A 48,456-nucleotide genomic window follows, 5' to 3' on the forward strand; every position below is an offset into this window, starting at 1 on the left:
TCTTGATAGCTGCGATGAACCAGAAATCCTCCGTTACGAAAACCTCAAATCTGTCCCATAGGCGCTGACGTCAGACACGGAAAACCGGACGCGTGCATGCTTATCGGCCATACACCAGCACCTACGCCGGTTTCTTGCCACTCTTTGTGCGTTCTGACATCGATGATCCGCGCCGTATCCGATAGAAGCGCGTCAAAGGCATTCTCTGCCGACCAGACAGATCGGCTCTGCGCCAACAGCGGTGACGCCGCGACGGTCAGCACCGTCATATGAGCACCCAGAACGAAACGGCGCCGGTTCAAATCAAGAGCCATATTCGAAAACCTCATCCTTTGATCGGTTGCGATCCCAAAGGTCACATAACATACGCGCGACGCTACCCGGGAGCACGACACGGTGCAGGCACAGATTTGTATCCATCTGTAGCAAGGGACTGACCTGATACAAACGGCTACAATTCTGCCCATGAAACAGAATGCAACGATGATCTAGGAAGGACGCCATGGGACCGCCACCTCATATCCTTATCGTGGACGACCACGCTCAGATACGCGAAAGCGTCGCGCGCTTCCTGGAGAAGAACGGAATGCGCACGACCGTCGCCAGGGATGCCGTGGAGATGGATGCCAAGCTGGCCACTGGTCACTTCGACCTCCTCGTGCTCGATGTCATGATGCCGGGCGAGGACGGTTTGTCGGTTTGCCGCAGACTTGCGCCAGAGGGTGATCTTCCGATCATCATGCTGACGGCGCTTGGTGAGGAAACGGATCGGATCGTGGGTCTGGAAATCGGTGCGGACGATTATCTCGCCAAGCCGTTCAATCCACGAGAACTGCTCGCCCGCATCAAGTCGGTTCTTCGGAGAAGCAACCGCGACGAACCTGTGGCCGGAAGCCTCGCTGGGAGGAAAGTCTCTTTTGCGCACTGGATACTGGATACCGACCGGCAGGTGCTGATTGACGAGTCCACCACCGAGACCCCATTGACGACCTCCGAGTTCAAATTGCTGACGGTCCTGCTGGAACGCGCGAGGATGGTGCTCAGCCGTGACCAGTTGCTTGACCTGACCGCTGGTCGGACGGCAGGCCCGATGGATCGCACCATCGACAATCAGATCAGCCGTCTCCGCCGCAAAATCGAGCCGGATGTACTTAGGCCCAGTGTCATCAAAACGGTGCGGAACGGCGGATACTGTCTGGCTGCCGATGTCGAGGATGCGCCGTGATGCGCCGTGCGATGAGATCTCTGAGCGGCCAATTGATCCTGCTTGTGGTCGCGGCACTTGTCGTGGCCCAGGTGATCAGCCTGTTCCTGTTCGCCGACGAGCGCAGCCTTGCGATTCGTGCAGCTTTAGGATTCGAGGCCGCGGGTCGCGCAGCGAATGTCGCGCGGTTGATCGAAGAGGCCCCGCTGGATCTGCAGGACTCGATCCTTCGCGCGGCAAATTCGCCTCTGATCCGGTTCGATCTGTCGGACGCTCCGATCGTGGATCACACCGGTCATTCGGACGGCGGCATCGTGGAAGCGCGCATACGCGCCCTGATGGATGACAGCTACAGCCGGGATATTCGCGTTGAATTGCACGAGGTCGAGGGCGAGTTGCGGCCTCTTCCCAATCTCTCGGACGAGATGACAGAAATGCATCTCGCGATGATGCGCGGAGAGTTGACAGCGGTTGAAATGAACCTGTCCATCGCCATCAAGGGAGCGCGTTGGCTGAATGTCGGAACGCGGTTCGAGCGACCGCCGATCCAATGGCCTTTCTATTCGATGCTGACCTTCGGGATTTCCGCCGGACTGCTTCTGGTGGCGATCTTCTGGTTTGTAATGACGCGCCTGACGCGTCCTTTGCGGCACCTGTCGAAGGCCGCGGACCATCTTGGCCGGGGCGAAGATGTGGGCGAATTGGCGGTCACAGGGCCGACCGAGGTCAGAGATCTGACCGTCGCATTCAACCGCATGCAACGACGGCTGACCCGGTTTGTCAGTGATCGTACACGTATGCTCGCAGCCCTTGGCCACGATTTACGCTCGCCGTTGACTGCCATGCGTGTCCGCGCGGAGCTGGTTGACGAAGAAGAGACGCGGGACAGCCTCATCGCATCGGTCGAAGAGATGCAGAGTATGGTCGAAGCGACGCTCACCTTTGCACGCGGCCTTACCGGATCCGAAGGTGCCGAAGTGGTCGATCTGCGCAATTTTCTGGACAGCTTGTGCAGCGATATGGCGGCACACTGCACCTTTGCCCCGAGTGATGATGTTGCCGTGCGGCTTCGACCCAACGCGTTCCGAAGGGCACTGAGGAACTTGCTTGAGAACGCCGTTCGCTACGGTGGTGCCGCAAAAGTCAGCTGGGCGACCCACGGTTCGAACCTCGTACTCAACATCGATGACAATGGGCCCGGCATTCCCGTCGACCAGTTGGAAAAGGTCTTCGATCCGTTCTATCGCCTCGAGCAATCGAGGTCTCTGGAAACGGGCGGTTATGGGCTTGGGCTCTCAATCGCGAGGACAATCGTCCAATCCCATGGCGGCGATATCCAGCTGGTCAATCAGAACAGCGCGGGTTTGCGCGCTGTTGTCACCATCCCGTTGGATGAAACCGAACTGATCGAAGGAGAAACAGATGAAACTGAACGCGTTGATCCTGCCGTTGCTGGCCAGCTTGCCCGCCAGCATGGCGCAGGCTGATGGACCAGGCTCCTGGACGGGGCACATGTGGGGCAGTGGCTATGGCTTTATGGGCGGCTTCATGATGCTCGCCTTCTGGGGTGCGCTGATCGCATTGGTGGTGTTTCTGGTGTTCAGGCTGCGGGACAATGGCACCCGTCCCCCGGACTCGGACGCGCAGGAAGCGCTCAGGCGCCGCTTTGCAAATGGGGAAATCGACGAAGAAGAGTTCCGTCGCCGCAAAGCAACGCTCGACGAATAGACCCCGCCGCGGACGCCAAAGCCGTCCGACGCGACGCCCACCGACGCTGAATAGGAAAGAACGCCATGGTCCCGGAAATTGGTCACTTCGCACTGGCCCTCGCACTGGCGCTTGCGCTTGTTCAGAGTGTTCTACCGATTGCAGGTGCGTCGCGTAGAAATGCCGTCTGGATGAAATCCGCCCAGGCGACGGCAATAGGACAAGTGCTGTTTGTGGCCATCGCCTTCGCAGCGCTGATGCAGGCTTTCATCGTCAGCGATTTTACCGTCAGGAACGTCGTCGAGAACTCCCATTCGCTCAAGCCAATGCTCTACAAGGTGGCCGGGACCTGGGGCAGCCATGAGGGTTCGCTGCTGCTCTGGATCCTGATACTCGCGGTGTTCGGCGCGGGCGTCGCCTGGTTCGGATCGAACATCCCCGCCGAGACCAAGGCGCGCACCTTGTCGGTGCAGGCGTGGATCAGCGTCGGCTTCCTGTCCTTCCTGCTGCTGACGTCGAACCCCTTCGAGCGGGTGTTTCCGCCGCCGCTCGACGGCAATGACCTCAACCCGTTGCTTCAGGACATGGGTCTCGCCATGCACCCGCCGCTCTTGTATTTCGGGTATGTCGGCTTCTCCATCGTGTTTTCCTTTGCCGTTGCGGCTCTTCTGGAAGGGCGCGTCGATCCGGCCTGGGCCAGATGGGTCCGCCCGTGGACATTGGCCGCGTGGGTCAGCCTTACGGCAGGTATCGCTCTTGGATCGTGGTGGGCCTATTATGAACTGGGCTGGGGCGGCTGGTGGTTCTGGGACCCGGTCGAGAACGTGAGCTTCATGCCCTGGCTTCTGGGCACGGCGCTGCTGCATTCCGCCATCGTCACCGAAAAGCGCGACGCGTTCAAAAGCTGGACCATCCTACTTGCCATCCTGACTTTCTCGCTTTCGCTGCTCGGGACGTTCATCGTCCGGTCAGGCCTGCTTACATCCGTGCATGCCTTCGCCGTCGATCCAGAGCGCGGGCTTTACATTCTGGGTCTGCTGGCCGTGTCCATCGGTGGGTCGCTGGCGCTCTACGCCTGGCGGGCGCCCGAAATGGAGCCGGGTGGTCTGTTTCGCCCGATCAGCCGCGAAGCCGGGCTGCTCGTGAACAACCTCATTCTGGCCGCCGCTACGGGAACCGTTCTGTTCGGGACGCTTTATCCGCTGATCCTCGAGGCTATCACGGGGGACAAGATCTCGGTGGGTCCACCTTTCTTCAATGCGGCTTTCATTCCGATGATGCTGGCGCTGGTCGTGTTCATGGGTCTTGGTCCATTCCTGTCGTGGAAGCGGGCTGATATCGCCGGGTTGCTCGATCGCATTCGGTTCGTGGTCGTTCTGGCGTTCATCGCAGCTTTGGCCGCATGGTATCTTCTGAACGGTGGGCCGATCATGGCCTATCTTGCCATCCTTGGCGCAGCGTGGCTGCTTTTTGCAACCCTACGGGAATGGGCGCTACGCATCCGCCTGTTCGAGGTTCCCCTTGCAGAGAGCGCGAGACGCGCGCGCAACCTGCCACGCGCCTCTCACGGTATGACACTCGCCCATGCCGGCGTCGCTGTGTTGATGATGGGGATGATCGGCTCGACCGGATGGAAGAGTGAGGAGATCGTCTTTGCCGCCCCCGGGACCGAAGTCACGATCGCGGGGTTCGACATCACCTTCGAAGGGGCCACACAGGTTCAAGGGCCGAACTACATCGCGGATCGCGGCACCCTTGTGGTCCGTCGGGATGGCGAGCTGGTCACGACGCTTTTCCCAGAACGCCGGTATTACCCGGTCGCGGAAAGCCAGACGACGGAGTCGGCCATCCGCTCTACATTGGCGGGTGATCTCTATACGTCGATTGCAACGCCAGCCTCCGATCAAGTGAACAACGCCGGAGCATGGACCCTTCGGATCCTCTATGAACCGCTCGTCAACCTGATCTGGATCGGCTCGATCCTGCTGGTGATCGGTGGCTGTTTGTCCTTGTCGGATCGCCGTTTGAGGGTCGGGGCGCCGCGCCGCGCCAAACAGCCAGCCAGCGATGCTGTTCCTGCCGAGTAGGAGAGAAGATGAAACGTCTCATTGCCGGGCTGCCGTTTATTGCGGCGGTCATATTCGGGGGTTTTTTTCTCTGGGGGCTCAATCCCGACCGGGATCCCAACGAGATCCCTTCCGTCCTGATCTCGCAACCGGCCCCGGCGTTCGACCTCGATCCCGTGCCGGGGTTGGAGACACCCGGCCTGGCCCGAAGCGATCTTGTAGGCAACGAACGACCGGTCGTGGTCAATGTCTTTGCGTCCTGGTGCGTGCCCTGCCGCGCGGAACATGCCGTGTTGACACGCTTTGTCGAACGCGAGGGCATGCGGTTGTTCGGCATCAACTACAAAGACAAACCAGAAGATGCCGTGAAGTGGCTCAATGACCTCGGCAATCCCTACGAACGGATCGGGTCCGACCTTTCAGGCCGGACAGGGATCGAATGGGGCCTTTCAGGCGTGCCGGAAACCTTCATCGTCGATGGCGATGGTACTGTTCTGTTTCGCTATGTCGGGCCGGTCGTGGGTCCGGACGCCGTCGAACGGTTCACGCAAGCCCTGAAGCAGGCAGGCGCACTGCCAAAGGGAGCAGCATCATGAGACAGTTGATTTTCGCGTTTTGCATCGGGCTCTTTCCCTTTGCCGCCAATGCGGTCGAACCAGACGAAATGCTGGCCGACCCGGTATTGGAACAGCGTGCGCGGGAGATTTCCAAGGATCTGCGATGCGTCGTCTGTCAAAACCAGGACATCGACAGTTCGAACGCGGGTGTGGCGCGGGACTTGCGTCTGCTCGTACGCGAGCGACTGGTCACCGGAGACAGCGACGCGGAGGTGATCGAATACATTCGGGCGCGGTACGGGGATTACGTGCTGCTCAAACCGCCTCTGGAGCCTGCGACCTACGCGCTTTGGTTTGCGCCGATCGCTTTCGTTCTGATCGGGGTTTTCGTTGGTGGCGGGGTACTGATGAGTCGGCGAAAGCAAGAGGCTTTTGAAGATTTGGGCGCGGAGGATGAGAACACCGTGTCCGAGATTCTCAGACAAAACGAAGCGGGGGATGCGTCATGATCTGGGGTATTTTCGGTCTTCTGACGCTGGTCGCGATCGGAATAGTCCTCTACCCGCTGCTGCTGTCCAAATCGAACACTCTCACCAGAGGAGATGCGGTACCGGCCATCCTCGCCGATCAGATGCAGGAAATCGAACGAGACATGGACCGCGGTTTGATTTCTGAACAAGAAGCTCAAGCAGCCAGACTCGAGATCAAGAAACGGATCCTCGCGACGACCCGCAATTTGGAAGCAAAAGCCGGATCGTCCCGTAGTGGTGGCAGAGGCACTCTTGTTGTCGCGGCGGTCCTCGCGCCGGTTATTGCCGCGGGCTACTACCTGACAATGGGATCGCCGGAGGTGCCTTCAATGGCCTTCGCTGCCCGTGCAGAGGAGCGCGCACAGACTGATGAAGTGACGGCGCTGGCAATACAACTTCGCGAAAGGCTTATATCCGATCCGACCGGCGGCCCCAGCGAAGGGTGGATGCTGTTGGGCCAGACCTATCAGCGCATGGGCAGAACAGTTGATGCTGTCGAAGCATTCGAAGTTGTCGCCAAACGGGAGGATGCCACCTCCGCGACATTCTCCATGCTGGCGGAGGCTGTCGCGGTTGCCAATGATGGCGTTGTTATTCCACGGGCGAAATTGGCCATTGATCGCGCTTTGGAACTTGACCCATCCAATCCTGCGGCAACCTATTTCGAGTCTCTCTACCATCTTCAAAAAGAAGAGACGCGTAAGGCCTACGATCTGCTCGTTTCCCGGCTGAACCAGGAAAAGACGTTCGTGCCCTGGATGGAAACATACGTTTTGCAGATCAACCGGATTGCAGCGGCAGCTGACCTCCCGGTCGTCAATCTACCCAGCGGGCCGACATCCCCACCCGGCCCGAGTGCGGCAGATGTCGCGGCGGCGTCGGAGATGAATGACGCGGACCGCGCGGAGTTCATCCGATCGATGGTCTCGCGGCTGGCCGAGCGTCTTGAGGATGAACCGGACGATCTGGATGGTTGGATGCGGCTGGCAAACGCCTATACGGTCCTTGAGGAGCCCGATCGCGCCGTTGAGGCCTACCGCAAGGCTGAAGCGCTGTTGGAGCAGCAGCCCGCCAGTGATCCTCGGCGTGCGGCGGTCCGTGCCGCGCTTGAGCGGCTCGGCGGCTGACTGCTGGTCGGTGTCCCGCCCGGGCAGGTCACTCCTGTCCGGCAACCTTTGCGGAAACATCCCGACCGCTGGCTTGCGCCAAGGCGTCCATCACGGCTTCGGTTGTTAGCAATTCGGACAGCACAATGCCGTTCGGTGCCGATGGTCCGTAGACGGCATTGAAGGGGATGCCGTATCTGCCGAAACTCTCAAGGTAGCGGGAAATGCGCGTGTCCGGGCGTGTCCAATCTGCCTGCATCGCCGTGACTCCAGGCGCTTCAAGCGCGCTCCGGACTGGCTCCCGGTCGATGACAAGTGTCTTGTTCGCTTTGCAAGTCAGGCACCAGTCAGCGGTCACATCGACAAAAACGACCTCTCCTGCGGACACGCGTTTCGCTATGTCCGAACGATCAAATGCGATCCAAGCCATTGCCAACTGCGGCGTCGAACGCGCAGGTGCTGATTGCTGCAAGAGAGGACCTGCGGCAATGGCCAGGACAAGGCTGGCTATGGCAATAGACCACCTGAACTGGGACTGCACATTCGGGAGAGATAGTATCAGAACGGCGAGACCGGACAACGCCGCGACCGCGATGACAGACACAAACCCGGCGACACCGTCGAGCACCCAGAACAGCCACACGGCGGTTGCAAGCAACAAGACCCCCATGACGCTTTTGATGACCAGCATCCATCGACCAGGCTTAGGCATGAATGCGACCAGACGCGGGAACGCGGCGATGACGAGATAGGGCAGGGCGAGGCCGAACCCGAGGCTCGAAAAGACTATGAGGATGTCCAAGCCACGCCCGGCCAAAGCAAAGGCCACAGCGGTGCCGAGGAACGGTGCCGAACAAGGCGTCGCCATGACGGCACCGAACATGCCAGTGAAAAAGTCGGCGGAATACCCGTTGCGTCCACCGGCCCCTGCAAGCCGCGTTTGAATGCCGTGTGGAAGGGCGAACTCGAACGCTCCGAACAGATTTGCCGAAAAGACGAGCAGAACAGCGATCATCACCGCAAGAAACAGCGGGCTTTGAAACTGCAGACCCCACCCGACGCTGAGGCCTGCCGTCTGGAGCGCCCAGAGGACGAGCGCCAGACCCCACATGAACGTCATGATGCCGGCGCTGGCAGCGACGAAACCGAACCGGACACGGGTTGTGTCGTGATCGGTGTGTTTGAGCACAGACGACACCTTGATGGACAGCACCGGCAGCACGCAGGGCATCACATTCAGGATCAATCCGCCCAGCAGCGCGATCGCGGCAATCCAGATCAGTTCCATCATGTCCGGTGTCGTGGCGGCCAGCTCAAAGGGTGGTGCTATTCCTTGCGCCACGCGATCCGCGATGATCGTGAAGGCCCGGTTCTCGCCGTCGGTGACGGTAATCGACGGAGCCACTGTCACATCCGTATTCGACGAGAGGATCGGCAAGCGCGCCCAAAGCAAACGATCCTCTTCTCCCAAACGGATATCGGGTTTGCCAAGCGCAACACCCATACCCAGTTCGGGAAACACATCCGGCGACTGGAGTGGTTCATCGACGCGAAGGCTGACGATCAACTCCGTGAGGTCTTCGTCGATGAAGGCATTTGCCTCGCTGACGCCGCTCGTCTTGGCCCCTTCGGGGACGCGCTCGGAAAACGTACCGATCAGCCCAGCCGAAGTGCTGTCGATGACGTTGCCCCGTCCGAGGCGAAGTGACAGGTCAAACTCTTCCGGGACACAGACATTGGAGCACACCAGCAGTTTGACCTGCGCGGAAAGAGTCACAGGTGCGCCGGGATCTTCGAGCGTTATGCGCAGCGGAAAGACGACTTCACCCGCATAACCAAAATTTTCGATGCCGAAGGCGGTGAAGCGCGTCGGGGCGGGCCACATGAATTCGACATCTGCGACGTTTTCGGAACCGCTCCATTCGACCGAAGGCGGTATTCCCACCTCGCCCGCCGACCGCCAATAGGTCTTCCAGTTTTCGTTCAGTTGAAGGTGAAGCCCGGCTGACAGAGTCTGTGTGTTCTCGGGAACGCCGTCCTGTACACTAATGAGATGCGCGGTGAGTGGCGCGCTCTGGTATTCAGCAGAGGTTGCTGCCGCGACACTTCCAGAGACAACGGCCAGGAGCACGAAGGGAATAAGCAAAACCCGTCGCAGGATCAAAAGGCAATCGATCAAGATACCTACTTCCTTCCCATATTTTCCGCAGATTTCGCCAGGACGGCGGAAATTGCGTCAAAGTCCACCTGTGGCAAAACCCTGACGACCGTCCGCACAGACAATTCGCGCAACGCCAGTCGCAGAAGATGAAAGGGTTCGACACCCATCCGGCAGAAGGTCTGACGCTTGCTTCGTGGACACGATAGCGCCGCGATCCGAGCAGTCTTCAAGACTTCCTGCACATCCCCCAAGCATGAAACCCGACAACAGCAACGCGCCTACGCGTACCTTCCCGCGCACATCACGGCCTGTCGCGGACCACGACTGGAATCGCGGAGGTTATGGGCTCGGTCGTTTCCTCGATAGTATCCTTTGCCTTGTCGGAATGGCACGATTTTCCCATGAACTTGTGCATCACGAGATGCGCCCCAACGCACAGCAGGAGCGGGGCGAAAGCCGCTGCATTGCCCCACATGCCCGCCAATGTGCCGCCGGCAAGAAAAAACCCCGCAACGGGCAGCAGCATGACGACGCAACACGCCATCATACCATAATGCATGAGCCTGTCCGTGATCGGCTTTTTTCTGTGGCTGTGGTGGTCCATGACACCCTCTTTGTCTCGTTCCCGGCGTCATTTGCGACCCTCCAGCAGGGTAAGGTCAAGGATACAAATGGATACACTTCTCGCGGCCTTGTCAGGTTGCCTGATGCCGGGTCTCCCGTAAAAGACATGTACAAACCGTAGGCTAGGAGTGTGTCATGACGACATCGCGAAACAACAAGATCAATCGACGAAGCCTGTTGGGGTATGCGGCTGTCGCTTTGGTTGCACCAAGCGTGGTTCGAGCCGAAACCATTCGCCGCAACATTTCTTCTTTCCGAGTTCATGACTGGCAAGATCACTTCGACGCACTCGGAAAGGGGATCATCATCTCCGATACCGTGACGAAGGCGCTCCAGCATTGGACATCAGATGGCGAAATGCGGATCTACCCAACGTCCGTTCCGCTGACCGACGAACTCACCAAACGCGGTTACACCGAAGTGGTGGAAAAACGCAAAAACCCCAGCTGGGCGCCAACGCCCTCCATGCGGGAACGCAATCCGGAATGGCCGGCTCGTGTCGAGGGGGGTGATCCGGACAACCCATTGGGTACTCGTGCACTGTACCTGTCGTGGCAGTACTACCGTATTCACGGGACACAGGATACGCGCAAGATCGGCCGCCGGTCGTCAAACGGCTGCATCGGCCTGTTCAACGCACAGATCGAGGAAGTCTACGAGCGGGCACCTGTCGGCACTCAAGTCAAACTCATCTGACCGAACGGGCAAGGCGGAAGATACAGGCATGGACAAATTGACTGCGCTGATTGGTGCCGTTTTTGTTATCGGCGGGGGTTTTGCCGTTTGGCAGTTCGTTGGAGCGGAAGATACAGCGGTTGGCCACTCCATGACGCCACCCGACACAAGTGAGATCGCTGAAGGCGGCCCGATCGTTCAGGTCCAGCTGCCTTCCCAACTCTCGCAACAGGCGGCGCTTGGAAAGAGCATATTCGAGGCAAAGTGTTCCGAGTGTCACGGCGAAAATGCCGCCGGTCGCAACGGTGTTGCGCCGCCTCTCGTGCACAAGATCTACGAACCGAGCCACCATTCGGACATGGCTTTTGTTCTGGCAGCTCAAAACGGCGTCCGTGCACATCACTGGAATTTCGGTAATATGCCTAAGATCGAGGGATTGACCCAAGGAGACGTCAAGATGGTGGCCGCCTATGTCCGCGAATTGCAGCGGGCCAACGGGATCAACTGATGCGTTGGTCGAAGACGAACCGATGGATTCTGTCGGCCGTTTTCGGCCTTTTCCTTGTAGTTCTCGGGGTGCCAGAGGCGCCGGTATATCATGGTGAAACGTCGTTGGGGCAGGAATACCATGGTCACGAAGACGCAGGGCCATGGACCGAGGCCTCTGGCCACTGCCATCCAGGCCTCGATTGTTCTGTCCCGGCAGCGTTATTGCTTCAGCCGAACATGGCGTACGAGCCTTCTTTTCTGAAAGCCGTCATGCAAGACGGCGCGACCCAACGAACCGAGTTGCGCCCCACCAGCGATCCTCCACCGCCGCGACGGTGGGTCTGATTTCACATCGCTCGAAAAGCAGACCCAAAGAAGGATCGAAGACATGAAAAAGACGACTATCGTAGCGGCAGTGTTGATTGCAGGTACTGCGGTCACGGCATTCGCGCATAGCGGTGCCACCGGCATCGTGAAAGAGCGCATGGATGCCATGCTTGCAATGGGGAAGGCGGTCAAGACCGTGGCCCCGATGATGCGGGGCGAAACGGCCTATGACGCAGAAACAGTGCGCGATGCCGCGCGCCTGTTCCAGCAGCACGCCGGTGAGAGCATGACAAAGCTGTTCCCAGAGGGCACAGGGGGCATGCCCTCGGAAGCCAAGGACGAGGTGTGGACCGACTGGGAGCGCTTCGCGGCATTGGCAAGTCAGCTGGAAGAATACTCTGAGGGCCTGGAACGCGCAGCCGACAATGGATTGGGCGGCATGAGCGGCAATACCTCCATGGATGGCGCCTCGATGATGGGCGGCGGGTCAATGATGGGAGGCGATACAACCATGATGGGCGGGAGCACGATGATGGGCCGAGGCGACATGATGGATGCGGCCGCCATTGCCGAAATGCCCGCCGACGCAGCATTCGCGATGACGACCCAGGTCTGTTCCGCATGCCATGAACGCTTCCGGGCGGAAGAAGACTGACCATGCGCCGGTTCTTGACACTCGTCAGCGGGGCCGCCGTGCTGGGCGCGGCCAGCCTCGGCGTCGTGATTGCATGGCCTGTCGGCAGTGCAGTGACTCCGATTGCAATAGAGGGCAATGTCGACCGGGGCGCATATCTGGCGCGCGCCAGTGGGTGCATTGCCTGTCATACCAATTTTGAAGCGGGCGGCGCACCACTTGCCGGAGGGGCGCCGCTCGAAACCCCGTTCGGAACGTTCTACCCGCCCAACCTGACGACAGACCCGGAACATGGCATGGGCGAATGGACGGCAGAACAGTTCGCAAAAGCCGTGCGGCAAGGCATCGGCCCCGATGGAACGCCGTACTATCCGTCTTTCCCGTACACCTTCTATGCGGATTTTTCTGATCAGGATATCGCTGACCTCTGGGCGGCGTTTCAAACCGTGCCGCCCGTGGACGAGCCTGCACCAGAAAATGATGTCAGCTTCCCATTCGACCAACGATGGGGGCTGAAGCTCTGGCGAGCGGCGTTCTTCTACGATCCGGATACCGAACCGATTGAAGGGCGAAGCGACGCATGGAATCGAGGACGGGAATTGGTGCGCGGTGCGGCACATTGCGGAGCCTGCCATACGCCGCGCAATCTTGCGGGAGGCCGCGATATCGGTGCTTCCTTTGCAGGCAACGCCCAGCTTCCCGGTGGCAGCAAGGCCCCCGCGATACGGCCAAAAGACCTGGTCAAAAATGACTGGACGGTTTCAAACCTCGCTTATGCGCTCCAGACCGGCATCACCCCTTCGGGCGATGCTTTCGGCGGCAGCATGGCGGAAGTGGTTCGCGAGGGAACTCGGTTTCTGACACCTGCCGATCGCGAAGCGATGGCGCTTTTCCTGCTGAACAAGGACACGGTCGAGGCGGAGAACCCCGCGTCGAACTAACACCACGCGGGGGCAACACGCCCCCGCTTTCTCGAGGATCGAAATGAGACAAACACGTCGGGATTTCTTGCGCCATGCAACACTGGCGGCCTGCGCGGCGGCCATCCCGCAGTCGGCTTTTGCCGCGACCCCGTTCGAGGACCTGATTGCCAAGGTTGCACGTCGACAGCTTCTTCCGGACACCTACCCGGAAACAGAGATCTGGGGCTATGACGGCCTCGTTCCGGCCCCGGAAATCAGGGTCACACAAGGCGATCGGGTGCGTCGCAGGTTTCGCAACGAGGTACCCGATCCCAGTTCGGTTCACTGGCACGGAATCCGGATCGACAACGCGATGGATGGCGTTTCAGGGCTGACCCAAGAGGCCGTAGCGCCGGGTGGAACCTTTGACTACGACTTCGTCGTACCGGACGCGGGCACCTATTGGTATCACGCGCATAATCGTTCATACGAGCAAGTCGCGCGTGGTCTGCGCGGTGCCTTGATCGTCGAAGAGGTCGATGGACCGGACATCGACCGCGAGGAAGTCATCGTTCTGGAGGACTGGTTGCTCGACCCTGAGAGCGGGCAGCTGTTCGACAATTTCGAACAGCCCATGATGATGAGCCACGGTGGACGTACCGGCAACTTTATCACGACCAACGGGCGCTATGACCTGACCTTGCCCGCGCAGCGCAACGAGCGCATTCGCTTGCGGATCATCAACGCAGCAAGCGCTCGAATTTTCCCGCTGAGGCTCTCTGGATTCAGTGGCTGGACGGTGGCCGTGGATGGAATGCCAACCGGCCAACCCCAGTCGGTTGACGGCGAGTTGATCCTCGGCCCGGCACAGCGCGTCGACTTAATTGTGGATGTGACCGAAGACGAAGGCGGCACCGCCCAATTGCTTCGCATCGGCGATGATGATCAACTGACCCCGTTGGTGAGTTTTCTGGTCAACGGCACAGCCAGTTCAGTACCAAGAGGCAAGCCACTGCCGTTGCCGCCGAACCCCGCGGCACACGCCCCGGACCTTGCCGATGCGCGTGATTTGCGACTGGTCATGTCCGGCGGGGCAATGGGGCGAATGCAGTCCGCATTGCTTGGCGGGGAACGTCTTGGATTCCGTCAGCTTGCCCAAGCGGGCAAATTCTGGGCCCTGAATGATGTCGCCGAAATGACCTACACGCCACTGGCCGATCTATCCCTGAACGAGCCGGTGCGCCTGAAGATCGAGAACCAGACCGTTTTCCCACATGCGATGCACCTGCACGGGATGCATTTCCGCGAGCTGCGCCCCGACGGCGCGTTCGGGCCGATGCGGGACACGATCCTGTTGGCCGGCAACGAGTCCCGGGAGATCGCCTTTACGGCAGACAATCCCGGCAAGTGGCTGTTCCATTGCCACATGCTCAGCCACGCCGCATCTGGCATGACAACCTGGATACGGGTCACATGAGATATCTCGTTTGGTCCCTTCCGATCACTGTCGCAGCAGCCGCCTTCACGTATTGGCTCTCGACCAGTGCATCCTCGGATGTCGGCAGCGCGTCCAGGGCGGAGAGCTACGACATCGAAGAAGGCGCGTTGCTCTACGCAGAAAACTGTACGTCTTGTCATGGCGCGGGTCTGGAAGGCCAGCCGGAATGGCGAACGCCCGGCGCGGATGGGCGCCTGCCAGCACCACCACATGATGAGACGGGTCACACCTGGCATCATCCTGACAGCCTGCTCTTCGATTACACAAAACTGGGGGGTGCGGCGCTTCTGGCGCGTCAGGGCGTCGAATTCGACAGTGGCATGCCCGGTTTCGCAGACGTGCTGACCGACCAGCAAATTCACAACATCCTGGCCTTCATCCGGTCCACCTGGCCAGACCGCATCCGCGAAGTCCAGGCCGCGCGGACAGAAGCCGACGAACAACGGGGAGAGAACTAAAATGCGTTTCAGACAAGCCTTCACGACGGTCGCGATAGCTGCCTTGCTTCCGATACCGGCACTCGCGGACGAACTGTCAGAGTCCCGGGTCAAGGAACTTGTGCTCGAGGCAATCCGCGAGAACCCGGAGATTGTCATGGAGGCCGTGGCGATCCTCGAACAAAGGCAGGCGCAAGCGCAGGAGCTCAGTCAGGCCCAAGTTCTGAATGACCAGCGCGATCTGATCGAGAACGATCCGAATGCGCCGGTTCTCGGCAACCTGGAAGGGGACGTCACTGTTGTGGAATTTTTCGACTACAACTGTCCCTATTGTCGGCGGGTCAAACCCGAGGTGCGGGCTTTGATCGAAGACGATCCCAACATTCGCCTCGTCTATCGTGAATGGCCCATTCTCGGAGACGGATCGGTGTTTGCCGCGAAAGCGGCCTTGGCAGCGCGCAAGCAGGACAAATACGAAGAGTTTCACTGGGCAATGATGGGGCTGGAAGGCCGCGCGGAAGAGGCCTCCGTGCTGCGCGTGGCCGAGGAGATCGGCCTGGATATCGCGCAGTTGCGCAAGGACATGGAGGCCCCCGAGGTCGAAGAGCACATTGCGACCTCCATGCAACTGACCCAAGCTCTGGGCTTTAACGGCACGCCGTCTTTCGTGATCGGGGATGCGCTGGTCCCGGGCTTCGTCGAAAAGGCGCAGCTTGCCGACTTGGTCGAGGAAGCCCGCAAAGTCGAAGACTGAAATTCTGTGCCCGGACCACCCTTGGGTGGTCCAGGCACTGCATCAAGCGGCCGCAGGTTCCACGTTGTAGCCCGCATCCCGAATGATCGCTTGGACCTGATCGGCTGGTAACACGCTGTCGACATGCACCTGTCGGGCAGAAAGGTCACATTCTACGCCTGCATTCGGATCTGCGCTCTTCACCGCGCTTTCGATTGCTGCGGTGCAATGCCCACAGCTCATGTCCGGAACGCTGAACTTCATCGGAACCACTCCTTGATCTGATTTCTATCGGTGACATGGGGCTTCCCCCCGCTGGAAGGTCAAGTGAAGAAATTTATTTGGCGCCCTCCCATTGACCCTCCAGTAACTGGAAGCCTCATATTCCACTTCGAATGGAAAAACAGGTGACACATATGCCCGAACCCAAACAGATCAGCCTGCCGATCGAAGGCATGTCATGCGCGTCCTGCGTTGGCAGGGTCGATCGCGCATTGAATGCAATCGACGGCGTAGAGGATGTGTCGGTGAACCTTGCCTCGGAAACTGCTCGCATGAGCGTGGACGCGCTCAAGCGCATTCCCGACATCATCGAATCCCTTCGCGAGCTGGGCTACCCCGCGCGGAAGGCCAGGGCCGAACTCACGATTGCAGCGATGTCCTGTGCCTCTTGCGTCGGGCGGGTCGATAAGGCGCTTGCCGCGGTGCCCGGGGTGGTCGAGGTGAACGTCAACCTCGCCTCAGAGACGGCGACGGTCGTTTACGTCGAAGGTCTTGTCACGACATCCGATCTGATCGAATCAAGCGGCGCGGCAGGGTATCCAGCAACCGTGGCAACGGCCCAGGCCGGTGACGACAGAGTTGCGCGCAAGGAGGAAGAGGCTCAGGCGCTTGCCAAACGGGTCACCTTTGCGGCCATCCTCGCCTTGCCGGTCTTCCTGATCGAAATGGGTGGCCACGTCATTCCGGCCGTTCATATGCTGATCGAGACCACGATTGGCCAGCAGACGAGTTGGCTTCTTCAGTTCGTGCTGACGACAATCGTTCTCTTCGGCCCGGGCCGGACGTTTTACACCAAGGGTTTCCCGGCCTTGTTCCGGGGTGCCCCCGACATGAACAGCCTCGTCGCGGTCGGCACCGGGGCGGCTTACCTTTATTCCGTGGTTGCGACATTCGTACCGTCGGTCCTGCCTGACACGCTGCGCACCGTCTATTTCGAGGCGGCAGCGGTCATCGTCGTTCTGATCCTTCTGGGGCGGTTTCTTGAAGCGCGCGCCAAGGGGAGAACGGGCGCGGCCATCCAGAAGCTATTAGGGCTTCAGGCGCGGACTGCACGCGTGATGCGGGACGGAGAAAGCGTCGAGATCGAGATCGATGCGCTGGTTCAGGGTGACATCGTCATCGTGCGCCCTGGTGAACGCATCGCGGTCGATGGCGAGGTCATCGAGGGGACCAGCCGCGTCGACGAAAGCATGCTGACAGGCGAGCCGATCCCCGCTGAAAAAGGTGCCGGAGATACGGTGACCGGCGGGACGGTCAACGGCGCCGGAAGCCTGCAGTTCCTCGCCACGCGGGTCGGCGCCGACACGACCCTGGCGCAGATTATTCGCATGGTCGAAGAGGCCCAGGGCGCCAAACTGCCGATCCAGGGATTGGTCGACCGGATCACCTTGTGGTTCGTGCCTGCCGTGATGGCGATCGCGGCGGCGACCGTGCTGGTCTGGCTGTTTTTCGGGCCTGATCCGGCCCTGACGATGGCGCTGGTCGCCGGTGTGTCGGTGCTCATCATCGCGTGCCCCTGCGCGATGGGGCTTGCGACGCCGACCTCGATCATGGTCGGGACGGGACGTGCTGCGGAAATGGGTGTCCTGTTCCGTAAAGGTGACGCCTTGCAGCAACTTGATTCCGTTGATGTGGTCGCCCTCGACAAAACAGGCACGGTGACCGAGGGGCGACCCGCACTGACTGACCTTGTGCTGGCGGAAGGGTTCGATCGCCCAACAACGCTCTCGAAGATCGCTGCCGTGGAGTCGCTCTCCGAGCATCCTGTCGCGGACGCCATCGTGCGGGCCGCGCGGGCCGAGGGCGCACCTCTTGTGGCGGCCGAAGGCTTTCAATCGGTCACAGGTTACGGCGTGCGCGCCGTGGTCGAAGACGTGGAGGTGTTGGTTGGGGCCGACCGCTACATGGCACGCGAAGGCATTGACGTCTCGGCATTGGCTCCAGAGGAAACGAAGATCGCAAGCAAGGGTCGCACGGCGCTTTACGCTGCCATAGATGGGCGTGTCGCCGCCGTGATCGGCGTGGCCGATCCGGTCAAACCGGCAAGCCGCGCAGCCATCGCAGCGCTGCACGAAAAGGGTCTTGCGGTTGCGATGATCACCGGCGACAAACGCGAAACCGCCGAAGCCATCGCCCGCGAAACCGGTATCGACCACGTCATCGCCGGCGTCCTGCCGGACGGCAAGGTTGCGGCGCTCGACAGTTTGCGCCAAGGGAACAAGCGCATCGCCTTTGTCGGCGACGGGATCAACGACGCCCCGGCGCTGGCGCATGCCGATGTGGGCATCGCCATTGGAACCGGCACCGATGTGGCCATCGAATCTGCGGATGTCGTCCTGATGTCGGGCGATTTGCGCGGCGTGGTGAACGCCTTCGAAGTATCGCGGCGGACCATGCGCAACATCCGGCAGAACCTGTTCTGGGCCTTTGCCTACAACGTGGCACTTATTCCGGTCGCTGCCGGGGTGCTTTATCCCGCCTTTGGGTTGCTCCTGTCACCAATCCTTGCGGCGGGTGCGATGGCGTTGTCCTCGGTGTTTGTCCTGACCAATGCCCTGCGGCTGCGGCGCATCGCGCCTGCGATGGACGAGCAGCGCGCAATCCCGGCAGAGCTGGCAGCCGCCACTCCTGCTCCAGCAGAATAACGGAGGTTCGACATGAACATCGGAGACGTTGCCCGACAATCGGGTGTGCCCCCAAAAACAATCCGCTACTACGAGGACATCGGGCTGATCCGCCCGAACCGTAGCGAGAACGGCTACCGCGCGTTCACCGAGAGCCACGTTCACAAGCTGGCGTTTCTGGGTCGCGCACGGGCCTTGGGGTTCACCATCGAAGATTGCAGGACGCTCCTGTCGCTCTACGAGGATGAAAACCGCGAAAGCATGCAAGTGAAGGCGGTTGCGGAAGACCATCTGCGCCAGATCGAGGAAAAGATCGCGAAACTGCAATCCATGCGCGCGACGCTCGCCGAACTGGTGGAAAAATGTGCCGGGGATCACCGGCCCGACTGCCCCATCATCGAGGATCTGTCGCCGGAGCGGTTGGCCAAGTGACAGGCAAGAAGGGGCGGTACCTCAGAACCAGATCGCGCGGACCGGCATCCAGATACCCATGAAGATCATCATCAGGTTTTCCGTCAGCGAAATGAACCCCAGCGGGACGGAACTGTCACCGCCGACGCAGGCGCATTTCAGCTCTCTCTTGTCGATATAAACAGCCTTGAACACGCTGACAGCGCCGACCGTGCCGATAAACAGGGCGACAGGCGCCGAGAGCCACAGCAGCGCGCCGGCAGTCATCAGGACACCTGCCAACGCTTCGCCGAACGGGTAGACCTTGCCGTATCGCACCCATTTGCGCGCCAGCAGATCGTAGTTGAGGAACATCGTCGAAAACCCTTCGACATCCTGCAATTTCTGGATCGCGAGAATGGTCATGGACAGCGAAATGAACCATTCGAACCCCCGCAAGGTAAGGACCGACCCGTACTGGTGCCAAGACAGGCCCAATGCCAACAGCGCGGCAACGGAAAAGATCGCGATGACCGGCTGGTAGGTCGTGTCGCTTTGCTCTTCCTCGGGTGGGTCAATGTCGAAAAACACCCTGAGATCATCGTAACCGCCGATCCGTTCGTCCCCGATGAAAGTCTGCGGCGTCGTCTCGACCCCGTGCTTCTCCATGAAAGCATCGGTGTCTTCACGGGTGTCAAGCGGATGGTCTTCCACCTCGAAGCCTTGCCGCTCCAGCAGGTCTTTCGATTTCAGACCGTAGGGGCAGACATGGCCCGGCATGACCATGCGATAAAGCTGCGCGGATTTACTGTCTGTGTCGCGGGGCATGTCCTTTCCTCCTTATCCGCTGCACGTAAGTTGACCACGGAACCCGGCTTCGTAGTCGGTTCCCGCGCTGACGATCAGATCGGTCAGGTCACCGTTCGTCTCTGCGATCTCGGCCGACAGCGGGCCTTCAGAAAATGCATTTTCGCCCTGCGCATTCAGGCGCACCAGATCACCGCTGATCTTCATTGCGGCGGCAGACCCTTCGCCGGTTTCACCAGTCACCAGTACAGCCGGACTGTCCGAGGTGTAAGCAAAGCGGCAATTTCCGCCATTCGGGAACACCGCAGCGATTTCGTCTTCCGTCAGAAACTCAGGATCGACCTTCGACACGACCTCCGTTTGAAGCGCCTGTTGCGCATCCACAACCTGCGCCGGCGTTTCGCTTCGCGTGGCCGATGCTTCGCCGTTTGCTCCAATGTCAGCAATAAGGTAGCGCATTTCGGCGATTTCCTTGTCCTGCGCATAGATAATGTCGTCTGCGAGCCCCCGGACGCGCGGGTCGGTGATCTCGGCACGAGTCGACGTCATGATGGCGATCGAGTGGTGCGGGATCATGGCGCGCATGTAGGACCTGTCCTGCACCGTGAATTGCCCGCGAACCAGCCAGAGGCTCGCCGCGAAAAGGACTATTGCGCCAACGAAAATCGCGATGTTGGCTTTGGTGTTCTGATACATGGACAACATGTACGCCAACATGATCACGGCCATGGTCGCCCCCATCAGGATGGCCATGTAAAGGCGTGTCTCCGAAAAGAAGATATGGCCCCAAAGATAGGTGTTCAGGTACATCAGAACGAACATGACCACGGTCGATGTTCCGATCATCATAAAGAATCGTGAGTAGTGCATTTCCAGTCACCTCCTTGCAGTTCTCTGTAAAACAACAACATTCCAGCGCTGGAGAGTTCCAAAAGCACGAATTTTCGTAGTTTCAAGGCAACAAAGGCGCGTCGTTTGCCCCGGTTCACGGCTTCTTTTCTTTGCCCCTGACGCGCACTGAATTTTCATGGGTCCGAGGAGATCGCGCCATGCAGAATTTCCCGAGACGAGAATTGATTTGTGCCGGAGCGATGGGTTGCTTTCTGCCCACAACTGCCTGGGCCCACAAAGTCAAATTGCCCGAACGGTTCGAACCACAATTGGTAAACACCCGTCGTGGTGACTGGGTTAAAGGCGATGTCCACGTCGTTCCCGACGATTTTTTCCTTTATTTCATGCTCGAGGACGGGATGGCGATCCGCTACGGGGTCGGGGTAGGGCGCAAAGGTTTGTACGAACCCGGAGAGTTCACGGTAGCGCGCAAGGCCAAATGGCCATGGTGGCGGCCAACGAACGCCATGATCCGGCGCGAGCCACGCAAATACGCAAAGTACAAGGATGGACTGAAAGGCGGGCCAAACAACCCGCTCGGGGCCCGCGCGCTCTATCTCTACGATGCCGAGGGACGCGATACCTATCTTCGCATTCATGGAACGAACGCCCCGGAGACAATTGGGTCTGCCGTGTCGAATGGATGCGCGCGGTTGACGAATGAACATGTGAAGGATCTGTACGAACGCGTTGAAATCGGCGCCCGCGTCTTCCTGTATCCCAAAGTGACAACGGCGTGAGGAGTGTTCTGTCGCCTTGAAGTTCCTCTTCCGGAAATGGCACAAGTGCGGCAGTTGGCGAAAGCCAGTCTATCATTCATGAGGTGACGGAATTGTCTTTGAGCCGGAGGTCTTTCCTTGGCGGGATGACCGTTGCGCTGGCTGGTACCCGCTTGCCAGCAGCGACACACGAGTTGATCCTCGCGCCCCAATCGATCAAGGCGCACCTTGCTGGGTACGACGTGTCGATGTTGGGCTTCAACGGTGGTCTGCCGGGCCCAGAAGTCAGAATGCGACAAGGACAAACCGCCCGCATTACCCTCGATAACCGATTGGAGGAGGGCGCTCTCGTTCACTGGCATGGGTTGCGGGTTCCAAATCGGATGGATGGTGTCAACGTCCTCACTCAGGATGTGGTCATTCCGGGCGACTCGTATCGTTATCAATTCGGCGTCCCGGATGCCGGCACGTATTGGTATCACTCGCATTACCTGTCTTACGATCAGGTCAGCCGCGGTCTTTTCGGCGCCTTCATCGTCGAGGAGCAAAATGCGCCGGCTGTCGACCATGACATCGTTGTTCAGTTCTTCGATGTCTTGCTGGATCAGTCCGGGCAGTACGACGAAGCGTTCAACCCGGCCCACTTCGCAACCGAGGGCCGTATCGGCAATACGGTCACGGCACTTGTTTTCGATGGAACCGGCAAGACTGTGAAACGAGGCGACCGTCTGCGACTGCGTCTCATAAATCCCTCTATCGACAGGGTGTACCGTGTCGGCCTGGATGGTTTGATAGGCAAGATCGTTGCACTGGATGGCATGCCTCTGGCGCATCCTCGGACGCTCGAACCGATCCTTCTCGCTCCGGGGCAAAGATGCGATGTGATTGGTGATGCGACCGGGCCTATTAGATTCGACGACAGCTTTGGAGAACAGACGTTGAGCCTTGGCGAAATCGCTGTTTCCGGTTCCCGTGAGCCCGCGAAAGCGCCCATCACCGCATTGCCCGCCAACCGAATGCCCGCCCCGAAAGACCCCGGCCAAACCGCGGAGCTGGTGCTCCAGGGAGGTGCGGGAAGCGCGTCCCACAACGGCACAGGGACATGGGCGCTCAATGACGTATCCGGCCTGCCTCGAAGGCCTTTCCTATCCGCCGCGCAGGGGACGACCGCGCGCATTTCGATCCGCAACGAAACCGGGTTCCCACACGTCATGCATCTGCATGGCCACCATTTCTGGGAACTCGATGCGGCGGGTGAAGCCGGTCCATACCGGGACTCGACCTATCTGGATACCGGCGAGACGCGGGATATTCTCGTCGTCCTGGACAATCCGGGATCGTGGATGCTGCATTGCCACATGTTGAGCCACCAAGCCGACGGTATGGCAACGTGGATCAGAGTCGGCTGAGGGTCGAGACGGATACATACCGTTACAAATCTCTGAATGATAACAGGCCTTTCGCCGTCTACGTAACCTGACAAGCGAGAAACAGGTCCATCGACTGCCAATGGGAGCGTTCATTGACCCTGACACCAAAATCTCTCGGCATGACTGCGGCGGCAGGATCAGCCGCCTTGCTGTTGGGGGCCTTCGTTTTCCAGGCTCTTGGGTACGCGCCGTGCGCAATGTGCATCTGGCAACGCTACCCACACGCAATCGCCATTGGAATGGGCGCTCTGTTGCTCTTTGCTCTGCCGATTTTGCCAATCCTGATAATCGGTGCCCTGTCGGTACTCAGCACATCCGCGTTGGGAGTGTTTCATACCGGTGTCGAGCGCGGCTGGTGGGAGGGACCGACTTCTTGCACGGGATCCGGCCTCGATGTTTCCCAAATGTCGGTATCGGAATTGCTGCCCTCTGCCAGTTCAAATACGTCCAATCTTGTTCTGTGCAGTGAGGTTGTCTGGGAATTTCTGACGTTGTCCATGGCCAGTTGGAACGCGATCCTAAGCGGTGTCCTTGCTTGCCTCTGGTTGGTCGCGATCGCAAGACATCAAAAGGTTCGGTGGCATGGGGTCGCGGACGTTTCTTGAATCGTCCCGCATTCATCGAAAACAAACAAAGGGCTTCGCTTCATGGTTACAAGACGACACTTCCTTGCACTTTCCGGCTCGCTGTTTTCAGCGTCTCTGAGTTCGCCAGCATTCGCTAAGACCTGGCCGTCAACAGCCGAAAAAGCAGCTTGGGATGCGCAGATCACGCCCGCCAACTATGACCCGGCAACAACCAACCCATGGGGGCTGCATCCCAGGCTGCTGCCGCAACGCGTTTTGGCGAATGACGGTTTGCGCCCGGGTGACATTCACGTCGATGCGATCGCGCGCTATCTGTACCATATCGAGGAAGGTGGCACCGCGATGCGATACGGGGTGGCGATTGCCAAGGGCGATCTCTATGAACCCGGCACCTATACGATCCGCCGAAAGGTCGAATGGCCGCACTGGACGCCAACGCAGTCAATGATCGAACGCGATCCGGAGGCTTACGAGCGGTTTGCCGACGGTATGGAGCCCGGCCCCAACAATGCCTTGGGCAGCAGGGCTTTGTATCTATTCGTCGGAGATCGGGATACGTACCTTCGAATTCACGGAACGCCGAGCCCTCGCAGCATTGGCGGCCGGGCCAGTTCGGGATGCGTGCGCATGGTGATGGCCCACATCAATGATCTCTATCCGAATGTCGCTGTCGGATCGACGGCGTTCCTTTACTCGGCCGAAGACAGCGTTACCGCTCGAAGCTAACCTATTGCATCTTTGGCTCACACGCCGAGGACTGCGTCGTGCAGGGACATCTTCCAATGAATTGTTGGACGAACACTCACGGCTGTGTCGCAAGTGAACTTTCGAACTGTGCGATCGCTACGGATTTGTCGTCCTCATCGTTCTCGAACAGCTTTGTGGTTCGCACGCCCGGCAACTTGCCAAAATCCGCCATCAGGCGCTTTGGAAAAAATGTGCGTCCGATGGATTCAAATCCTGGTAATTGTCTGAGTACCGCGGAGGTACTGGCACTACAAAAACCGGAAGCGGCTGGGCCGCTGGCAATTGCAAGGCGCAAAGCCTGCTCCGCGACTTCGGGAGACACATCGATCTCTTGTATGACGACATGGTAGGTCTCGCGAGCATGAGCCCGCGCATAAAAATCGGCCACTTGTGGAGTAATGCCATAAAGCACATCTCCCCGTTCCGGTACAGCGCTCAGCCGGACCGTTCCTGCCGGATCGAAGATAACACGCTGCGACCCATTAATCATGACGCTGCTATGCGCACCCGCCCCGGACCTGTTGTTGATCATGGTGTACAACGTCAGCGCGGCCGGTCCATCGTGACGGTAGGATGCGCTACTGATGACTTCGGCTGAAGCATCCGGGCGCATGTCGTTTCCTGCACCGCACCCCGCCAAAATTACCAAGGTTAGAACTGAGAAAATGCGGTTCAAAAAGAGCACCCTGCAGCCTCCTGCCATGGGTTGAATGATTGAATTTTCGGGATATTCAGGGCCTCTAGCAATCTCGACATCAACTCTTCCGGATTTCACCTCTACCGAAACATGGGTTCGGTTTCGGTTGGTATACGGATCCTCGACACCTTTTTTTCTGGATATCGCATGTTTCAGATGAAGAGGAGCGTTCGCCCCGAATTGATTTGTCGCAATTTGTAACAGACCCCGCCTTTGTGACCTCGCGATACAAAACACCGGCTCGCGTGGCATTCCGCATCTGCAGGTGCCCCCCATATGCTGGGTATCGCAACACTGACACGAGGTGATCGAAATGAAACGCAACACTTTACTCGCTGCAATGACCCTGGCTGCAACCGCCCTTGGCGGTGCCGCATTCGCGGACGCCAACCACGGGCGTGGGGGACAATTTGGCGCCCAGAGCGGACCAGGCATGATGCAGAACGGTGGTCCCGGTATGATGGGGAACATGGGCGGAATGATGGACATGATGAAGCGCATGCACGGAAACATGATGGGCGCAGGCATGATGGGCGCAGGCATGGGCAGTGGTATGATGAGCCCAGGCATGGCTGGCGGCATGATGCAAATGTTCGACACTGATGGAGACGGCACAACGACGCCGGAAGAAATGCGCACGCAGCTGCAGGCCAAGCTTTCCGAGTTTGACAGCGACGGGGATGGAAGCCTCTCGATTACCGAGTTTGAAGCTCTCCACAGCGCGATGATCCGCGAAATGATGGTGGATCGCTTCCAACACCTCGATGCCGATGGCGACGGCGCGGTGACGCCGGAAGAGATGGCCGCTCCTGCCGATAGGATGGAGCGGATGCAGATGATGCGGTCGAATATGGCAGATGCGCCTGCGCGGCCTGGCAACGGTCAGGGCATGGGCAACGGCTCCATGATGCAGGACAACTGAGCCAATGGGTGCCGGTTTTTTTCCGGCACCCGTCCTCACAACCCCAAAACCATTCGCGGTCGGGACATTGAACCGAACCGCGACCTGAACCGTTTAGCCTCGGTATGCCAACAAATAGAGACACGGAAAGGAAAATTCCCATGGCCTATACCTATGATCGCGTCCTGAAAGACACCAAAATCGATGACGCAGAGATGCGTGTTCGGGATGCTTTGGCAGACAAGGGCTTCGGCGTTCTGACTGAGATTGACGTCAAAGCGACGATGAAAAAGAAACTTGATGCGGACATGCCGCCTTACCGCATCTTGGGGGCCTGTAATCCGGGCATGGCGCACAAAGCCATCGAGATCGAGCCTCGCATCGGTGCGATGCTTCCCTGCAATGTTATCCTGCGGCAACTGGACGGCGACACCGAGGTCAGCGCGGTCGATCCTGTCGCTTCGATGCAGGCGGTGCAGAACCAAGACCTGGACGCGGTCGCCGGCGAAGTCCGCGATCTCCTTCGGGACGCCCTCGACACCGCGTGATGGCGGGATGGGCGTTGGATGCCCTGTCGCAGATCGAGCGCCTTTAGCGGTGCTCGATCAATGCCATCTAATCCCCACGTAAATTCCTGATGAGGAACTCACCCAGTGCTGCCAGCGGGATTGCCATTTCCGGATATTGGAACCGACCTCTTCTCCTTCGACATCGGGGGGGTCACATTCGCACTCCGCTGGTACGCGCTAGCCTATATCTTCGGTATCCTGATTGGCTGGCGCATTTGTTCGAGTGCCATAAGCCGTCCCGCGCTCTGGACGTCAGCTGGACCGCCGCTTGACCGAACGCAGATCGAAGATCTTCTGACGTGGATCATCATCGGCGTGATTGCTAGTGGTCGCCTGGGCTTTGTACTGTTCTACCAGCCCGCATATTATCTCGCCAATCCCTTGGAAATTCTGATGGTCTGGCAAGGCGGCATGTCTTTCCACGGGGGGTTCGCGGGAGTTGTCATCGCGGCCTTGCTGTTCTGCCTTAGACAGAACGCGTCATTGCTCAGCACTGGCGACTTGCTGGCTTTGGCAACACCACCAGGCTTGTTTCTTGGAAGGCTGGCGAACTTCACCAACAATGAGTTGTGGGGGCGTCCAACGGACGTTCCCTGGGCGGTGATCTTTCCCGGCGAAGTCGCGCAGGCCTGCCCAGGGGTTAGCGGCCTCTGCGCCCGACACCCGTCCCAGCTGTACGAGGCGGTATTGGAGGGGCTCATTCTTGGAATACTGCTCATTTATCTCGCTTGGGGCCGGGGCTGGCTGAAAATGCCCGGTGCCTTGGCTGGCGTGTTTCTGACCGGCTATGGTCTTGCCCGAAGTTTCGTCGAGATGTTCCGGCAACCGGACCAACAATTTGTGACGGCGGACAACCCGATCGGCCATGCGCTTCATTTTGGTGAGTGGGGTTTGACCATGGGCCAGTTGCTCTCCATGCCAATGGCGCTGGTCGGGCTGGCGTTGATCGTGTTCGCCCGGCGGGAACGGGGCCGGACAGCGCCACCCCGCAGAGCCGCAATGTAATCGCCGTACTGATCTCTCTTGACCCTCCCGCGGATGGAAGCCCTAGGCAAGAGAAGCATTCTCGGAAAGGACCGCAAAATGAGCACTCCCGACAGTTCTGAAACCACAGCAGCTTCTTCGGTATTCGTTTGCCCCATGCACCCTGAGGTGCGGCAGGACGAGCCCGGCAATTGTCCGAAATGCGGGATGCACCTCGTGCCGGAATCGGAGCTCGAGGTCCATTCAGCACATGATCATCACGAACACCACGCGGGTGCCACGCCGGCCGATGGCCGATATGATCTGGTTCCTACAGGACATGATGGTCCCATTTTCACCTGCCCGATGCACCCTCAGGTGCGGCAGCCTGATCCGGGCGCGTGTCCGATCTGTGGTATGGGATTGGAACTGGAATCCGGTGTGCCGGGCGATGAAGGTCCAAATCCCGAACTGGTGGATTTCACACGGCGGTTCTGGGTCGGCACAGTCCTGACGATCCCGCTCCTTGTCCTCACGATGGGGCCATTCGTCGGTTTCCCCGCAGTCCGGACTTTTTTTGGCGAAAGCACCACACAATGGATCGAATTGATCCTGGCAACGCCAGTGGTCTTGTGGTGCGGCTGGCCGTTTCTGGAACGCGGATGGATTTCGTTCCGCACATTGAACCTCAACATGTTCTCCCTGATCGGCATGGGCGTTCTTGCCGCCTGGCTCTTCAGCGTCGTTGCCGTTCTCGCACCGGACATATTCCCTGATGGGTTCCGAGACTCCGAAGGCCATGTCGGCGTCTATTTCGAGGCGGCGGCGGTGATCGTGACGCTGGTGCTGCTCGGCCAGGTGATGGAACTACGCGCCCGCGAGGGGACCGGCAAGGCGATCCGCGCGCTTCTCGACATGGCGGCAAAGACCGCGCGGGTCATCCGGGACGACGGATCCGAGAAGGAAATCCCGCTGGAGGACGTGCAAGTCGGGGACCGGCTGCGCGTGCGGCCCGGTGACAAGGTGCCGGTCGATGGCGTGGTTCTGGACGGCCGGTCCTCGGTCGACGAAAGCATGATCTCCGGTGAACCCGTGCCGGTCGAGAAGACCGAGGGCGACCCGCTGACCGGCGCGACGATCAATGGCACCGGCAGTCTGGTGATGGAGGCGACGCGTGTCGGGTCCGACACGATGCTGGCTCAAATTGTCGAGATGGTGTCGAACGCGCAGCGCTCGCGCGCCCCGATCCAGAAATACGCCGACAAGGTGGCGGGATATTTCGTTCCGGCCGTCATCGGTATCGCGGTCCTGTCCTTCATCGCCTGGGCGATCTGGGGGCCCGCGCCTGCGCTTTCCTACGCATTGATTTCGGCGGTGGCGGTTCTGATCATCGCCTGTCCTTGTGCGCTTGGCCTGGCGACACCGATGTCGATCATGACAGCGACAGGACGGGGCGCTCAGGCAGGGGTGCTGATCAAGAACGCCGAGGCGCTGGAGCGGTTCGAGAAAGTCGATACCCTGATCGTCGACAAGACCGGCACGTTGACCGAAGGCAAGCCGCGGCTTGTCGACGTACTCCCGCAACCCGGCCACGACGAAGCCGAGGTCTTGCGTCTCGCCGCATCGCTTGAGCGCGGATCGGAGCACCCCTTGGCCGAAGCGATCGTCAGGGGTGCGGAGGAGCGAGATGTCAAAATGGACGAGGCACGGGACTTCGAGGCGGTCACTGGCAAGGGCGTCAAGGGGGTCGTTGACGGCAAAGCGGTCGCGCTCGGCAATTTGGCGATGATCCGCGAATTGGGGCTCGAGGCGGGCGCGTTGACCGCCAAGGCCAATGCCCGCCGCGACGAAGGCGAGACGGTCATGTTCGTTGTGCTGGATGGCGAGATCGCCGGTCTAGTTGCTGTCGCCGACCCAGTGAAGGAGACCACGCCAGAAGCCATCGAGGATCTGCATGAACTGGGGTTCCGCGTCATCATGGCGACCGGCGACAACGAACGCACGGCCAAGGCCATCGGCACGCGGCTCGGAATCGATGAGATCCGGGCCGACGTGCTGCCGGAGGACAAGGCGCGGATCATCCTTGAGTTGCAAGAGGCGGGCCACAAGGTCGCCATGGCCGGGGATGGCGTCAACGACGCCCCCGCGCTCGCGCAGGCCGATGTCGGCATCGCCATGGGCACCGGCGCCGATGTGGCCATCGAAAGCGCGGGCGTCACGCTGGTCAAGGGCAACCTTGATGGTATCGTGCGTGCGCGGCGGCTCGCCCGGGCCACGATGCGCAACATCCGCCAGAACCTGTTCTTCGCGCTGATCTACAACGCCTCCGGCGTGCCGGTCGCGGCGGGAGTTCTGTTTCCCTTCTTTGGCATCCTCATCAGTCCGATGTTTGCTGCCTTCGCCATGAGCGCGTCGTCAATCTCGGTGGTGCTCAATTCGCTGCGCCTTCGCGGCGTTCGTATCTAGAAGCGCGCAACAGCGTTCGGATGAACCAAAATTAAAAGGGGGCCATTTATGCAGAGCGAAAAAGAAACGTACCGCGAAAATTCCATCAGTCTGGGCGGAGCCGTTGCGATGGGGACAGGCGTGATGATCGGCGCTGGAATCTTTGCGTTGACGGGGCAAATCGCGCAGCTCGCCGGCCCGCTTTTCCCGCTTGCATTCATCGCCGGCGCGGTCGTCACAAGCTTCAGCGCCTACAGCTACATCAGGATGTCGAACAAATGGCCGTCCTCGGGTGGCATCGCCATGATCCTGCAGAAATGCTATGGCCCCGGAGCCATCGCGGGCGGGGCCGCACTGCTGATGGCGCTCAGCATGGTGATCGCGGAAAGCCTCGTCGCGCGAACCTTCGCCACCTATGTCCTGCGCCCTTTCGATATCGAAGGTGGCCCATTGGTCCCCGCTCTGGCTGTGGCCGTGATCGTTTTCGCCTTTTTGGTGAACATGGCCGGAAACCGCTCGGTCGGGCTGTTCTCGTTGATCATGGCCGCGATCAAGATCGGAGGCATAGCTCTGTTTGGCATCGCGGCCCTGTGGTCCAGTGGTTTTGCGTTCGCCGCGGCGTCCGAGACCTCACAATCCTACGGGCTCACGGGGTTCATCGCCTCTACGGCGCTGGCCATCCTTGCGTTCAAGGGATTCACCACGATCACCAACAGCGGAGCCGAGATCACTGAACCAAATCGCAATGTTGGCCGAGCGATCATGTTCTCTATCGGAATCTGCGTCGTCGTCTACCTGTTGGTCGCCTACGGGGTCGGTTCGAGTCTCACGATCGAGGAGATCATCTCAGCGCGTGACTATTCGCTGGCACAAGCGGCGCAGCCCGCCCTTGGACAAACCGGCTTCATACTCACGGTGATCCTGGCCGCTGTCGCAACGGCGTCCGGCGTTCTGGCCAGCGTCTTCGCGGTGTCGCGTATGCTGGCGATGCTGACCGACATGGAAATGATCCCGCACAGCCACTTCGGTATGCCAGGTCCCATCCAACGCCACACCCTGGTCTATACTGTCGTCATCGCCGCGACGTTGGCCGTGCTCTTTGATTTAGGCCGGATCGCATCCCTCGGTGCTTTCTTTTACCTCGTCATGGACATGATCATACATTGGGGCGTGTTCCGCTATCGTCGAGCAGACGTCGGCGCCTTCGGTATCGTGCTTTTGACTGCCCTGGCGCTCGATGCGATAGTACTGGCAGCTTTCACCGTGATGAAGCTTCAAAGCGACCCGATGATCGTTCTCTACGCCGCTGTCGGGATGATCGCTGTGTTCGCCTTCGAGCGCGTTTACTTGTCGCAATGGGTGGCACCGCAAGTCGCCCCCGCCCACGCCCACGGTGATTAGCCTGCCATCACCTGGCCTGAAGAGATGCGATGCCTTGTGCGCCGATCGTGATCAGCCCGACCGACAAGGCAAACGCAGCCAGGGCAAGCAGCATCACGCCCGTGTTCATGGGCAAGCGACGTACAACCGGTCCAAGAAATTCCGACCGCCCGAAAGCCGAGACGTAGAGCGGCAACGCGCTTATCATAGTCGCATAGAGGTAAACGCCGGAGATGTTCTCGAAAAACGCCGAACGCGCAAGAGTCGGGGATACAACCGCCAAAGCGGTTGAACGATTGCCGCCGAATGACCCGAACCAGTCGGCAGATAGAACGTATATCAGCACGTGGAGACCTGGAAAGAGAAGGGCTCTGAGCAAGACATCGACCAGCACGAAAAACGCCGTGTCTCTTGAGCCCGCCTTTGGTTGCTTTGTCATAGCGAAAAGGAAAAAACTGACATAGTTGACGGCAAAAACCACGGGCAAACCGTTGGTCGCAACCTGCCTTAGTAAGCGCATGAGTGCCGGTCCGCCGGCAGCAAGAGCCGGAGCAAAGCCCGGAGCCAGTAAGACGTAGAACAACAGGACCGGCAGTAATGCAGCGAAGCTGAACAGCAGGACATTTCTAACAAACTGAGCCGCGGGCATACTGATAGAGAAAAATCTATCCATTGAAATAGCCTGCCATGTGGGCACCACTAGGTCGATGATACGGGGCGTTGTTGCACAAGTCTGACGCCTCAGGATTCCCTTCGCGAACCCATGCTGTTAGCCGCATTCCATGAGCAACCCATCTCCCGCCCGCTATCGTACGACCAACTGGTCCAGCTACAACGCATCGCTGCGCAAGCGGGGGTCCCTGCTGATCTGGGTCGACGAAGACATCACTTGGCGCGCGCCCTCACCGCCGCCCTCCTAGCCGGCACGATATCATTTCTGTCCCCCTGCGTGCTACCTCTTGTGCCAGGTTATGTCTCCTACGTAACCGGGCGCACAGCCGCTGAGGGCGGGGTGGTCGGCGCTTCGCCGTCGCGCGCGGTCTGGCTGAGCCTGTGTTTTGTCCTCGGCTTCTCCACCATCTTCATGGGACTTGGCGCATCCGCGACTGCAATGGGTCAGGCCCTGCTTCGGTGGCGGTATGAACTCAACCTCGTTGGGGGCGGCATCATCATTTTCTTCGGGCTCTTCATGATAGGAGCCGCGCGTGTTTCGGTCATGGAACGCGACTTCCGATTCAATCTCAACATCCCCGGGGGCCAACCCGCTGCGTCCTATGTCCTCGGTCTTGCCTTCGGTTTCGGCTGGACTCCGTGCATCGGCCCGATCCTCGGCGCGATCCTGACAGCCAGTGCGGCGAGTGCCACGATGGGCGAAGGTATCATGCTGCTTGCCGTCTATTCCGCCGGCCTTGGAATACCGTTTCTGATCGTGGCCGGATTCACCGACCAGATCGCGGGACGGTTGCGGGCCATCGGCCGGGTTGGCCGCCGCCTCCACCAGCTTGCGGGCATAGTGATGATCTTGATGGGGCTGGCGATGATGACAGGGCAGTTGAGCGCGCTGTCATACTGGATGCTCGACGTATTTCCGGTTCTGGGACGGATCGGATAGCTCCATTAGTAGCAGCGTCTATTGATAACAGAAAATTTTCTTGAACCTCTAGTAGCTTTAGGAGTTAAGCCACCGACAAAGAACGGCACCATGGAGCAAGTTGCCAATAACGCCTCACTCCTTCCCGGGCGAACAACACTGCGTTCGGGGTAAGGTTCGGTTTGCCGTCCAATGCGTGAACGGAGCAATCTATATGCTGACAAGACGACATTTCATCCAGACGACCACCGCGCTGTTTTCGGCATCGATATCCAGCCCGCTCCTTGCAGACACGTGGCCTACCGATGCGCAGAAGGCAGCTTGGGACGCACAGGTTACACCTCCCGGCTACGACCCGGCCACGTCCAACCCTTGGGGCCTTCACCCTCGCTTCCTGCCACAGCGGGTCCTCGCGAAGGACGGACTTGTACCCGGTGATATCCATGTCGATGCTGTTGCGCGCTATCTCTACCACATCGAAGAAGGCGGCACGGCGATGCGCTATGGCGTGGCGATCGCGCGCGGTAAACTTTACGAACCGGGCACCTATACGATCAAGCGCAAGGTCAGGTGGCCGCATTGGCAGCCGACACAAAACATGATCGACCGCGACCCAGAGCTCTACGCCGATATCGCTGACGGTATGGAACCCGGACCTGAAAACGCGCTCGGATCGCGAGCCCTCTATCTCTTCGTCGGCGACCGAGACACCTATCTAAGGATTCACGGGACACCGTATCCAAGAAGCATTGGCGGCCGTGCGAGTTCCGGCTGCGTCCGAATGGTCATGGCACACATCAATGATCTCTATCCCAACGTCGAGATTGGCTCGACGGCATTCCTGTACTCGGCGGAAGACAGCGTCACCCCGAGAAGTTGACTGGCGCATCATGTGTTACGCGTGGGCTTGACGCATCTATGGGCTGATCAGGACTGGCGCGAAGTGCAGATGGGGTTGCCACCTGCCGAGCGTAGCGGAACCAAGGTGTTTTCCACCGGACCGCTGTGTTCATACCAATAACAGCCATCCTCGGGACGAAGCCGCGCCGTGGTGAGATCCTGACCAGGCGCAGCAAGGGCAATGACGGCCTCGGGAACACTTCCCACTTCGTTGCGAGCGCCGCCGTCGTCCAGCGTTGGCACCGCGCAGCCAGCAAGCACCAATGTCGCTGCGATAATCGGCGCGTTTCGTTTCTGCATGTCTACCTCACTCATTCTGATCGCTTCGTACCGGCAAGCGTTGCTCCAACCGCGTCGTTTCAAGGGGGCGGCTAGCTTCAAGCCTCCGCAGGGCGCCTTTCTTGCTGGACGAATATCCACTTGTTGCCCTTGAAGCTCTAGTTACTGTAGGGGCTATGTCAATGTGGAATCAATGAATCCTGAGGTCAATCCATGTCTTCCGACGGCAACCGCAACGATCACGGCCATCCGGGTGATCAAGAGCATTCTGACCCAAGAGGCAACTCCTGTTGCGACGCCAGCAAGGACGTCGCGTCCACGGCGCCAGCGCCGTCTGGCGGAAGGAGCTTTCAGGTCTCCGGGCTCGATTGCGCCGAAGAGGTGGCGATCCTGAACCGGGTTGTCGGGCCGAAAGTGGGCGGAACCGAACACCTGGCATTCGACGTGATCAACGGGCGAATGACCATCCTCGATAGCGCCGAGAGGATACCAGACGACGAAGTCACGCAGTTGGTCGCAACGACCGGCATGAGCGCCAAGCCATGGGATGCCGACAACGCAGCAGAGGACCAGGCGGCGCATCTGGCACGTCAGAAGCGCTTTACCTCGTTGAGCGGCGGCTTCTGGGCGGCGGGATTCCTTTTTCACATTGTCGAGACCGGCATGGGCGGCGCGCTCGGGCTCTTTGCGGGCCATGGCGAGGTGCCTATGCCTATGGTGGAAGCAGGGATCTTCGCCGTCGCGATTCTTTTTGGCGTCTGGCTTGTCGCGCCCAAGGCCTGGTCTTCGGCGCGGAGGCTTAGCCCCGACATGAACCTGCTCATGGTGGTGGCCGTCGCGGGCGCCATCGGCCTCGGCGAGTTTTTTGAGGCCGCGACGGTCGCCTTCTTCTTCTCGCTTTCGCTTTATCTTGAGAGCTGGAGCGTGGGGCGGGCGCGTAATGCGGTTTCCGCGCTCCTCGATCTGGCGCCGCCAACGGCGCGGGTTCTTTACGACGACGGATCTGAATCCGACGTTCCGGCCGCGGCCGTGGCAGTCAATGCAAGGTTTATCGTGCGCGGCGGCGACCGGATCCCCCTCGACGGTGAGGTCGTGGACGGGGCAGGGGCCGTCGATCAGGCCCCAATTACTGGGGAAAGCGCGCTAGTGCCCAAGGAACCAGGCGACGAGGTCTATGCCGGCACGATCAACGGCGAGGGCACACTGACGGTGCGGGCGACGAAGGCCGCCTCGGACACGGTGCTCGCGAAAATCATTCGCATGGTGGGCGATGCCCATGCCCGCCGCGCGCCGGTCGAACAGTGGGTGGCCAAGTTCGCGCGCATCTACACACCCATCGTGATGGCTTTGGCGATCGCCATCGCGCTGGTGCCGCCACTGCTGCTCGGCGGCGCCTGGGACTACTGGTTCTACAATGCTCTGGTCCTTCTGGTCATCGCATGTCCTTGCGCGCTGGTCATTTCTACGCCGGTCTCCATCGTGGCAGCGCTGACCGCGTCGGCACGGGCGGGGGTGCTCATCAAGGGCGGCGCCTATGTCGAGGCGCCGGGGCGGACCACGGCACTGGCGATGGACAAGACCGGGACGATCACCATGGGCGAGCCTGAGGTGGCGGCGGTTCACCCACTGGTCGGCGTTTCCGCACGCGATCTCATGGCGCTGGCAGCAAGCCTGGAGGCGCGGTCTTCACACCCGCTGGCACGCGCCATCCTCTCGCGCGCCGAAGCCGATGGTGTTTCCGTGTCTGCCGCAGAGGACACCCGTACCGTGCCCGGGCGCGGTCTGGAAGGACGCGCCGACGGGCGCGCTATCTGGCTCGGCTCGGATCGCTTCGCCGAAGAGAAGGGGTTCGGCAATGCCATTCCGGCGGATCTGCGGGATCGGATCGAAGGGGCAGGGAGCACCCTCGTTGCCGTGGGTGACGAGACCGGCGTGACCGGCGTACTGGAGCTTCGCGACCGCATCCGCCCAGATGCAAAGGGGATCGTTGCGCGTCTGCATGCGCAGGGTGTGAAGACCATCGTGATGTTGACGGGCGACAACGAACGCACCGCGCGCGCGGTGGCAGCCGAAGTCGGCATCGACGAGGTGCGCGCCGAACTTTTGCCAGAAGACAAGGTGACGGCCATTGAGGAACTCGTCGAAAGCCACGACATGGTGGCGATGATCGGCGACGGTGTGAATGACGCACCGGCCATGGCGCGGGCGCATTATGCCATCGCCATGGGCGCTGTCGGATCGGATGCCGCGATCGAGACGGCCGACATCGCGCTGATGACCGACGACATCGGCAAGGTACCCTGGCTTATCGGCCATTCGCGCCGTGCCATGACGATCATCCACCAGAATATCGGCATATCGCTGGCGACCAAGGCGCTGTTCGTCGGGCTGACCGCGTTCGGTATGGCCTCAATGTGGGGCGCCATTGCTGCGGATGTAGGCGTGTCTCTGCTGGTGGTCGCCAACGCACTTCGGCTCCTGAACGGCCATCAGGTTGAGGCCGGGCCTTCAGGCGGAGAACCGGTGGGCGAGCAGATGGCGAAAGGAGCACTGGCGCACGGTCATTGATCCGGCGGTTTCGGTAGCTCGATATCGCTTTTGCGGTCCAGCCACGCCAGCGCCCCGACAGAGAATTCCGAACCCCGGTAGGGTTCCGTCCAGGCGGTCTCGATGTCGTCCCAGGGCAGCGGCTCGAGATTTCCAAGAAAGAGCGTCAGACGGTAGGCCGCTGCCTCGGGAAGCCAAGGCGCCTCCTTGGCCGGCGTCGCGGCGACAGGTCCGGACAGGAGGAGCGCACTTGCGAGTGTGGCGAGCAGCACTCTCATAATATTTCGCATCACCACGGCCTCCAAAGTAAAAAGTTAGACATGGCTAACTTATCTACCCGAAGCAAACAAGTTGTCAATCCCGCTGTTTCGCTGCAAAGTCCCGAGTATGACAAAGCTACAATCACAAGGGCGTGAGCCATTCGAAGCGGTCGACCGGGCTCCCGAGGCGCAGGCCGATGGCTTTGCGACCGTGCGTCAGGCACATGAAAGCGAGATGGCGGAGGATTACGTCGAACTGATCGCGGAACTGATCGAGACGCGCGGGGAGGCCAGACCGGTCGAGATCGCCGAGCGGCTTGGCGTGAAGCCGCCGACCGTGACCAAGAACATCTCGCGGCTCAAGGCTGCTGGTCTGGTCCGGCGGGAGCCATACCGCGCGATATTCCTCACCGATGCCGGGCAGGACCTCGCGGAGATCTGTCGACGCCGCCACAGGGTCGTCGTCGCCTTTCTTCTGAGCCTGGGAATCGACGAAGAGACCGCGGAACGCGATGCGGAAGGGATCGAGCATCACGTCAGCGGGACGACATTGGAGGCGTTCGAGCGACGGCTCAATCAGAAATGAGCTCGCCTAGATGCACATTCGCGCGATTCTCTATCGGGACCTCGAGCTATCAGGTCTTCAAGCCGCTGACACGTTTGCGCAATTTCGAAGCTCGCTAGCCGAGAACCCGCGACAGCACGATGGTTGCAAACAGGGCGACAAGTCCGAAGGCGATCGCAGACGCTACCGCATATTGGAGGATATCCAGGTGATTCCCCCTCCTCCGTCGTGCCAGATAGCCACCCCAGATCGCGCCTCCGATAGCGCTCACGATCACAAGCATCAGGATACCTCCGTTCCAAAATGCCGCGCATCGGGATCTCGTCCGAGCAAACTGGCCAGCCAGCCGAAGACCCAGCACCCAAAAACAAGAACCAACAAGGTCCAGTCGCCGAACCGCGCATAGGGCGTTGGAGTACGCGCGCCCGGCAGGCCGGCATCAATGGTGCCTGTTTCCCCGGTATCAAGACGCGCGACGACATTTCCATTGGCGTCGATGATCGCGGATATTCCAGTGTTGGCCGCCCGGACCACGGGAAGTCCCTCCTCGACCGCGCGCATCCGCGCGGAGGCGAGGTGCTGCTCGGGTCCGATGCTGGTTCCGAACCAGGCATCATTTGTGGCGTTGAATATCCAGTCGGGGCGGAAAAGGTCATCGACCACGTGGCCCGGAAAGATGATCTCGTAACAGATCGCCACCGCGACCAGAGGCGCGCCAGGGATCGCCAGCGTGCGCGGCCCTGGTCCCGGCGTGAAATCGCCCAACCCTTCGGTCAGCCGCTCGATGGGCAGCCAGCCTTTCAGGGGCACATATTCCCCGAACGGAACAAGATGATGTTTTGCATACCCCGTCAGAACCTCGCCGCTGCCGTCATAGGCCTGAACCGTGTTGAAATATCTGGTTCCCCCATCGCCCTCCACTCGGTCAGGCGCACCTGTCAGTAGGATCCTGCCGTCTGGCAAAGCTGCAGATATCCGCGCGCGTGCCGCAGCATCTTCGTCCAGAAAGCCGGGGAAGGCCGTTTCCGGCCAAAGCAGCAAATCGAAACGTCCGGGTTGCGCGGACAAGCCCAGGTATTTTTCCAAGGTTCGCTGGCGGCTGCCCGGTACCCACTTCTCGACTTGTGGCACATTGCCTTGGACGATGCGCAAAGCAACGTCTGTCGGCGGCACGTCCTGCCCTGACCGAAGCGCACCGCCAACCCAGAAACCCGCCACAGCAACGGCGAAGAGCACGAGAACAGGCGCGCGTCTCTTTGGCGCCGCCACAGTCAACACACCTGGCAATATGCCGATGAAGACCGTGAGAAAGCCCAAACCGTAGCTTCCGACCCAGGCGGCGGGTTGGCGCAGGGCGGCATAGTCGACAAGGGCATAAGCGGCAAGGTTCCAGGGAAACCCTGTCAGGACATGACCCCGCAGCCATTCCGTGGCCACCCAGCAGGTTGCAAACAGCAGGCCCGCCGCAATGCCGCCGACAGCTCGGCGCTGCATGATGGCGGCAAAAAGCATCGCCGCCATGCCCGGGAAGATGGCAAGTCCGGCGGACAGACCCGCGACCGCCGGAATCGCCAGTGCGCCGAAACGTTCGGCATCGACGTAAAAGCTCTCGGCGATCCAGGAAATTCCAATCCCGAATTGGCCCAGTGCGAAAGCCCAACCGACAAGGAAAGCGCGCGAGGTTGAGATGTTCCGGAGAACGATAAAGAGCACGGAGAAGGCGACAGGGACCGCGATGAGCCAAGAAAACGGCGGAAGAGTCAAAACCGTCAATCCGCCGGCAGCAAGGGCAAGACCCATGCGCTGGAACAGGTTCAGGTCCTCACTAACGAACTGCGGCAATCCCGGCTTCATGAATCGGTCTGAAGTCGAGCGCCAACCCACGGCGCAATGAGCAGCAGCATCACGCCGCCAACCACAAAAACATCGGCCATGTTGAAGGCAGGCCAGTGCGCCGTCCCGATGTAGAAATCGAGGAAATCCGTCACCGCACGATAGCGCAGGCGGTCCAGAATATTGCCGAGTGCACCGCCGATGATCGCACCATAGGCAATGGCCTCGACCCGGCTGCTGGTACGGACCAGCATGAACGCCAGCCAGACGCAGATGCCAAGCGCCAGTAAGACAAGGCTCCACCACGGCGCGCCGCCGAGAAGCCCGAAGGTCACTCCGTCATTGCGCAGGTAGATGAGATTGAAGCCGGGAAAGACCGATACGCCGGAACTAAGAACAGTCGCATTGGACACAACGATTGCCTTCGTTGCCTGATCGACAAGAAAGGCGATCAGCGCAGCAAGCAGACCGACGAAGAGGCAAGTTCTCATCAGCTTATCCCAGCCAGACGTCGAGGAACAACATGATCACAAGACCAACGGCGAGGCCGAGCGTCGCCCTGTTCTGATGGCCGGATCGGTGGGTTTCCGGAATGATCTCGTGGCTGATGACGTAGAGCATCGCACCTGCTGCGAAGGCGAGACCCCAGGGCAGCAGCGGTTGCGAAAGACTGATAATCCCTGCGCCGAGAAGTCCACCGACGGGCTCGACGAGACCGGTCAGAGCGGCGATGCCCCAGGCGCGAAGCCTGGAATAGCCCTCGCCGAGCAACGAAACCGCCACCGCCAGACCTTCGGGGGCATTCTGTAATCCAATACCGATCGCAAGTGGCAACCCGCCCGACAAACCGTCAGCCCCGAACCCGACGCCGACGGCAAGCCCTTCGGGAAAATTGTGGATAGTGATCGCGATGATGAAAAGCCAGACGCGCCGCAGCGATGCGGCGTCGGGACCTTCCCGCCCCGTCTTGAAATGTTCATGCGGTAGCCGTTCGTTCATCAGAGCGATCGCGCCCATGCCAAGCAGGATCGCAACACATACGATGGCCGCCGGGAGAGCACCGTTGTCGAACTGTCCTTCAGCTGCGTCGAGAGCCGGGATGATCAGCGAGAAGAACGAAGCCGCGAGCATGACACCCGCCGCGAAGCCAAGCAGCAGATCGCGCGTGGCCCGGGACGGGATGCGCCCAAAAAGAACGGGGACCGCCCCGACCGCGGTCAGCGATCCGGCGGCCAGGCTTCCAAGAAAGCCAAGCGCTATGGGGGAGAGGGGTTCCAATTGTTAAGGTTCTGCCGCGAGTTCAGTCAGGAGCCGAGTAGCTGGTGTAGACCTCGGTCGATCCGTCTTCGTGGATCAGGAAGACATCGTAAGCCTCCCGGTCGTCCTCCGGTCCCATGCCGGGCGACCCGTAGGGCATTCCCGGCACCGCCAGGCCTACCGCGTCTGGCCGGTCCTCCAGCAGGCGTTGGATGTCAGCCGCCGGCACGTGGCCCTCGATCACATAGCCGTCGACCAAAGCCGTATGGCAGGAGACCATGCGCTGCGGCACGCCATTGTCGAGTTTGAAGCGCACAAGAGATCCTCCGAACATGTCCTCGCCCATCGGCGCGAAGCCATTCTCCTCGAGGTGCTTCATCCAGGACAGGCAACAGCCGCAGCCGTTTGTCTTCCGGACGTCGATCTGAATCGCCTCTGCGACGGCCTGCGCCGCAGGAAGCAAGGCAAATGCGATGGCAAGGGCGGGAGTAAATCGTTTCATGGATCAAAGCCTTTCGGTTGTCGTCTGTGCAAATTCGCTGGCGAGCCTCTCAGCAAGAAGTGAACGCGCCTCACGCAGTCGCTCAAGCGCGGCCGTGTCGTCCGCTTCACGCTCGGCCGCCTCTGCCAATCGGTCGTCAGAGAGAGGGTCGGTTGGGCGACCGTCCACCAGCACTTCGTAATGTAGGTTGGGGCCTGTCGCGGTACCCGTCGCACCGACCCGCCCGATCATATCTCCGGCCATCACGCGTTGCCCTTGTGTGAGCCCGTCCGGTACGGCGCTCAGATGCGCATAGCGCGTCAGGGTGTCGGAGCCATGAGCGATCTCGACGACCCGGCCATACCCACCGCGTCGGCCGATGAAGCTAACGCGGCCCGGCGCCGTCGCCTGTACCGGCGTGCCGCGCGCCGCCGCGAAGTCGACTCCTGTGTGCATCCGTACATTGCCGTAGACCGGATGGGTGCGGCGCCCGAACACAGAACTCAGCCGTGCACCTTCGACCGGTTGCGCAAACACGCGCAGGACTTCTCCGTCGACATAGATCGTCGCTTGGCCGCTGCCGTCGTTCGGCCAGACGATTTCATAGACCGAGCCATCGATATCCAGTGCGGCAAAGGCAAGCTCGGGCTGACCAATCCTCTTGTTCCCGTCTCGGGCCTCGCGCCAAAGGAGGCGCATCGTCTCGCCACCCGCAAGATCACGACGGAAATCCACGGTGCCGCCCAGCATCTGCGCCAGGTCCACCGCAAAACGGGCGGGGATGTCTGCCGTGTTCAGGGCGGCGAAAATCGAGCTCTCGATCACCGCCTCGCCGGCGAAAGTCACCAATTCGGGATCCGGGTCCAACACGCGGGCGGCAAGCTGTTCGCCGAAGACCGCCTCTATCCGGACACCGTCTTCGACGGCGAGCTCTACACGACGCGGGTTGTCGTCCGTTGTGGAAACCACCGTAATGATGTGACCCGGACGCAGACGGCGCAGATCGTATTCCGTGCCAATCGCCAAGGCGATTTCGGCGCGATCCGAAGCATCCAGCCCCGCATCGGAAAGGACCGCATCAAGCGTCTCGCCGGACGCAATCTCCCGCGACCAGGTGACCAGCGGGGGCTCGATAGATGGCAAGGAGGTATCAGCGGGGGAAACGGTCAGGAGCGGCCGGGGTCTGAACTCGAATGCGATATCCGCCTGGGCGAGTGTAGGGCGGACCGAATTGGTTTCGGTAATCCGAGGCGGCGCAAGCGGATTGGGAGTCCAGAGGGTCGCTTCAGCAATCGCAGGGGGCACCGGTTCTTTGGACAGAACGCCAGAGATGGCGATGGCGGTCACCGAAAATGCGCCTGCGACCGCAACGGCCGCCAAGACAGTTCTTATCTTCATGTTGCCCCCTCTACGTCTTCTGTCAGTGCGCGCTGGATCTTCGGCACCGCGAATTCTCTTTGCTCGTGATAGTCGATCATGGTGACGAGCTCACCCTCGGCATCGAACAGGAATACGCTTGCCGTATGGTTCATCGTATAGCCGCCGCCCTCAGTCGGGACGCGCTCAAATGAGGCACGAAACCCTTCTGCAGCGCGGGCAATTTGGTCTTCCGGCCCCGTCCAGCCACGAATGACCGGATGAAAATAGCCGACATATTCGGCCATGGCCTCGACCGTGTCCCGCTCCGGGTCGACCGTGATGAAGACCACGTTCATCTCTGATGCTTCGTCGCCCAGTTCCTCAAGCCAGCCGGAAATATCCGATAGGGTCGTCGGGCAGACGTCCGGGCAGTAGGTGAACCCGAAAAACACCATTGTGGGACGACCGATCAGGTTGCCAGGCCCTACCTCATTTTCCTCGTGGTCGGTCAGCCGGAACTCCATCGCCGATAGGGGCAGGGGCCGCTGCCCTTTTGGTTCAGGCGCACCGGGCCCGTCCACCCGCCACCAGCCCACGAAGAGCGTCAGGCCAAGAACGCCGGCACCGGCTGCGCCGTATAGAAGGAGCTGCCGACGTTGCATCAGCCCTCCGGTCCACGCGCGGCGATTCCGAGGATTGGGACCTCGACCGTCACCTTGCCGCCATCCGAGAAGGTCAGTGTCAGCGGGAAATTCTCGCCTTCGGTCATCGGCTCTTGCAGCTTCATGAGCATGGCGTGCAACCCGCCCGGCTCCAATGCCACGCTTTGGCCGGGCTCAATCGTGATCTCGCCTGCAGGCGCCATGGAACTGACGCCATCGGAGTTGGTTTTCGACTCATGGATCTCGGGCATCATTGCCAGCGGTGTCGCAAGTCCGGTCAGCGTAACGGCGTCTTCACCCGTGTTGCGCACGGTCATATAGGCGGCACCTGGCCTGTTGACGCCGATCGAGGCGCGGGACCACGCATTCTCGACCACGACATCCTCCGAACCGGCCAGTGCGGGGGCCGACAGCCCTGCAACCGTCAAAAGCACGGCCAATGCATTGGTATATCTCAACTTCTTCACCACTCGTTTCTCCTGCCTCCGCAAATCAGCTTTGGCTTGCCGCAACTTCCACTGCCACCAGCCTCTGCAATTCGGCCTCACCGAACGGATCGAGAGGCTTGCCGTTCACGAAGAACGTGGGCGTTTGGCGGACCCCGACTGTCTCGACATCGGCGCGGTCCTGGTTGAGCACCGCCACAACACCGGGGGCCAGCATCTGTGTCCGGGCAGCTTCGACATCCAGACCTCCGCTTGCTGCAATCTCAAGGATCAATCCGGGTGCCGGGGTCCCGTGAGACGCCCATCTGGGCTGCTCTCGCAAGACTGCCTCGAGCACAGGTTCAAACACGTCCTGCATGCGCGCCGCCTCGAGCACACGGATCGCTTCTACCGACGCCTCGCCGTGAAAAGGCGTATAGCGGATTACAACGCGCACCGCGTCTCCGTGCTCCGCCATGATATCCTCGACGACCGGATAGAAAGCGCGGCATGCCTCGCAGGCCGGGTCGAAGAATTCAACGATGGTTACGGGCGCATCCTCGGGCCCGAGGATCGGGGAATAGGGTCGGATCAGCGCGTCGGCCATTTCAGGGTCGATGGGATCGGACGCGGCAATCGGGTCGGGGCGGGTGGCATACCAGGCGGCACCGCCGAAACCGGCGACCCCGAGCGCGAGAACGGACAGGATGAGGCCGCGTCGTTTCATTTTTGTGTTTCCTTCAGTGAGAGAGCCGACAGCAGACCGATCATCGCGAAGGCGACGAGCGCCATCAAAGGAATCGGAATGCCGAAGACCAGTTGATTGTCGTCGGTACAGGATGGGCCGGTCGCCGTGCAGGGCTGGATACGCTCGGGGATAACGCCGACATAGAGGCCCAAGTGCCAAAGCGCGACGGCGGCACCGCCCAAAGCCAGCGCGATCCCGTAGCGACCCACGCGCCGATCCTGCCACCACAGCCCAAGCCCGAGGATGATGGCCAAGGGGAACATGAAGGCACGCTGGAACCAGCAGAGCACGCAAGGTGTCTGCCCCAGAACCTCGCCGATGAAGAGCACGGCAAGCGACGCGGTGAGCGCGATGATCCAGGCCAGGCCAAGGGCCGTCTCTCCGGAAAGTCGGGTCATGACGATCAGATCCTCTGTCTCAGATCGGCGAGGATCTCTTCGGCGGGCGTGCCGTAGGGCCAGGAGTCCGCGAAGCCTGCTTGCGTGTCGAAAAGGAAAAGATGCGACGTGTGACCCATCGTGTATCCGCCCGGCGCAGTCGCCTGCTCGATCCGCTCAAAGAATATCGGAAAGGTTTCGGATGTCGCGGCGATCTGCTCCGGTGTACCGGTCAGCCCGATGATCCCTGCGTCGAACAGGGGCACATACTCGGCAAGTGCAGTCGGCGTATCCCGCTCCGGATCAATCGTTATGAAAATCGGCTGAACCATTGCTGCCTCATCGCCCAGGCCCTCCATCACGGCCGCGACTTCGGACAGTGTTGTCGGACAGACGTCGGGGCAATTGGTGAAGCCAAAGAAGACCAGCATCCAGCGCCCTGCGAAATCTTCGTCCGTTTGGACCATGCCGCGATGATCGGTCAGTTCGAAATCAGCAAGAAACGGTGGTTCACTCTCGGTGCGGGCAAGATCGGCACGGTAGTCGGACCATAGCAACAGCCAGATGAAAACGAACGCCGCCGCGCCCGCCAACACCCACAATACCTTCTGAAGACCTGAAAGCCTCACGCCGCTCCGCCCGAACCTGATTCTATATTTTGTGTGCGTTTACATCCTCTAGCTACTGTAGGTTCAAGCGTGATTGTCATCGATCGGCCAACAATCACCGATCTGTGAAACTCGGGTGAAGCTTGTGATGCGCACCGCATAAAGCTACACCCACTGTAGGTAATGTGGGGAGCGGAAATGCTGACGATTGGGACGCTGGCGAAGAAGACCGGAACAAAGGTGCAGACCATCCGGTATTACGAGCAGATCGGACTTATGCCTGAGCCCGGCAGGACCGAGGGGGGCCAACGACGCTATGGCGACGCCGAACTCGACCGCTTGTCATTCGTCCGGCACGCACGGCAACTGGGGTTCTCGTTGGACGCGATCCGTGAGCTCCTCGATCTCAGCGATCATCCGGGAAAGTCCTGCGCTGAGGCGGATGCAATAGCCCGTCGGCAACTCAAACAGGTCGAGCAACGATTGGCGCGGCTCGAGGCGCTGCGGACGGAATTGAAGCGGATGGTGCATGAGTGCAGCGGCGGACAGACTTCTGATTGCCGTGTGCTCGAGGTACTGCGCGACCATTCCGAATGCCTGACCGACCATGAAGAGATCGGCGCCTGAGCAATTTCGACGACCTTTGATCGGAACGCAAAAAGCCAGGTGTTAGTTACTCATTGGCAATTCACTAATTTGGATACCCGGCATGGCGGAGCAGAGAAACGCAACGGAAAGACGCACACTCTGGATCGTGCTGGGTCTCAACATCGGGCTGGCAGTCGCTTTCTTCGCCTCGGGCGCATTCGGCGAGTCAAGCGCGCTTATAGCCAATGGCCTCGACAATCTGTCGGACAGTTTCGTCTACGCGATCAGCCTCTTCGCGCTGTCCCGCTCCGCCAAGTGGAAGCGCGGAGCGGCGAACGTTTCGGGCGGCCTGCTGATCCTCTTCGCCCTTGGAATCCTGTATGACGCGTGGCGCCGCTACGTCGGCGGATCGGATCCTCTTGGCACGATCATGATTGTCATGGCGCTGGTAGCGGCGGCCATCAACGCGCTTTGCGTCTGGCTGCTGGCACGGCTTCGCGATCCAGACGTAAACATCCGAGCGGCGAATACGTTCAGCTGGAACGACTTCGCGGCCAATCTCGGAATCGTCGTCGCAGGCGGGCTCGTAGCCTGGCTCGGAACGAATTGGCCGGACCTTGTCGTGGGCGTGATTGTCGCCGGCATCGCGGCCTGGGGTGGCGTCGGAATCCTGAGAGACGCGCATGGTGAACACCACAAGGCGGTGCACAATGACGATCAGGTAACCAAGGACTCGGCCTGAAATCGGGGCTTGAAGCTACAGTGACTGTAGCAACTACATATTCTCGTGAACGATTCGAGGAGGTATCCCGTGAACCCCGCCGACCCTCATTTGGCCAAAACCCGGCTGCTGGATTTTGACGCGACCTCAATTGCAAAACTGATCGAGGAGCGCGGCTGGGCAGACCTTCCCAGCGACGACCGAATTGGGGCCATCTACGATTTCGTCAGGAACGAGATTACCTTCGGCTACAACCGCGCCGACGACATTCCGGCGTCCGAGGTCCTCGCAGATGGCCACGGGCAGTGCAACACCAAGGGCACGCTCCTCATGGCCCTGCTGCGTGGCGTGGGAGTTCGCTGCCGACTGCACGGGTTCACAATCCACAAGGCGCTTCAGAGAGGCGTCGTTCCGGAACTCGTCTATCCCCTCGCGCCGTCCGAAATCCTCCACTCCTGGGTAGAGGTGGACTTGGGCGACGGATGGGTCAATCACCGCCAGAACTTCGGATTTGTGCGCGACTTGCTCTATCGCCACGTCATCCGTCACTGGATGAATGCCAGGGTTCGCCGCATCCGCCGCGGAATCTTGCCGCCGGTCCCCGGATTCGATCGGCCGAACCACCGCCATGAGGAGACGAACCGTGCCGCATGATCACGGCCACGCCCACATCGATCCTCAATCCGGTGATCGTCGCGTCTCCATCGCCATCTGGGCCAACGGCCTCCTGACGGTCGCGCAGATCGTCGGCGGGATCCTTTCCGGCAGCCTCGCGCTGATCGCGGATGCCCTCCACAATTTCTCGGACATGGCGTCGCTGGTGATCGCCTTCTTCGCGCGTAAGATCGCTCGCCGCCCGGCGGACAAGCGCATGACCTTCGGCTATGGGCGGGTAGAAATCGTCGCAGCGCTCATCAACTACACGACACTTATCCTGATCGGCTTCTACCTGATCTACGAGGGTGGCATGCGCATGATCGACCCACCAGAGGTACAGGGCTGGACGGTGGTGATCCTGGGCGGTGTGGCACTGGTCGTCGACACGTTGACGGCGCTGCTCACCTATTCGATGCAGAAAGGCAGCGTGAACATCCGTGCGCTCTTCCTGCACAACCTATCGGACGCTTTGGCCTCCGTGGCGGTCATCATCGGCGGCTCGCTCATCCTCCTCTACAACATGCGGTGGGTCGACCCGGCGATCACCATCGGCATCGCTCTCTACATCCTCTACCTCGCATTTACCGAGATCGGCGGTCCGATTCGGACGCTGATGCTCGGCAGTCCACCGGACATCGATAATGAAACCGTCGTTCAGGCGATGCGGGGTGTGGATGGTGTCGCGGACGTTCATCACGTGCATCTGTGGCAGATGCAGGAGCACGAGGCGGCTCTGGACTGCCACGTCGTGCTGACAGCGGACGGCTGGGGTCAAATCGAAAAGATCAAGGCCGCGATCAAGGACCGGCTGAAGGACGATTTCAGCATCGGTCATTCGAGTCTGGAATTTGAGCACGAAGACCGCGCACACGAAAACGCTGACCTTTACGGTCACGGCAAACCGGAAAAAGAGGAGGAAAACCATGTTCACCGAGACACTGACAGCTCATGACGACACGATTGGCCTCGCCTGCGAGGGCAAGCTCAGCGAAAGCGACCTGAAACGGATGCACGCCCTGCTTCATGAGCGCCTGCAAGAGACAAGTAAGCCCGGCCTGGTTCTCGATCTCACGAGGTTCGAAGGCTACGATGGGCCGTCCGCTCTGCTCGAAGATCTGAAAATCGACACAGCCCATAGGAATGACTTCCGCCGCGTCGCTGTGGTGGGCGAAGGGGCTTTGTTGGAGTGGGGAACCAGGTTCGCCGACGTGCTGACCACGGCAGAACTCCGTTAGTTCGACCCGGCGGAAATGAAGGCGGCAATCGCCTGGGCAAGTGAAAGGTAGAGTAGCTTTCAATCAGATGCCTTCGCAGAAGACAGCATCTGTTCGAAACCATAAACAAAAGAACTACAGCAGTTGCGAGACCCAAGAGCAATCCGAAAGTTCTGAACATGGTCGCTCCTTTCGCAAAGGAGTAACTTTGGTACGGTGGCACTGGGGAGTGGACAAAACATGGGGGTCATCTTCGTCGTTGCGGTCCGTGCTAAGGTGAGTTCTTTGCGTGTGGGGCTGCC

The 48,456-nt window shown here is 60.1% G+C and carries 54 protein-coding genes and 1 pseudogene; 35 read left to right on the forward strand and 20 right to left on the reverse strand.

The window, feature by feature from the left end:
- Positions 1-44: 44 nt before the first annotated feature.
- Complete coding sequence (locus BMI87_RS18975; RefSeq protein WP_244615036.1) at positions 45-314, reverse strand: hypothetical protein; 270 nt, start codon at positions 312-314, stop codon at positions 45-47.
- A 188-nt stretch (positions 315-502) separates the two neighbouring features.
- Between BMI87_RS18975 and BMI87_RS18980 the strand changes: the two genes are divergently transcribed.
- The 7 genes from BMI87_RS18980 (at position 503) to ccmI (ending at position 7,191) form a co-directional block, all read left to right on the forward strand.
- Positions 503-1,225 carry a response regulator gene (locus BMI87_RS18980; RefSeq protein ID WP_078523120.1) on the forward strand — a complete coding sequence of 241 codons (723 nt, stop codon included), beginning with the start codon at positions 503-505 and terminating at the stop codon, positions 1,223-1,225.
- On the forward strand, positions 1,225-2,691 hold the full coding sequence (locus BMI87_RS18985; protein ID WP_009807480.1) for an ATP-binding protein: 1,467 nt from the start codon (positions 1,225-1,227) through the stop codon (positions 2,689-2,691). Before BMI87_RS18980 ends, BMI87_RS18985 begins: the two co-directional genes overlap by 1 nt.
- On the forward strand, positions 2,627-2,932 hold the full coding sequence (locus tag BMI87_RS22835) for an SHOCT domain-containing protein (protein WP_222481198.1): 306 nt from the start codon (positions 2,627-2,629) through the stop codon (positions 2,930-2,932). The genes BMI87_RS18985 and BMI87_RS22835 overlap by 65 nt, the downstream gene beginning before the upstream one ends.
- Positions 2,933-2,997: 65 nt before the next feature.
- A complete protein-coding gene (locus BMI87_RS18995; protein ID WP_040884124.1) occupies positions 2,998-4,998 on the forward strand; it encodes a heme lyase CcmF/NrfE family subunit in 2,001 nt (666 codons plus the stop codon).
- Between the two features lie 8 nt (positions 4,999-5,006).
- A complete protein-coding gene (locus tag BMI87_RS19000; protein ID WP_007803389.1) occupies positions 5,007-5,573 on the forward strand; it encodes a DsbE family thiol:disulfide interchange protein in 567 nt (188 codons plus the stop codon).
- On the forward strand, positions 5,570-6,043 hold the full coding sequence (locus BMI87_RS19005) for a cytochrome c-type biogenesis protein (protein ID WP_078523121.1): 474 nt from the start codon (positions 5,570-5,572) through the stop codon (positions 6,041-6,043). Before BMI87_RS19000 ends, BMI87_RS19005 begins: the two co-directional genes overlap by 4 nt.
- Positions 6,040-7,191, forward strand: a complete 1,152-nt coding sequence (ccmI, locus tag BMI87_RS19010) for a c-type cytochrome biogenesis protein CcmI (RefSeq protein WP_050686135.1) — start codon at positions 6,040-6,042, stop codon at positions 7,189-7,191. Before BMI87_RS19005 ends, ccmI begins: the two co-directional genes overlap by 4 nt.
- Positions 7,192-7,219: 28 nt before the next feature.
- Here ccmI and BMI87_RS19015 read toward each other — a convergent pair whose 3' ends face one another.
- Together BMI87_RS19015 and BMI87_RS19020 are read right to left on the reverse strand one after the other, a co-directional pair.
- A complete protein-coding gene (locus tag BMI87_RS19015; protein WP_078523122.1) occupies positions 7,220-9,349 on the reverse strand; it encodes a protein-disulfide reductase DsbD in 2,130 nt (709 codons plus the stop codon).
- A 283-nt stretch (positions 9,350-9,632) separates the two neighbouring features.
- Entirely contained in the window at positions 9,633-9,935 is a 303-nt protein-coding gene (locus tag BMI87_RS19020) for a DUF2933 domain-containing protein (protein WP_043754567.1), read from the reverse strand.
- Between the two features lie 155 nt (positions 9,936-10,090).
- Here BMI87_RS19020 and BMI87_RS19025 point away from each other — a divergent pair, with 155 nt between their 5' ends.
- From BMI87_RS19025 to BMI87_RS19055, 7 genes are all read left to right on the forward strand, one after another.
- Positions 10,091-10,651 carry a L,D-transpeptidase gene (locus tag BMI87_RS19025; protein WP_078523123.1) on the forward strand — a complete coding sequence of 187 codons (561 nt, stop codon included), beginning with the start codon at positions 10,091-10,093 and terminating at the stop codon, positions 10,649-10,651.
- A 28-nt stretch (positions 10,652-10,679) separates the two neighbouring features.
- A complete protein-coding gene (locus tag BMI87_RS19030; protein ID WP_078523124.1) occupies positions 10,680-11,138 on the forward strand; it encodes a cytochrome c in 459 nt (152 codons plus the stop codon).
- 369 nt (positions 11,139-11,507) lie between these two features.
- The gene (locus BMI87_RS19035; RefSeq protein ID WP_007803403.1) at positions 11,508-12,101 is read left to right on the forward strand and encodes a cytochrome c; all 594 of its coding nucleotides are present in this window, start codon (positions 11,508-11,510) and stop codon (positions 12,099-12,101) included.
- A 2-nt stretch (positions 12,102-12,103) separates the two neighbouring features.
- Complete coding sequence (locus BMI87_RS19040) at positions 12,104-13,021, forward strand: cytochrome c (protein ID WP_007803405.1); 918 nt, start codon at positions 12,104-12,106, stop codon at positions 13,019-13,021.
- Positions 13,022-13,064: 43 nt separating this feature from the next.
- Positions 13,065-14,459 (forward strand): multicopper oxidase family protein, encoded by a 1,395-nt coding sequence (locus BMI87_RS19045; protein WP_007803406.1) that lies wholly within the window; start codon positions 13,065-13,067, stop codon positions 14,457-14,459.
- The gene (locus BMI87_RS19050) at positions 14,456-14,938 is read left to right on the forward strand and encodes a cytochrome c (RefSeq protein ID WP_046212136.1); all 483 of its coding nucleotides are present in this window, start codon (positions 14,456-14,458) and stop codon (positions 14,936-14,938) included. The genes BMI87_RS19045 and BMI87_RS19050 overlap by 4 nt, the downstream gene beginning before the upstream one ends.
- Before the next feature lies 1 nt (position 14,939).
- Positions 14,940-15,671, forward strand: a complete 732-nt coding sequence (locus tag BMI87_RS19055) for a DsbA family protein (RefSeq protein ID WP_009807488.1) — start codon at positions 14,940-14,942, stop codon at positions 15,669-15,671.
- A 42-nt stretch (positions 15,672-15,713) separates the two neighbouring features.
- Here the strand turns inward: BMI87_RS19055 and BMI87_RS19060 are convergent, their stop codons facing one another.
- Entirely contained in the window at positions 15,714-15,914 is a 201-nt protein-coding gene (locus BMI87_RS19060) for a heavy-metal-associated domain-containing protein (protein ID WP_007803412.1), read from the reverse strand.
- A 152-nt stretch (positions 15,915-16,066) separates the two neighbouring features.
- Between BMI87_RS19060 and BMI87_RS19065 the strand changes: the two genes are divergently transcribed.
- Together BMI87_RS19065 and cueR are read left to right on the forward strand one after the other, a co-directional pair.
- Positions 16,067-18,577 carry a heavy metal translocating P-type ATPase gene (locus BMI87_RS19065; protein ID WP_040182674.1) on the forward strand — a complete coding sequence of 837 codons (2,511 nt, stop codon included), beginning with the start codon at positions 16,067-16,069 and terminating at the stop codon, positions 18,575-18,577.
- Positions 18,578-18,589: 12 nt separating this feature from the next.
- Positions 18,590-18,988 (forward strand): Cu(I)-responsive transcriptional regulator, encoded by a 399-nt coding sequence (gene cueR / locus BMI87_RS19070; protein ID WP_078523125.1) that lies wholly within the window; start codon positions 18,590-18,592, stop codon positions 18,986-18,988.
- Positions 18,989-19,009: 21 nt separating this feature from the next.
- Here the strand turns inward: cueR and BMI87_RS19075 are convergent, their stop codons facing one another.
- Positions 19,010-19,774: a MauE/DoxX family redox-associated membrane protein gene (locus tag BMI87_RS19075; protein ID WP_012187037.1), complete on the reverse strand. Its 765-nt coding sequence runs from the start codon at positions 19,772-19,774 to the stop codon at positions 19,010-19,012.
- A 12-nt stretch (positions 19,775-19,786) separates the two neighbouring features.
- Positions 19,787-20,623, reverse strand: coding sequence for a DUF305 domain-containing protein (locus tag BMI87_RS19080; RefSeq protein ID WP_012187184.1), 837 nt, complete (start codon positions 20,621-20,623; stop codon positions 19,787-19,789).
- A gap of 179 nt (positions 20,624-20,802) precedes the next feature.
- On the opposite strand from BMI87_RS19080, the gene BMI87_RS22965 reads away from it, so the two are divergent.
- The 4 genes from BMI87_RS22965 (at position 20,803) to BMI87_RS19100 (ending at position 24,106) form a co-directional block, all read left to right on the forward strand.
- A complete protein-coding gene (locus BMI87_RS22965) occupies positions 20,803-21,384 on the forward strand; it encodes a L,D-transpeptidase (RefSeq protein WP_078523126.1) in 582 nt (193 codons plus the stop codon).
- Between the two features lie 125 nt (positions 21,385-21,509).
- Entirely contained in the window at positions 21,510-22,772 is a 1,263-nt protein-coding gene (locus BMI87_RS19090; protein ID WP_078523127.1) for a multicopper oxidase family protein, read from the forward strand.
- Between the two features lie 140 nt (positions 22,773-22,912).
- The gene (locus BMI87_RS19095) at positions 22,913-23,398 is read left to right on the forward strand and encodes a disulfide bond formation protein B (RefSeq protein WP_008327308.1); all 486 of its coding nucleotides are present in this window, start codon (positions 22,913-22,915) and stop codon (positions 23,396-23,398) included.
- A 42-nt stretch (positions 23,399-23,440) separates the two neighbouring features.
- Positions 23,441-24,106 carry a L,D-transpeptidase gene (locus BMI87_RS19100; RefSeq protein ID WP_012187180.1) on the forward strand — a complete coding sequence of 222 codons (666 nt, stop codon included), beginning with the start codon at positions 23,441-23,443 and terminating at the stop codon, positions 24,104-24,106.
- A 76-nt stretch (positions 24,107-24,182) separates the two neighbouring features.
- Here the strand turns inward: BMI87_RS19100 and BMI87_RS19105 are convergent, their stop codons facing one another.
- Positions 24,183-24,740: a hypothetical protein gene (locus BMI87_RS19105; protein ID WP_012187179.1), complete on the reverse strand. Its 558-nt coding sequence runs from the start codon at positions 24,738-24,740 to the stop codon at positions 24,183-24,185.
- A gap of 397 nt (positions 24,741-25,137) precedes the next feature.
- On the opposite strand from BMI87_RS19105, the gene BMI87_RS19110 reads away from it, so the two are divergent.
- From BMI87_RS19110 to BMI87_RS19130, 5 genes are all read left to right on the forward strand, one after another.
- Entirely contained in the window at positions 25,138-25,746 is a 609-nt protein-coding gene (locus BMI87_RS19110) for an EF-hand domain-containing protein (RefSeq protein ID WP_012187178.1), read from the forward strand.
- Between the two features lie 140 nt (positions 25,747-25,886).
- Positions 25,887-26,273 (forward strand): DUF302 domain-containing protein, encoded by a 387-nt coding sequence (locus BMI87_RS19115; protein ID WP_007803435.1) that lies wholly within the window; start codon positions 25,887-25,889, stop codon positions 26,271-26,273.
- A 105-nt stretch (positions 26,274-26,378) separates the two neighbouring features.
- A complete protein-coding gene (gene lgt / locus BMI87_RS19120; protein ID WP_078523128.1) occupies positions 26,379-27,299 on the forward strand; it encodes a prolipoprotein diacylglyceryl transferase in 921 nt (306 codons plus the stop codon).
- Positions 27,300-27,377: 78 nt separating this feature from the next.
- Complete coding sequence (locus BMI87_RS19125) at positions 27,378-29,723, forward strand: copper-translocating P-type ATPase (RefSeq protein WP_243445044.1); 2,346 nt, start codon at positions 27,378-27,380, stop codon at positions 29,721-29,723.
- A 48-nt stretch (positions 29,724-29,771) separates the two neighbouring features.
- Positions 29,772-31,103 (forward strand): APC family permease, encoded by a 1,332-nt coding sequence (locus BMI87_RS19130; RefSeq protein WP_046212134.1) that lies wholly within the window; start codon positions 29,772-29,774, stop codon positions 31,101-31,103.
- 7 nt (positions 31,104-31,110) lie between these two features.
- On the opposite strand, the gene BMI87_RS19135 is transcribed toward BMI87_RS19130, so the two are convergent.
- On the reverse strand, positions 31,111-31,755 hold the full coding sequence (locus BMI87_RS19135) for a hypothetical protein (protein WP_007803445.1): 645 nt from the start codon (positions 31,753-31,755) through the stop codon (positions 31,111-31,113).
- Positions 31,756-31,864: 109 nt separating this feature from the next.
- Between BMI87_RS19135 and BMI87_RS22280 the strand changes: the two are divergent.
- The 3 genes and pseudogenes from BMI87_RS22280 to BMI87_RS19145 all read left to right on the forward strand — a co-directional run.
- Positions 31,865-31,984, forward strand: a pseudogene (locus BMI87_RS22280) (IS5/IS1182 family transposase); the annotation flags it as partial.
- The gene (locus BMI87_RS19140) at positions 31,972-32,694 is read left to right on the forward strand and encodes a cytochrome c biogenesis CcdA family protein (protein ID WP_007803446.1); all 723 of its coding nucleotides are present in this window, start codon (positions 31,972-31,974) and stop codon (positions 32,692-32,694) included. The pseudogene BMI87_RS22280 and the gene BMI87_RS19140, both read left to right, overlap by 13 nt.
- Positions 32,695-32,887: 193 nt before the next feature.
- A complete protein-coding gene (locus tag BMI87_RS19145; protein WP_007803448.1) occupies positions 32,888-33,553 on the forward strand; it encodes a L,D-transpeptidase in 666 nt (221 codons plus the stop codon).
- Positions 33,554-33,600: 47 nt separating this feature from the next.
- On the opposite strand, the gene BMI87_RS19150 is transcribed toward BMI87_RS19145, so the two are convergent.
- Positions 33,601-33,888, reverse strand: coding sequence for a hypothetical protein (locus tag BMI87_RS19150; protein WP_369817429.1), 288 nt, complete (start codon positions 33,886-33,888; stop codon positions 33,601-33,603).
- Positions 33,889-34,233: 345 nt separating this feature from the next.
- On the opposite strand from BMI87_RS19150, the gene BMI87_RS19155 reads away from it, so the two are divergent.
- Positions 34,234-36,420, forward strand: coding sequence for a cation-translocating P-type ATPase (locus BMI87_RS19155; protein ID WP_007803450.1), 2,187 nt, complete (start codon positions 34,234-34,236; stop codon positions 36,418-36,420).
- On the opposite strand, the gene BMI87_RS19160 is transcribed toward BMI87_RS19155, so the two are convergent.
- A complete protein-coding gene (locus BMI87_RS19160) occupies positions 36,414-36,689 on the reverse strand; it encodes a hypothetical protein (protein ID WP_012187175.1) in 276 nt (91 codons plus the stop codon). The two genes, BMI87_RS19155 and BMI87_RS19160, sit on opposite strands and share 7 nt — an antisense overlap.
- A 97-nt stretch (positions 36,690-36,786) precedes the next feature.
- Between BMI87_RS19160 and mntR the strand changes: the two genes are divergently transcribed.
- Positions 36,787-37,245, forward strand: coding sequence for a manganese-binding transcriptional regulator MntR (mntR, locus tag BMI87_RS19165; protein WP_008327326.1), 459 nt, complete (start codon positions 36,787-36,789; stop codon positions 37,243-37,245).
- A gap of 261 nt (positions 37,246-37,506) precedes the next feature.
- Here the strand turns inward: mntR and lnt are convergent, their stop codons facing one another.
- From lnt to BMI87_RS19215, 10 genes are read right to left on the reverse strand one after another with little or no spacing between them, the layout of a single operon-like run.
- Positions 37,507-39,078 carry an apolipoprotein N-acyltransferase gene (gene lnt / locus BMI87_RS19170; RefSeq protein ID WP_046212133.1) on the reverse strand — a complete coding sequence of 524 codons (1,572 nt, stop codon included), beginning with the start codon at positions 39,076-39,078 and terminating at the stop codon, positions 37,507-37,509.
- Positions 39,075-39,548, reverse strand: coding sequence for a signal peptidase II (lspA, locus tag BMI87_RS19175; RefSeq protein WP_007803461.1), 474 nt, complete (start codon positions 39,546-39,548; stop codon positions 39,075-39,077). Before lspA ends, lnt begins: the two co-directional genes overlap by 4 nt.
- A gap of 4 nt (positions 39,549-39,552) precedes the next feature.
- Positions 39,553-40,335: a ZIP family metal transporter gene (locus BMI87_RS19180; protein WP_007803463.1), complete on the reverse strand. Its 783-nt coding sequence runs from the start codon at positions 40,333-40,335 to the stop codon at positions 39,553-39,555.
- Between the two features lie 22 nt (positions 40,336-40,357).
- The gene (locus BMI87_RS19185; protein ID WP_007803465.1) at positions 40,358-40,816 is read right to left on the reverse strand and encodes a DUF411 domain-containing protein; all 459 of its coding nucleotides are present in this window, start codon (positions 40,814-40,816) and stop codon (positions 40,358-40,360) included.
- A gap of 3 nt (positions 40,817-40,819) precedes the next feature.
- Positions 40,820-42,193 carry a M23 family metallopeptidase gene (locus BMI87_RS19190; RefSeq protein ID WP_007803467.1) on the reverse strand — a complete coding sequence of 458 codons (1,374 nt, stop codon included), beginning with the start codon at positions 42,191-42,193 and terminating at the stop codon, positions 40,820-40,822.
- Positions 42,190-42,816, reverse strand: a complete 627-nt coding sequence (locus tag BMI87_RS19195; RefSeq protein ID WP_007803468.1) for an SCO family protein — start codon at positions 42,814-42,816, stop codon at positions 42,190-42,192. Before BMI87_RS19195 ends, BMI87_RS19190 begins: the two co-directional genes overlap by 4 nt.
- Positions 42,816-43,286: a copper chaperone PCu(A)C gene (locus tag BMI87_RS19200; protein WP_008327335.1), complete on the reverse strand. Its 471-nt coding sequence runs from the start codon at positions 43,284-43,286 to the stop codon at positions 42,816-42,818. Before BMI87_RS19200 ends, BMI87_RS19195 begins: the two co-directional genes overlap by 1 nt.
- A gap of 22 nt (positions 43,287-43,308) precedes the next feature.
- Positions 43,309-43,968 carry a thioredoxin domain-containing protein gene (locus tag BMI87_RS19205; RefSeq protein ID WP_007803472.1) on the reverse strand — a complete coding sequence of 220 codons (660 nt, stop codon included), beginning with the start codon at positions 43,966-43,968 and terminating at the stop codon, positions 43,309-43,311.
- Positions 43,965-44,387: a disulfide bond formation protein B gene (locus tag BMI87_RS19210; protein WP_007803474.1), complete on the reverse strand. Its 423-nt coding sequence runs from the start codon at positions 44,385-44,387 to the stop codon at positions 43,965-43,967. The genes BMI87_RS19205 and BMI87_RS19210 overlap by 4 nt, the downstream gene beginning before the upstream one ends.
- Before the next feature lie 5 nt (positions 44,388-44,392).
- Positions 44,393-44,959, reverse strand: coding sequence for an SCO family protein (locus tag BMI87_RS19215; protein WP_007803475.1), 567 nt, complete (start codon positions 44,957-44,959; stop codon positions 44,393-44,395).
- A 213-nt stretch (positions 44,960-45,172) separates the two neighbouring features.
- Between BMI87_RS19215 and BMI87_RS19220 the strand changes: the two genes are divergently transcribed.
- The 5 genes from BMI87_RS19220 (at position 45,173) to BMI87_RS19240 (ending at position 48,175) form a co-directional block, all read left to right on the forward strand.
- A complete protein-coding gene (locus BMI87_RS19220; RefSeq protein ID WP_007803476.1) occupies positions 45,173-45,601 on the forward strand; it encodes a helix-turn-helix domain-containing protein in 429 nt (142 codons plus the stop codon).
- 82 nt (positions 45,602-45,683) lie between these two features.
- Entirely contained in the window at positions 45,684-46,304 is a 621-nt protein-coding gene (locus tag BMI87_RS19225; protein WP_008327361.1) for a cation transporter, read from the forward strand.
- 69 nt (positions 46,305-46,373) lie between these two features.
- Positions 46,374-46,937, forward strand: a complete 564-nt coding sequence (locus tag BMI87_RS19230) for a transglutaminase family protein (RefSeq protein WP_007803479.1) — start codon at positions 46,374-46,376, stop codon at positions 46,935-46,937.
- Positions 46,927-47,892 carry a cation diffusion facilitator family transporter gene (locus BMI87_RS19235; protein WP_007803480.1) on the forward strand — a complete coding sequence of 322 codons (966 nt, stop codon included), beginning with the start codon at positions 46,927-46,929 and terminating at the stop codon, positions 47,890-47,892. The genes BMI87_RS19230 and BMI87_RS19235 overlap by 11 nt, the downstream gene beginning before the upstream one ends.
- A complete protein-coding gene (locus BMI87_RS19240) occupies positions 47,864-48,175 on the forward strand; it encodes an STAS/SEC14 domain-containing protein (RefSeq protein WP_007803481.1) in 312 nt (103 codons plus the stop codon). Before BMI87_RS19235 ends, BMI87_RS19240 begins: the two co-directional genes overlap by 29 nt.
- Positions 48,176-48,456: the final 281 nt, after the last annotated feature.

This window comes from Thioclava sp. F28-4 (assembly GCF_002020045.1).
GTDB lineage: Bacteria > Pseudomonadota > Alphaproteobacteria > Rhodobacterales > Rhodobacteraceae > Thioclava > Thioclava sediminum.

Coding starts and splice junctions, on each gene's coding strand:
- BMI87_RS18975 (WP_244615036.1), bottom strand. CDS start 314: ATGGCTCTTGATTTGAACCGGCGCCGTTTCGTTCTGGGTGCTCATATG.
- BMI87_RS18980 (WP_078523120.1), top strand. CDS start 503: ATGGGACCGCCACCTCATATCCTTATCGTGGACGACCACGCTCAGATA.
- BMI87_RS18985 (WP_009807480.1), top strand. CDS start 1,225: ATGCGCCGTGCGATGAGATCTCTGAGCGGCCAATTGATCCTGCTTGTG.
- BMI87_RS22835 (WP_222481198.1), top strand. CDS start 2,627: ATGAAACTGAACGCGTTGATCCTGCCGTTGCTGGCCAGCTTGCCCGCC.
- BMI87_RS18995 (WP_040884124.1), top strand. CDS start 2,998: ATGGTCCCGGAAATTGGTCACTTCGCACTGGCCCTCGCACTGGCGCTT.
- BMI87_RS19000 (WP_007803389.1), top strand. CDS start 5,007: ATGAAACGTCTCATTGCCGGGCTGCCGTTTATTGCGGCGGTCATATTC.
- BMI87_RS19005 (WP_078523121.1), top strand. CDS start 5,570: ATGAGACAGTTGATTTTCGCGTTTTGCATCGGGCTCTTTCCCTTTGCC.
- ccmI (WP_050686135.1), top strand. CDS start 6,040: ATGATCTGGGGTATTTTCGGTCTTCTGACGCTGGTCGCGATCGGAATA.
- BMI87_RS19020 (WP_043754567.1), bottom strand. CDS start 9,935: ATGGACCACCACAGCCACAGAAAAAAGCCGATCACGGACAGGCTCATG.
- BMI87_RS19025 (WP_078523123.1), top strand. CDS start 10,091: ATGACGACATCGCGAAACAACAAGATCAATCGACGAAGCCTGTTGGGG.
- BMI87_RS19030 (WP_078523124.1), top strand. CDS start 10,680: ATGGACAAATTGACTGCGCTGATTGGTGCCGTTTTTGTTATCGGCGGG.
- BMI87_RS19035 (WP_007803403.1), top strand. CDS start 11,508: ATGAAAAAGACGACTATCGTAGCGGCAGTGTTGATTGCAGGTACTGCG.
- BMI87_RS19040 (WP_007803405.1), top strand. CDS start 12,104: ATGCGCCGGTTCTTGACACTCGTCAGCGGGGCCGCCGTGCTGGGCGCG.
- BMI87_RS19045 (WP_007803406.1), top strand. CDS start 13,065: ATGAGACAAACACGTCGGGATTTCTTGCGCCATGCAACACTGGCGGCC.
- BMI87_RS19050 (WP_046212136.1), top strand. CDS start 14,456: ATGAGATATCTCGTTTGGTCCCTTCCGATCACTGTCGCAGCAGCCGCC.
- BMI87_RS19055 (WP_009807488.1), top strand. CDS start 14,940: ATGCGTTTCAGACAAGCCTTCACGACGGTCGCGATAGCTGCCTTGCTT.
- BMI87_RS19060 (WP_007803412.1), bottom strand. CDS start 15,914: ATGAAGTTCAGCGTTCCGGACATGAGCTGTGGGCATTGCACCGCAGCA.
- BMI87_RS19065 (WP_040182674.1), top strand. CDS start 16,067: ATGCCCGAACCCAAACAGATCAGCCTGCCGATCGAAGGCATGTCATGC.
- cueR (WP_078523125.1), top strand. CDS start 18,590: ATGAACATCGGAGACGTTGCCCGACAATCGGGTGTGCCCCCAAAAACA.
- BMI87_RS19075 (WP_012187037.1), bottom strand. CDS start 19,774: ATGCCCCGCGACACAGACAGTAAATCCGCGCAGCTTTATCGCATGGTC.
- BMI87_RS19080 (WP_012187184.1), bottom strand. CDS start 20,623: ATGCACTACTCACGATTCTTTATGATGATCGGAACATCGACCGTGGTC.
- BMI87_RS22965 (WP_078523126.1), top strand. CDS start 20,803: ATGCAGAATTTCCCGAGACGAGAATTGATTTGTGCCGGAGCGATGGGT.
- BMI87_RS19090 (WP_078523127.1), top strand. CDS start 21,510: ATGACCGTTGCGCTGGCTGGTACCCGCTTGCCAGCAGCGACACACGAG.
- BMI87_RS19095 (WP_008327308.1), top strand. CDS start 22,913: ATGACTGCGGCGGCAGGATCAGCCGCCTTGCTGTTGGGGGCCTTCGTT.
- BMI87_RS19100 (WP_012187180.1), top strand. CDS start 23,441: ATGGTTACAAGACGACACTTCCTTGCACTTTCCGGCTCGCTGTTTTCA.
- BMI87_RS19105 (WP_012187179.1), bottom strand. CDS start 24,740: ATGCGCCCGGATGCTTCAGCCGAAGTCATCAGTAGCGCATCCTACCGT.
- BMI87_RS19110 (WP_012187178.1), top strand. CDS start 25,138: ATGAAACGCAACACTTTACTCGCTGCAATGACCCTGGCTGCAACCGCC.
- BMI87_RS19115 (WP_007803435.1), top strand. CDS start 25,887: ATGGCCTATACCTATGATCGCGTCCTGAAAGACACCAAAATCGATGAC.
- BMI87_RS19125 (WP_243445044.1), top strand. CDS start 27,378: ATGAGCACTCCCGACAGTTCTGAAACCACAGCAGCTTCTTCGGTATTC.
- BMI87_RS19130 (WP_046212134.1), top strand. CDS start 29,772: ATGCAGAGCGAAAAAGAAACGTACCGCGAAAATTCCATCAGTCTGGGC.
- BMI87_RS19135 (WP_007803445.1), bottom strand. CDS start 31,755: ATGGATAGATTTTTCTCTATCAGTATGCCCGCGGCTCAGTTTGTTAGA.
- BMI87_RS19145 (WP_007803448.1), top strand. CDS start 32,888: ATGCTGACAAGACGACATTTCATCCAGACGACCACCGCGCTGTTTTCG.
- BMI87_RS19150 (WP_369817429.1), bottom strand. CDS start 33,888: ATGAGTGAGGTAGACATGCAGAAACGAAACGCGCCGATTATCGCAGCG.
- BMI87_RS19160 (WP_012187175.1), bottom strand. CDS start 36,689: ATGCGAAATATTATGAGAGTGCTGCTCGCCACACTCGCAAGTGCGCTC.
- mntR (WP_008327326.1), top strand. CDS start 36,787: ATGACAAAGCTACAATCACAAGGGCGTGAGCCATTCGAAGCGGTCGAC.
- lnt (WP_046212133.1), bottom strand. CDS start 39,078: ATGAAGCCGGGATTGCCGCAGTTCGTTAGTGAGGACCTGAACCTGTTC.
- lspA (WP_007803461.1), bottom strand. CDS start 39,548: ATGAGAACTTGCCTCTTCGTCGGTCTGCTTGCTGCGCTGATCGCCTTT.
- BMI87_RS19185 (WP_007803465.1), bottom strand. CDS start 40,816: ATGAAACGATTTACTCCCGCCCTTGCCATCGCATTTGCCTTGCTTCCT.
- BMI87_RS19190 (WP_007803467.1), bottom strand. CDS start 42,193: ATGAAGATAAGAACTGTCTTGGCGGCCGTTGCGGTCGCAGGCGCATTT.
- BMI87_RS19195 (WP_007803468.1), bottom strand. CDS start 42,816: ATGCAACGTCGGCAGCTCCTTCTATACGGCGCAGCCGGTGCCGGCGTT.
- BMI87_RS19205 (WP_007803472.1), bottom strand. CDS start 43,968: ATGAAACGACGCGGCCTCATCCTGTCCGTTCTCGCGCTCGGGGTCGCC.
- BMI87_RS19210 (WP_007803474.1), bottom strand. CDS start 44,387: ATGACCCGACTTTCCGGAGAGACGGCCCTTGGCCTGGCCTGGATCATC.
- BMI87_RS19220 (WP_007803476.1), top strand. CDS start 45,173: ATGCTGACGATTGGGACGCTGGCGAAGAAGACCGGAACAAAGGTGCAG.
- BMI87_RS19225 (WP_008327361.1), top strand. CDS start 45,684: ATGGCGGAGCAGAGAAACGCAACGGAAAGACGCACACTCTGGATCGTG.
- BMI87_RS19240 (WP_007803481.1), top strand. CDS start 47,864: ATGTTCACCGAGACACTGACAGCTCATGACGACACGATTGGCCTCGCC.